General features: G+C 69.4%; 42 protein-coding genes and 3 pseudogenes (1 of these 45 running past the window's edge). 15 read left to right on the top strand and 30 right to left on the bottom strand.

The genetic code is table 11. The features are described from left to right. The first annotated feature begins 6 nt into the window (after window positions 1–6). Entirely contained in the window at window positions 7–858 is an 852-nt protein-coding gene (gene mltG, locus ACFRMN_RS06665) for an endolytic transglycosylase MltG (RefSeq protein WP_383014268.1), read from the top strand. A 34-nt stretch (window positions 859–892) separates the two neighbouring features. Here the strand turns inward: mltG and ACFRMN_RS06660 are convergent, their stop codons facing one another. From ACFRMN_RS06660 to ACFRMN_RS06635, 6 genes are all read right to left on the bottom strand, one after another. Beyond that, window positions 893–1,966: an NAD(P)-binding domain-containing protein gene (locus tag ACFRMN_RS06660; protein WP_383014557.1), complete on the bottom strand. Its 1,074-nt coding sequence runs from the start codon at window positions 1,964–1,966 to the stop codon at window positions 893–895. A gap of 107 nt (window positions 1,967–2,073) precedes the next feature. Next, on the bottom strand, window positions 2,074–3,282 hold the full coding sequence (locus ACFRMN_RS06655; RefSeq protein ID WP_383014265.1) for an LLM class flavin-dependent oxidoreductase: 1,209 nt from the start codon (window positions 3,280–3,282) through the stop codon (window positions 2,074–2,076). Beyond that, complete coding sequence (locus ACFRMN_RS06650) at window positions 3,279–4,319, bottom strand: ABC transporter substrate-binding protein (RefSeq protein WP_383014262.1); 1,041 nt, start codon at window positions 4,317–4,319, stop codon at window positions 3,279–3,281. Before ACFRMN_RS06650 ends, ACFRMN_RS06655 begins: the two co-directional genes overlap by 4 nt. A gap of 48 nt (window positions 4,320–4,367) precedes the next feature. Beyond that, entirely contained in the window at window positions 4,368–5,144 is a 777-nt protein-coding gene (locus tag ACFRMN_RS06645) for an ABC transporter ATP-binding protein (RefSeq protein ID WP_383014260.1), read from the bottom strand. Continuing rightward, window positions 5,117–5,977 carry an ABC transporter permease gene (locus tag ACFRMN_RS06640; RefSeq protein ID WP_383014257.1) on the bottom strand — a complete coding sequence of 287 codons (861 nt, stop codon included), beginning with the start codon at window positions 5,975–5,977 and terminating at the stop codon, window positions 5,117–5,119. The genes ACFRMN_RS06645 and ACFRMN_RS06640 overlap by 28 nt, the downstream gene beginning before the upstream one ends. A 164-nt stretch (window positions 5,978–6,141) precedes the next feature. After that, entirely contained in the window at window positions 6,142–6,225 is an 84-nt protein-coding gene (locus ACFRMN_RS06635) for a putative leader peptide (protein ID WP_349817350.1), read from the bottom strand. Window positions 6,226–6,317: 92 nt separating this feature from the next. Here ACFRMN_RS06635 and ACFRMN_RS06630 point away from each other — a divergent pair, with 92 nt between their 5' ends. Then, complete coding sequence (locus ACFRMN_RS06630) at window positions 6,318–6,740, top strand: secondary thiamine-phosphate synthase enzyme YjbQ (protein ID WP_383014254.1); 423 nt, start codon at window positions 6,318–6,320, stop codon at window positions 6,738–6,740. A gap of 65 nt (window positions 6,741–6,805) precedes the next feature. On the opposite strand, the gene ACFRMN_RS06625 is transcribed toward ACFRMN_RS06630, so the two are convergent. The 6 genes from ACFRMN_RS06625 to ACFRMN_RS06600 all read right to left on the bottom strand — a co-directional run bounded on the left by ACFRMN_RS06625 (window position 6,806) and on the right by ACFRMN_RS06600 (window position 14,636). Next, window positions 6,806–7,813: an alpha/beta hydrolase gene (locus ACFRMN_RS06625; protein ID WP_383014250.1), complete on the bottom strand. Its 1,008-nt coding sequence runs from the start codon at window positions 7,811–7,813 to the stop codon at window positions 6,806–6,808. Between the two features lie 43 nt (window positions 7,814–7,856). After that, complete coding sequence (locus ACFRMN_RS06620) at window positions 7,857–8,270, bottom strand: RidA family protein (RefSeq protein ID WP_383014554.1); 414 nt, start codon at window positions 8,268–8,270, stop codon at window positions 7,857–7,859. Window positions 8,271–8,355: 85 nt separating this feature from the next. Beyond that, the gene (locus tag ACFRMN_RS06615; RefSeq protein ID WP_383014247.1) at window positions 8,356–9,522 is read right to left on the bottom strand and encodes a cytochrome P450; all 1,167 of its coding nucleotides are present in this window, start codon (window positions 9,520–9,522) and stop codon (window positions 8,356–8,358) included. Window positions 9,523–9,536: 14 nt separating this feature from the next. Beyond that, window positions 9,537–12,641 carry an amino acid adenylation domain-containing protein gene (locus tag ACFRMN_RS06610; RefSeq protein WP_383014244.1) on the bottom strand — a complete coding sequence of 1,035 codons (3,105 nt, stop codon included), beginning with the start codon at window positions 12,639–12,641 and terminating at the stop codon, window positions 9,537–9,539. A gap of 202 nt (window positions 12,642–12,843) precedes the next feature. Then, window positions 12,844–13,752 (bottom strand): aminoglycoside phosphotransferase family protein, encoded by a 909-nt coding sequence (locus tag ACFRMN_RS06605; protein ID WP_383014241.1) that lies wholly within the window; start codon window positions 13,750–13,752, stop codon window positions 12,844–12,846. Between the two features lie 131 nt (window positions 13,753–13,883). Further along, window positions 13,884–14,636: a class I SAM-dependent methyltransferase gene (locus ACFRMN_RS06600; protein WP_383014238.1), complete on the bottom strand. Its 753-nt coding sequence runs from the start codon at window positions 14,634–14,636 to the stop codon at window positions 13,884–13,886. A 280-nt stretch (window positions 14,637–14,916) separates the two neighbouring features. Here ACFRMN_RS06600 and ACFRMN_RS06595 point away from each other — a divergent pair, with 280 nt between their 5' ends. Then, window positions 14,917–16,119: a glycosyltransferase family 4 protein gene (locus ACFRMN_RS06595; RefSeq protein ID WP_383014551.1), complete on the top strand. Its 1,203-nt coding sequence runs from the start codon at window positions 14,917–14,919 to the stop codon at window positions 16,117–16,119. A gap of 143 nt (window positions 16,120–16,262) precedes the next feature. On the opposite strand, the gene ACFRMN_RS06590 is transcribed toward ACFRMN_RS06595, so the two are convergent. Continuing rightward, window positions 16,263–17,525, bottom strand: a complete 1,263-nt coding sequence (locus ACFRMN_RS06590; protein ID WP_383014235.1) for an MFS transporter — start codon at window positions 17,523–17,525, stop codon at window positions 16,263–16,265. Next, complete coding sequence (locus ACFRMN_RS06585) at window positions 17,522–18,562, bottom strand: glycosyltransferase family 4 protein (protein ID WP_383014232.1); 1,041 nt, start codon at window positions 18,560–18,562, stop codon at window positions 17,522–17,524. The genes ACFRMN_RS06590 and ACFRMN_RS06585 overlap by 4 nt, the downstream gene beginning before the upstream one ends. Before the next feature lie 389 nt (window positions 18,563–18,951). Between ACFRMN_RS06585 and ACFRMN_RS06580 the strand changes: the two genes are divergently transcribed. Together ACFRMN_RS06580 and ACFRMN_RS06575 are read left to right on the top strand one after the other, a co-directional pair. After that, window positions 18,952–20,172, top strand: coding sequence for a helix-turn-helix domain-containing protein (locus tag ACFRMN_RS06580; RefSeq protein ID WP_383014229.1), 1,221 nt, complete (start codon window positions 18,952–18,954; stop codon window positions 20,170–20,172). A gap of 415 nt (window positions 20,173–20,587) precedes the next feature. Beyond that, window positions 20,588–21,340, top strand: coding sequence for a class I SAM-dependent DNA methyltransferase (locus tag ACFRMN_RS06575; protein WP_383014548.1), 753 nt, complete (start codon window positions 20,588–20,590; stop codon window positions 21,338–21,340). Window positions 21,341–21,430: 90 nt separating this feature from the next. Here ACFRMN_RS06575 and ACFRMN_RS06570 read toward each other — a convergent pair whose 3' ends face one another. Then, entirely contained in the window at window positions 21,431–22,306 is an 876-nt protein-coding gene (locus ACFRMN_RS06570; protein WP_383014226.1) for an aminoglycoside phosphotransferase family protein, read from the bottom strand. A 94-nt stretch (window positions 22,307–22,400) separates the two neighbouring features. Further along, window positions 22,401–27,029: an HAD-IC family P-type ATPase gene (locus ACFRMN_RS06565; protein ID WP_383014223.1), complete on the bottom strand. Its 4,629-nt coding sequence runs from the start codon at window positions 27,027–27,029 to the stop codon at window positions 22,401–22,403. 204 nt (window positions 27,030–27,233) lie between these two features. On the opposite strand from ACFRMN_RS06565, the gene ACFRMN_RS06560 reads away from it, so the two are divergent. Further along, window positions 27,234–27,689, top strand: coding sequence for a hypothetical protein (locus ACFRMN_RS06560; protein WP_383014220.1), 456 nt, complete (start codon window positions 27,234–27,236; stop codon window positions 27,687–27,689). Between the two features lie 82 nt (window positions 27,690–27,771). Here the strand turns inward: ACFRMN_RS06560 and ACFRMN_RS06555 are convergent, their stop codons facing one another. Genes ACFRMN_RS06555 through ACFRMN_RS06530 form a run of 6 tightly spaced genes read right to left on the bottom strand, consistent with a single transcriptional unit; the run spans window position 27,772 to window position 36,548 of the window. After that, the gene (locus ACFRMN_RS06555; protein WP_383014217.1) at window positions 27,772–30,894 is read right to left on the bottom strand and encodes a ThuA domain-containing protein; all 3,123 of its coding nucleotides are present in this window, start codon (window positions 30,892–30,894) and stop codon (window positions 27,772–27,774) included. Between the two features lie 45 nt (window positions 30,895–30,939). After that, the gene (locus ACFRMN_RS06550) at window positions 30,940–31,806 is read right to left on the bottom strand and encodes a sugar phosphate isomerase/epimerase family protein (protein ID WP_383014214.1); all 867 of its coding nucleotides are present in this window, start codon (window positions 31,804–31,806) and stop codon (window positions 30,940–30,942) included. After that, window positions 31,803–33,044, bottom strand: a complete 1,242-nt coding sequence (locus tag ACFRMN_RS06545) for an ABC transporter substrate-binding protein (RefSeq protein ID WP_383014211.1) — start codon at window positions 33,042–33,044, stop codon at window positions 31,803–31,805. The genes ACFRMN_RS06550 and ACFRMN_RS06545 overlap by 4 nt, the downstream gene beginning before the upstream one ends. Beyond that, window positions 33,041–34,048, bottom strand: coding sequence for an ABC transporter permease (locus ACFRMN_RS06540; RefSeq protein WP_383014208.1), 1,008 nt, complete (start codon window positions 34,046–34,048; stop codon window positions 33,041–33,043). Before ACFRMN_RS06540 ends, ACFRMN_RS06545 begins: the two co-directional genes overlap by 4 nt. Then, on the bottom strand, window positions 34,045–35,061 hold the full coding sequence (locus tag ACFRMN_RS06535) for an ABC transporter permease (protein WP_383014205.1): 1,017 nt from the start codon (window positions 35,059–35,061) through the stop codon (window positions 34,045–34,047). The genes ACFRMN_RS06540 and ACFRMN_RS06535 overlap by 4 nt, the downstream gene beginning before the upstream one ends. Continuing rightward, window positions 35,058–36,548 (bottom strand): sugar ABC transporter ATP-binding protein, encoded by a 1,491-nt coding sequence (locus ACFRMN_RS06530; protein ID WP_383014201.1) that lies wholly within the window; start codon window positions 36,546–36,548, stop codon window positions 35,058–35,060. The genes ACFRMN_RS06535 and ACFRMN_RS06530 overlap by 4 nt, the downstream gene beginning before the upstream one ends. 165 nt (window positions 36,549–36,713) lie before the next feature. Here ACFRMN_RS06530 and ACFRMN_RS06525 point away from each other — a divergent pair, with 165 nt between their 5' ends. Then, window positions 36,714–37,913 (top strand): ROK family protein, encoded by a 1,200-nt coding sequence (locus ACFRMN_RS06525; protein WP_383014198.1) that lies wholly within the window; start codon window positions 36,714–36,716, stop codon window positions 37,911–37,913. Window positions 37,914–38,069: 156 nt separating this feature from the next. Here the strand turns inward: ACFRMN_RS06525 and ACFRMN_RS06520 are convergent, their stop codons facing one another. Beyond that, window positions 38,070–41,090, bottom strand: a complete 3,021-nt coding sequence (locus ACFRMN_RS06520) for a family 16 glycoside hydrolase (protein WP_383014195.1) — start codon at window positions 41,088–41,090, stop codon at window positions 38,070–38,072. Between the two features lie 338 nt (window positions 41,091–41,428). Then, window positions 41,429–42,189: pseudogene (locus tag ACFRMN_RS06515) on the bottom strand (SDR family NAD(P)-dependent oxidoreductase). 103 nt (window positions 42,190–42,292) lie between these two features. Here ACFRMN_RS06515 and ACFRMN_RS06510 point away from each other — a divergent pair. From ACFRMN_RS06510 to ACFRMN_RS06480, 7 genes and pseudogenes are all read left to right on the top strand, one after another. Next, window positions 42,293–42,802: a MarR family winged helix-turn-helix transcriptional regulator gene (locus ACFRMN_RS06510; protein WP_383014192.1), complete on the top strand. Its 510-nt coding sequence runs from the start codon at window positions 42,293–42,295 to the stop codon at window positions 42,800–42,802. Between the two features lie 115 nt (window positions 42,803–42,917). Continuing rightward, a complete protein-coding gene (locus ACFRMN_RS06505) occupies window positions 42,918–43,679 on the top strand; it encodes a response regulator transcription factor (RefSeq protein ID WP_383014545.1) in 762 nt (253 codons plus the stop codon). 234 nt (window positions 43,680–43,913) lie between these two features. Next, entirely contained in the window at window positions 43,914–45,155 is a 1,242-nt protein-coding gene (locus ACFRMN_RS06500; protein WP_383014189.1) for a cytochrome P450, read from the top strand. A gap of 110 nt (window positions 45,156–45,265) precedes the next feature. After that, window positions 45,266–45,463 (top strand): ferredoxin, encoded by a 198-nt coding sequence (locus ACFRMN_RS06495; protein ID WP_383014186.1) that lies wholly within the window; start codon window positions 45,266–45,268, stop codon window positions 45,461–45,463. Next, window positions 45,460–45,621, top strand: a pseudogene (locus tag ACFRMN_RS06490) (FAD-dependent oxidoreductase); the annotation flags it as partial. The gene ACFRMN_RS06495 and the pseudogene ACFRMN_RS06490, both read left to right, overlap by 4 nt. A gap of 85 nt (window positions 45,622–45,706) precedes the next feature. After that, on the top strand, window positions 45,707–47,542 hold the full coding sequence (locus ACFRMN_RS06485; RefSeq protein ID WP_383014183.1) for a flavin-containing monooxygenase: 1,836 nt from the start codon (window positions 45,707–45,709) through the stop codon (window positions 47,540–47,542). Window positions 47,543–47,591: 49 nt separating this feature from the next. After that, window positions 47,592–49,313, top strand: coding sequence for a hypothetical protein (locus tag ACFRMN_RS06480; RefSeq protein WP_383014180.1), 1,722 nt, complete (start codon window positions 47,592–47,594; stop codon window positions 49,311–49,313). 248 nt (window positions 49,314–49,561) lie between these two features. Here ACFRMN_RS06480 and ACFRMN_RS06475 read toward each other — a convergent pair whose 3' ends face one another. Further along, window positions 49,562–49,852, bottom strand: coding sequence for a heavy-metal-associated domain-containing protein (locus tag ACFRMN_RS06475; RefSeq protein WP_383014178.1), 291 nt, complete (start codon window positions 49,850–49,852; stop codon window positions 49,562–49,564). Between the two features lie 191 nt (window positions 49,853–50,043). On the opposite strand from ACFRMN_RS06475, the gene ACFRMN_RS06470 reads away from it, so the two are divergent. Next, complete coding sequence (locus tag ACFRMN_RS06470; RefSeq protein WP_383014175.1) at window positions 50,044–50,949, top strand: hypothetical protein; 906 nt, start codon at window positions 50,044–50,046, stop codon at window positions 50,947–50,949. 242 nt (window positions 50,950–51,191) lie between these two features. On the opposite strand, the gene ACFRMN_RS06465 is transcribed toward ACFRMN_RS06470, so the two are convergent. The 5 genes and pseudogenes from ACFRMN_RS06465 to ACFRMN_RS06445 all read right to left on the bottom strand — a co-directional run. Then, the gene (locus tag ACFRMN_RS06465; protein ID WP_383014172.1) at window positions 51,192–53,411 is read right to left on the bottom strand and encodes an NADP-dependent isocitrate dehydrogenase; all 2,220 of its coding nucleotides are present in this window, start codon (window positions 53,409–53,411) and stop codon (window positions 51,192–51,194) included. 102 nt (window positions 53,412–53,513) lie between these two features. After that, window positions 53,514–53,900: a D-ribose pyranase gene (gene rbsD / locus ACFRMN_RS06460; protein ID WP_383014169.1), complete on the bottom strand. Its 387-nt coding sequence runs from the start codon at window positions 53,898–53,900 to the stop codon at window positions 53,514–53,516. Between the two features lie 137 nt (window positions 53,901–54,037). After that, a pseudogene (locus ACFRMN_RS06455) lies at window positions 54,038–54,934 on the bottom strand (ribokinase); the annotation flags it as partial. An 84-nt stretch (window positions 54,935–55,018) separates the two neighbouring features. Next, a complete protein-coding gene (locus tag ACFRMN_RS06450; protein ID WP_383014166.1) occupies window positions 55,019–56,995 on the bottom strand; it encodes a substrate-binding domain-containing protein in 1,977 nt (658 codons plus the stop codon). Continuing rightward, window positions 56,985–57,671: the 3' end of a sugar ABC transporter ATP-binding protein gene (locus tag ACFRMN_RS06445; protein ID WP_383014164.1), read on the bottom strand. The gene runs 870 nt beyond the window's last position; 687 of the gene's 1,557 nt are visible here — the last part of the coding sequence; its start codon lies off the right edge, out of view; its stop codon occupies window positions 56,985–56,987. Before ACFRMN_RS06445 ends, ACFRMN_RS06450 begins: the two co-directional genes overlap by 11 nt.

Here is a 57,671-nt window from a genome sequence, read left to right as displayed (position 1 = left end):
GCCCGCATGATGAACGAGCATCGGGTGGCGAGCCCCGGGAGCAGACCCCGTCTGACCCGCCGGGGGCGGCTGGTCCTGCTGCTGACCGTGGTCCTGGTCGTGGCCACCGCGGTGCTGGTTCCCGTACTCCTGCTGACCGGCGGCGATGACGGCGAGAAACGGACGACGCTGGTCATTCCGGAGGGCCGGCGCGCAGCCGATGTCTATGTCTCCGTCGATCAGGCGCTGGGACTGTCCCCGGGTACCACCCGCAAGGCGGCGTCCACCGCGCGACTGCGGCTGCCCGAGCCCGCCAAGGGCAACCCCGAGGGCTTCCTCTTCCCGGCCACCTATCCGGTCGGCTCCGCGACGACCCCGGCCAATCTGCTGAGCTATATGGTCAACACCGCCAACCAGCGGTTCGGGGCGGGCCGGGGCAGCGCCGGGGCGCAGAACGCCGGGATGACGACCTATCAGGCGGTCACCATCGCCAGCATCGTGCAGGCGGAGGCGGATTCGGTGGCCGACATGGCGAAGGTCGCCAGAGTCGTGCACAACCGGCTGTCACTGGGCATGCCGCTCCAGATGGATTCGACGCTGAACTACGCGCTGAACCGTTCGACTCTGGACACCAGCAACGCGGACACGAAGATCAACAGCCCGTACAACACCTATGAGCGCAAAGGGCTGCCGCCCACGCCGATCGGCAACCCGGGGGAGGAGGCGATGAACGCGGCGCTCAACCCCGCCGGCGGGGACTGGCTGTACTTCGTCACCGTGAAGCCCGGGGACACCCGCTTCACCAACAAATACGCCGAACAGCGGCGCAACGTCGAGGAGTTCAACCAGAACCGCAAGGCCGCGAACGGATCGGACTGATCGCGTCGCGGCCCGGTCCCGGAACGTGTGCGCGTCAGGCCACGGCCGGTTCGCGCGCCAGCAGCCGCCTGATCTCCCGTACGGCCGCACGCCCGGCCCGGTTGGCGCCGATCGTCGAGGCCGACGGGCCGTACCCCACGAGATGGACCCGTTCGTCCCGTACGGCACGTGTTCCCTCGACCCGGATACCACCGCCCGGCTCCCGCAGCCCGAGGGGTGCCAGATGGCTGACGGCGGGCCGGAATCCGGTCGCCCAGAGGATCACATCGGCCTCCACCGTCCGGCCGTCGTCCCAGGCCACGCCGTCGGGGGTGATCCGGTCGAACATCGGCAGCCGGTCGAGCACCCCCGTCTCGCGGGCCCGCGTGATCGCCTCGTTGACCGGCAGACCGGTCACCGACACCACACTCCGCGGCGGCAGTCCCCGCCGTACCCGCTCGTCGACGAGCGCGACGGCCGCCCGCCCCTGCTCCTCGCCGAACGGGCCCTCGCGGAAGACGGGCGGGCGGCGCGTCACCCACGTGGTGTCCGCCGCCACCTCCGCGATCTCCATCAGATGCTGGGTGCCGGAGGCTCCGCCGCCCACCACGACCACCCGCAGCCCGGCGAACTCGCCGGGCCCCGGATAGTCCGCGGTGTGCAACTGCCGCCCCCGGAAGCTCTCCTGACCGGGGTAGCGCGGCCAGAACGGCCGGTCCCAGGTCCCCGTGGCGCTGATCAGCGCCCGGGCCGACCAGCTTCCCCCTGACGTCTCCACCAGCAGCCGCCCGCCGTCGCCCTCGCGTACCGCCCGTACGTCCACGGGCCGGTGGACCCGGAGGCCGAAGCGCCGCTCGTACGCCGTGAAGTACGCCCCGATGACCTCGGAGGAGGGCCGGCCGTCATCGCCCTCCGCGGTGGTCAGCTCCATGCCGGGGAGCGCGTGCATGCCGTGCACCTTGCCGTACGTCAGCGAGGGCCAGCGGAACTGCCAGGCGCCGCCGGGTCGCGGGGCATGGTCCAGCACGACGAAGTCGCGGTCGGGTTCCAGACCCGACCGCCGCAGATGGTAGGCGCCGGACAGACCCGCCTGCCCGGCGCCGACGACCACCACATCGATGTCCCGCACCCCAAAGTCGTTCACGTTTCTACCAACAGCCGTCGGGGCGGGAATCTTCCCCTGAGCCGCCGGACCGGACTGGACCGGTCCGTTCCGGTCCGGACCGGGGTGCTCTGTTACCGGCCCCCGGAGAGCAGCAGCGGAGCACCGCCGGGCGCGGACGCCGGGCGGCCGTTCGCCGCCGGCACGCCCAGCAGCGGCGAGGCCGGGACCTGCGCGAGGAGCCCGCGCGCGGCCAGTTCGGGGGTCACGCCCTCCCCGAACCAGTACGCCTCCTCCAGATGCGGATAGCCGGACAGGACGAAGTGCTCGATCCCCAGCTCGTGGTACTCCTCGATCCGGTCGGCCACGTCCGTATGGCTGCCCACCAGCGCGGTGCCCGCGCCGCCCCGTACCAGACCCACCCCCGCCCACAGATTGGGCGCGATCTCCAGCCGGTCGCGCGACCCGCCGTGCAGGGCGATCATCCGCTGCTGGCCCACCGACTCGCTCTTGCCCAGCGCCTGCTGGGCCGCCGCGACCGTCTCGGGATCGAGATCGTCCAGCAGCCGGTTCGCGGTGGCCCAGGCGTCCTTGGCGGAGTCCCGCGAGATGGTGTGCATCCGGATGCCGAAGCGGACCGTACGGCCCCGCTCCTCCGCGAGACCGCGGATCCAGTCGATCTTCTCCTTCACCTGGGCCGGCGGCTCGCCCCAGGTCAGATAGACATCCGTGTGCTCGGCCGCGACCGGACCCGCCGCCGCGGACGAGCCACCGAAGAAGATCTCCGGCAGCGGGTCGGGCGGCAGCGCCGTCAGCCCGCCCTCCACCTGGTAGTGCTCACCGTCGAAGTCGTACGGCCGACCGCCCCACACACCCCGGATCACCGAAAGGAACTCCGCGGTCCTGGCGTAGCGGCGGTCGTGGTCGAGATGGTCGCCGAAGCGGCGCTGCTCGGTCGAGTCACCGCCGGTCACCACATTGAGCAGCAGCCGGCCCCGGGTGACGCGCTGGTACGTGGCCGCCATCTGCGCCGCGAGCACCGGTGAGATCAGCCCCGGGCGGAAGGCCACCAGGAACTTCAGCCGCTCGGTCTGCTGCGCGAGCGCCACCGTCGTCAGCCAGGCGTCCTCGCACCAGGTGCCCGTCGGCGTCAGCACCGCCTCGAAGCCCAGATGCTCGGCGGCCTTGGCGATCTGCGCCAGATAGTCGATGTCCGGGGCCCTGACCCCGCTCACCGGCGTGATACGGGAGCGCTTGATACCGCCGTCGGTGTACGCGTGCCGGTCCACGAGCGTCCGTCCGTCGCCCCCGGTCGGCAGGAACCAGTGCAGATGAATGCTCATCGGGAAGAGGCCTTTCCATAGCTGCGCGCCGGCGAGGTCGACGGCGGGAGGTCCTTGTTGAAGCGGTCGTCCACGTAGTCGGCGAAGTCGAACGCGTGCGGGATGAGCTTCAGTTCGGTGAAGGTGTCGGCGATCTCCTGCTCGGAGTCGATCGCGGCCTTGTCGAGGGCCACCGGCACGCGCGTGCCGTGGGTCAGTTTCACCGCGTCCAGGGCGACCTCGTACGGCAGCCCGGTGTCCTTCGCCCAGACCTTCGCCCACTCCTCGGGATGGTCGAAGACCCAGTCCTGCGCCCGGCGCAGCCGTTCGATGAAGTCACCGATGGCCGCCGCCTTCTCCTTGTCCTTGACCGCGGCCGGTGCGGCGACCTGGAAGTTCAGCCCGTTGACAACACCCCTGCCATCGGTCAGCACCCGCCCCTGCCCGCCGCGCAGCACCTGCGAGGTGTACGGATCCCAGACGGCCCACGCGTCCACCTTGCCGGTGGTGAACGCGGCCAGGGCGTCGGCCGGCTGCAACAGCGTGACCTTGATGTCGTCGAGGGTGAGGCCGGCCTTCCTGAGCGAGGCGATCAACTGGTAGTGGGCGGAGCTGCCCTGGGCGACCGCGACGGACTTGCCCTTCAGATCGGCGGTCTTCCTCAGCGGCGAGTCCTTCGGTACGAGAACGGCCTCGCCCCCGGAGTCACCATGACTCGCCGCGACGACCGTGATCTTCGACTTGGCTCCGGCGGCGAAGACCGGCGGGGTGTTGCCGACGGAACCGAGGTCCACGGCACCGGCGTTGACGGCTTCGAGCATCGGCGGTCCAGAGGTGAAGGTGGACCACTTCACCTGGTAGGGGAGATCGTCGAGTTCACCGGCGGCACGGAGAACCGCTTCGGAACCGCCTTTCTGGTCACCGATGTTGAGGGTCAGGGAGCCCTTGCCGTCGACGGAGCCGCCCGCGCCGCCGGAGTCGTCGGCGGACGAGCTGCCGGAGCAGGCGGTGAGGAGGAGGGCGAGGGGGAGCAGGGCGGCGGGGAGGAAGCGTTTCATGGTTCCTCTTTCTGATACGGGGAGAAGAGGCGACGCTCGGGACAGGACCTAGGCGGCGGTACTCGCGGCCACGGGCTCGTCGACGCCCAGCTCGGTCAGGAGCCGGGAGCGGAGGGCGGTGAAACCGGGATCGCCGACGGCGCGCGGCCGGTCCAACGCGACCGGTGTCTCGTACGCGATCACTCCGTCCCGCATCACCAGCGCCCGGTCCGCGAGCAGCAGCGCCTCCTCCACGTCATGGGTGACCAGCAGCACCGCGCAGCCGCGCCGCTGCCACAACTCGGCGACCAGCCGCTGCGCCCTGATCCGGGTCAGCGCGTCGAGCGCGCCGAACGGCTCGTCGAGCAGCAGCAGATCCGGTTCCCGTACGAGAGCCCTGGCCAGCGAGGCGCGCTGAGCCTCGCCGCCCGAGAGCGTCTTGGGCCAGGCGCCCGACCGGTGGGTGAGCCCGACCTCCGCCAACGCGCTCTCGGCGACGGCCCGTCGGGGCTTGCCGTCGAGACCGAGCAGCACATTGCGCCAGACGCGCTTCCAGGGCATCAGCCGCGGCGCCTGGAACGCGACCGCGCGCCGCTTCGGGACGAGTACGGTCCCCTCGATATCGCGGTCGAGACCCGCAAGCACCCGCAGCAGGGTCGACTTGCCACAGCCGCTGCGGCCGAGCAGCGCCGTGAACTCCCCGGGGCGCAGCGTCAGATCGAGCCGGTCGATCACCGGACGCCCGTCGAAGGCGCGGGTCAGCCCCTCGACCCGTACCGCCACCGGGCCGTCGGACACCGGAGCCGCGCTCGGAGGGCTCACTTGCCCTGGAATGTCGGTCGCCATTGCAGCAGCAGCCTTTCGAGAGTGCGGACGACGGCATCGGCGAGCAGGCCCAGGAAGGCGTAGACGACCAGGCAGACGACGATGACGTCCGTGCGGAAGAACTCCCTGGCCTGGTTCATCAGGAAGCCGATACCGGCGTCGGCGTTGATGGACTCGCCGAAGACGAGCGCGAGCCAGGCGGTGGCGAGTGAGTACCGCAGCCCGGTCATCGCACCGGGCAGCGCGCCCGGCAGCACGACATGCCGTACGAGACCCCAGCGGCCGAGCCCCAACGACTGCCCCGCCTCGATGAGTTGCTCGTCGACGCCGCGAATGCCCGCGTACACATTGAGATAGAGATGGAAGGCCACCCCGAGCGCGATGAGCGCGATCTTCGGGGCCTCACCGATGCCCAGCCAGATGATGAAGAGCGGGATCAGCCCGACCCAGGGCACGGTCCGCAGCATCTGTACCGTCGCGTCGACCAGATCCTCGCCGAGCCGGGAGAGCCCGGAGACCAGCGCGAGGGAGATCCCGATCACCCCGCCGAGCAGCAACCCCACGGCGACCCGCTGGAGCGAGATCCCCATGGCCGCGGGCAGGGTGCCGTCACCGATCAGCTCGGCGGCGGCTCGGGCGATGGTGCCGGGGGAGGCGAGGATGTCACGGTGCAGCACCCCGGTCGCGCTGAGCACCTGCCAGCCGGCCAGGAGCAGCAGCGGCCCGACGGTACGCCGCAGCCAGCGCGGCACGGCACGGCGCCCGGGGCCGGCCGCGGGCGTCACCGGCTCCAGCGTGAGGGGATCATTCTTCGATATCGCGGATATGTCCGGTGGTGCGTGATCGATGGTCATGGCGGCTCCTCGGGCGGGGGAGGGGGAAGGAGCGTGCGGAAAAGACGCCTCAGCGCCGGCGCGCGACGATACGACGACGGCGGACGGTCAGCGGGACACGCCGACCGTGGCGACGGGAGAAGCGGGGCGATGCCGAAGGGAAGAGCCCCGGGGGGAGAAAGAGGTCAGCAGCCGCGACGACACGCGGCGGACGCCACCCGCAGCAGGTCGATGTGACCGCGCGTGGTGAGCAGAGCTGAACGCAACATGCCGCAGAACGTAGCGAGCGTTTCCGGATCCGGTCAATGGTGTCTCGGTACGCGGACGCGCGATCCCGCGGGGCGGGCGGGAAGATGGGGGCATGTCCGACGCATTCACCACCAGGACCCTGAACGTCACCACCGGCACCCATGAGGCGGTGACCGATCTGACCCGCGCCTGCGAGGAATTCCTCCAGGAGAGCGCGGCGGGCCGGGACGGCCTGCTGAACATCTTCGTACCGCACGCGACGGCCGGCGTGGCGATCATCGAGACGGGCGCCGGCAGCGACGACGACCTGCTCGCCGCGCTCCACACCCTCCTCCCGGCCGACGACCGCTGGCAACACCGCCACGGCACCCCGGGCCACGGCAGGGACCATGTCCTCCCCGCCCTCGTACCACCGCACGCCACGCTGCCCGTGATCGGCGGCCGACTGGAGCTGGGCACCTGGCAGTCCGTCTGTCTGGTCGATACCAACAGGGACAATCCGAGCCGTCAGGTCCGGCTGAGCTTCCTGGGCTGATCAACTGAGCTTCCTGGGCCGGCCAAGACTGTCCTGGGCGTGGCCGCGAAATATTCCGTTGCCGGCTATCTCGACAGCACGCGGCGCAGCCAGGCCACGCGGGCGTGGTGTGCGGCGCGCGAGACGACGGCGTCCGGCACCCATTCGTCGAAACTGTGGAAGGCCCCTTCCCACACGTGCAGTTCGGCCTGCCCGCCCGCCTGCCAGATTCGAGAGGCGTAGGCGACCCCCTCGTCTCGCAGGGCTTCCACGGAGCCGACCTCGATGAAGGCAGGGGGGAGACCGGACAACTCCGCCGCCCGGGCCGGCGCCGCGTAGCGGCTGACGTTCTCGGTGCCTCGGCGGTCACCGAGGAGCGCCGTCCAGCCGGCGAGGTTGGAGAGGCCGTCCCACAGGCCGACACGCTTCATCTGGCGCGCGGAGAAGCTGTCACACCTGTCGTCCAGCATCGGGAACTGCAGCAACTGGCCACATACGTGAGGTCCGCCGCGGTCCCGTGACAGCAGGGCGAGGGCGGCGGCGAGCGCGCCTCCGGCGCTGTTACCGCTGAGGACGATCCTGCCGGGGTCGACCCCCAGTTCCGACGCGTTCCGCGCGAGCCAGGACAGACCGGCGTAGCAGTCCTCCACAGGCGCGGGGTGGGGATGCTCGGGGGCGAGCCGGTACTCCACGGCGACCACGGCGAGCTGGAGTTCCTCGGCCCGGTTGAGCTCACCGACCAGCTCGGTGCCGCGCGGACTTCCGGCCACCATGCCGCCGCCGTGCGTGTGATAGATAACCGGGTGCGGTCCGGCCGTCGCCGTCGGCCGGCATATCAGCAGGGTGAGGCTCGGTGCCCCGGACGGCCCGGGCACGGTCCGCTCCTCGACGGTGAAGGCCCCGGCCCGCTGGATGTCCTCGTCGGACAGGGCCCCGGCCGCCGTTCTGGCACGCCTGTCGCCGATGAGCCCGGGTGTCAGGGGCATGGGCAGTTTCTGGAGTATCCGGCCCAGCGGCCGGGCCAGTTCGGCGTCGAAGGGCGGCGGCTCCGCGCGCACGCTGCGGTGTCCCGGCCGGCCGGCGGTGTTGGTCACGTCGCTCCAGAGGTCATGGTTGTCAGTACGTCCGTGCTCCTGGTCAGCCGGTGGGCGCGATGAGTGCGAGCGCGTCCACCTCCAGCAGTAGTTCGGGCCGGTACAGCGCCACGACCTGGACGACGGTGCTGGCCGGCGGGTGTCCGGTGTCGATGAACTCGTCACGGGCGGAGAGGACGGCCGGCACATCGGCGATGTCGGTGACGTAGTACGTCAGTTTGACGACGTCGTCCATCGTCGCGCCCACGGCGGCGAGACAGCCCCGCATGTTCCTGAAGACCTGCCGGGCCTGTGCGGTGGGATCGCCTTCTCCGACGAACTCACCCTGCTCGTCGTACGCCATCTGCCCGGCGACGACGGCCAGTTGCCCCGGCCCGGTCACGACGTGGCTGTACCCCGAGCTGGGGGCGACACCTTCGGGGGTCGACACATGAATGAGCTGCCGTTGCTTCACAATTGAGTCCTCTGTTCCGGAGAGCGGGTAGCGGGCAGGTGCGCATGGCCGCGCACGCGGCCATGCCGTGACCTCGATGTCGTGCGGATCATCGGGCGGTCACGCGTACGGGAAGCGCCTCCGGACCGTTGACGGCGATCGAGCGCAGGCGTGTGACGGGGCCGTCCGGTTCGATCGTGCGCACCATGTCGAGCAGCTCCGAGAAGAGGATGGACATTTCGGAGCGGGCGAGCGTGCTTCCGATACAGAAGTGCTCTCCGGAGGCCAGAGCTATGTGGTGGTTCGGGTTGCGGGATATGTCGAACCGGTACGGTTCGCGGAAGACGGCCTCGTCACGGTTGGCCGAGGGCAGCCACAGGACGACCCGCTCACCCGCTTCGATACGCCGGCCCCGGATCGTGTGGGGACGAGTGGCGGTACGCATGCTGTGGGTGGCACTGGAGGTCCAGCGCAACACCTCTTCCACCGCGCCGGGCAGCAGACTCCGGTCTTCGCCCAGCCGCCGCCACTGGTCCGGATGTTCGAGGAAGGCCAGCATCCCTCCGATCAGTGCGAGCCGCCCGTTCTCCGTGGCGCCCATGATGTTCTCCCAGTTCAGCAGGAGTTCTTCCTCGGTCAGCGGCTCTCCGTCCACCGTGCCGTGGACCAGATCGCCCACCAGGTCGTCAGCGGGGCGATCCGCCGTGGCGGACAGGAATTGAGCGAAGTACTCCATGAGCCGCGGGTGGGTGATGAGCGAGGCGTGGGCATGGAACGCCTCGTTGGTCCACACATGAAGATTCTCGTGGTCCGCTTCGGGAATGCCCATGATCCGGCAGATCGCGTGGAGTGACAGCCGCCCGGCGATGTCGTGGGCGAAGTCGCAGGAGCCCCGCTCGATCGCCCGCTCGATCAGTGTCCGGGCCGTGGCCCGTAGATAATCCCGCAGCCCGCGCACCGCGCGAGTGCTGAACCGGTCGGCCACGAGGGAACGCATCTGCTTGTGACGGGGCGGATCGGTCAGCGCGAGTGTGAGGCCGCCGCCGGGGTCATCGCCGAGCCGTTCCGGGCGGAGCAGTACGCCTTGTGCGGAGCTGAAGGTCCGCGGGTCGCGGTAGACGGCGCGGATGTCCTCGTAGCGGGTCAACGACCAGAAAGGGGGCAGCTCAGTGGCGGGTTGCCAGTGGACGGGGTCGTGTTCGCGCATCAAGCGCCACACGAGGTGGGCGGTGTCGGACGCGTGCGCTTCGGGGTCGAGAAGTTGCTCGGGCGGCATCGAGGTTCCCCTCATCACAGGCGCTCGGATGTGGTGGCGCGCAGCCGGTCGCCGAGGCGCTTCGCCAGCTCCCGGGCGGTGTTCGGGGACACGGCGTCGGGCTGGAAGGAGACGTCCAGGCGCAGGCCGCCGTCGGCCTCCGGCCAGAACTCGGTGTGGAGTTCGAGGGGGAGCGCGAGATAGGGCTGCCGCACGAACGTGGTCCGCGGGCCGAGGAGCCCCAGATCCGGATGCGCGTTGTCCTGGAGCGCGAACAGTGTCTGATACAGCGGAGGCCGCCGAGCAGCCGGCGGATCGACCATGGTCAGGACATCGGTGAACGGCACGTCCTGGGCCGCGAACGCCCGTGCGACGATACGTCCCGTTTCCGCGACTGCACGTTCGTCGCCGCCCACAGCGGCGCCGCGCAACCGGACGCAGCTGACATCGATGTGACATCCCACGGCCCGTTCCAGCCCCGGCGCGTATCGGTGTGCGACCGGGACACCTACCGCGAAGTCGCGCTGTCCCGTGGTCTCCGCCAGGCCGGCCGCCCACTGGGACAGCAGGACGACGAAGCGGGTTACGCCGGCCCGGGCCGCGAGCGCGTCGACGTCGGCGAGAACGGAGGGAGGCAGAGCCACCAGCACACTGCCCGGTGGGCCGGGCACACGTTCCCCGGTGTCCGCCGGCCACCGCATGACCGGTACGTCCGCCAACTCGGCGAGCAGATAGTCCCTGTGGACCGTCAGCCCGCCGTTCTCCTGGCCGCGCAGGCGCTCCTGGTCAACGGCGGCCAGTGAGGGCGGCAGAGGTCTGCCGCGCACGACCGCGCCGCGAGCCGCGTTGTACGCCTCGGCGAGATCCCCGGCGAGAACCGCCTCCGACCATCCGTCGAAGGCGATGTGATGCACCACGCAGCCGAACACCGTGGTGGCTGACCGCTGTACGGGGACGAGGACTGTCCTCCACACGTCTCCTTCGACCGGGTCCAGCTCCTCACTCAGGTGGGCCCGCACAGCATCGACCGCGGCCTCGGCGGACGGTTCGGCGGGCAGCACATCCAGGGCCGGAGGCGGTGTGTCCGCGAGCAGTGCGCACGGTCTGGGGTCGGGCGTGTAGACGGCCCGCAGAGACTCGTGCCGCCCGTGGACTTCGCTGATGGCGGACCTGAGCGCCGCACGGTCCAGGTCTCCCTCGATCACCCAGGTGAGCAGGCAGTGGGAGGTGCGGTCGGAGGGGTCGATCAGAGTGCGGGTGAGATGGACGACCTGCATGGGCGTCAGCGACGCGGTGTGAGTGTGAGGCGGCGTGCGCACTTCCCGCGGCCGGTCCGGGACGGTGGTCTCGCGCAGCCAGTCGGCCAGGGCGGCGGCGGTCGGGTACTGGTGGAGCCGGGAGACGGGTACGGGGCGGCCGAGCCGGGCGGCGAGCCGGGCACAGACCCGGCCGGCCGCGAGCGACGTTCCGCCCAGGGCGGTGAAAGGGATGTCGGGGGATATGGCGTCCCGGCCCAGAACCTGGCGGAAAGCGCCCACCACCGCCTGCAGCGTCGCGTCGGTGATGTGTTGTGCCGCGGGCCCGTGCGCGGGCGCGGACGGGACGGCGGGCTCGGACGAGAAGGCGGTTCCTGGCGGGCCGTCCCCCGCCAGCTCCAGCAGCGCACGCTCGTCGAGCTTTCCGCGTTCGGTCACCGGGAAGCGGTTCACACTCACTACCGTGGCGGGTCGCTGGTAGCTGGTCAGTACGGACCGCAGCGCGTCCACCACGTCCTCAAGGGGGTCGTCCGGACGAGTGGGAACACAGAAGGCGATGAGCTCCTTCGCGGCTCCCCAGGCGTCTTTCCTGGCCAGTACCCGGCAGGACCGCACGGACGGCAGTGACCGTTCCACCTGACGTTCGATCTCAGCGGGCTCGACGCGGTGCCCGCGGATCTTCAATTGCCGGTCCGCCCGGCCCACGTAGTAGAGGAGCCCGTCGGTGCCCCAGACTCCGAGGTCCCCGGTCCGATAGACACGTACCTCGTCGTCGCCCAGCCACAACCGGGGAAACGCCTTCTCGGTGAGAGCGGGATCGCCCAGGTAGTGCAGGGCCAGCCCGTCACCCGCGAGGCAGATCTCGCCCGTCTCCCCCACGGCGCAGGTACGGCTGCCGTCCATCACATGGACATGGGTGCCGGGTACGGGGCGGCCCACGGGGATACCGCCGGGCCGCTCGCAGTCCGCCTGAACGATGCGGTGGGTCGTGGCGAAGACGGTGCTCTCCACCGGGCCGTATCCGTTGGTCAGCGCGATGCCGGGGTGTGTGCGCAGGAATTGTCCGACGTGGGTGGTGGAGAGACGCTCACCACCGATCATGACCTGGCGCAGCCCGAGGAAAGCGCCCTCGTCCTCGTCCACGATCATGTTGAACAGGCTGCTCGTGAGCCAGACCGTGTCTGTCCGGTGCCGGGACACCACGTCGCGCAGGGCCGCGGGAGAGAGATAGGGCTCCTCCACGATCACGGACGTTCCGCCGTTCAGCAGCACGGACCACAGCTCCAGCGAGAACGCGTCCCACGGCACAGGGGCGGCCAGGGCCATGACCGTCTCGGCGGTGAACCGGACGAAGCTGTTGGGCTGGAACAGACGCGCTGTCGCCCGGTGAGGTGTCACAACACCCTTTGGCCGGCCGGTCGTTCCCGAGGTGAAGAAGACACAGCACGGGTCCGAACCGCTGACCTCCGTCGGTCGCCAGCCCGGGGGCGGGGCAATCGGCCGGTTCGGCGGTGACCACCGTGGGACACCGCCGAATACCCCGTCCGCGGACTCCGCGACGATGAGCGGAGGCGACAGCTGCGCCATCACGTCGAGCAGGCGTCGTTCCGGCCAGTGCGGATCCAGCAGGGCGTACGCCGCTCCTGTCTTCAGGATCGCCAGGAGGGCGATGACCAACTCGGTACCTCTGGGCAGACAGACCGGAACAATGGCACCGCGGGTGACACCGGCCGCCATCAGGCTCGACGCCCAGGCATCGGCGGTTCGGTCCAACGCCTGGTACGTCGTCTCGTGTTGACCGCAGGTCAGAGCGACCGCGTCGGGACTCGTCGCAGCCGTCCGCGCCAGAATCTGGTGCAGGCCCTCGTCCGGGGCGGTACACACCTGTCCTTCTGTCCACTCGAAGTGCGGTCGCACAGAGCCCCCAGACTCGGAGTATCAACGCGGCATTCAGCGCGCCGCCGGACACAGTCGTAAAGGTTGCCAGACATGATCCAAGATTGGCAACTATGGGCAAGTGCTGCCCGCGGCCATCGGTCGCAGGCATGAGGGGCCGCGCGGTCGTCCCGGACCGGCTGCCCGACGCCTACGGCCGGGTTTCGTCCAGGACCTCGCCGATGATGTGCCGGGCACGGTCGGCGATCACGGGGCTGGTGTCCTTGTAGTACGGCAACGCGATGAGCGCGACCGACAGTGCCCAACCGCGGCCGCGCTCCCAGGTCGCGTCGTCGACCGACATCGACGCCCGGAATGTCTCACGTGTGCTTCCCGAGAAGAGCTCCCACGCGATCATCAGGTCACACGCGGGGTCACCGACACTGGATCCTCCGAAATCGATGACCGCGCTCAGGTCACCCTGCCGGACCAGGAGATTGCCGGCCGACAGGTCTCCGTGGATCCAGACGGGGGCGCCGGTCCGGGCCGGGACCGCGACGGCCGATTCCCAGGCGGCGGTGGCGGCATCGGTGTCGATGACGCCTTCCAGGGCCGCGATGGCCTCGCGCGTGCCGGTGTCACGGTCGGCGAGAGGCACGCCACGGAAGAAGTTGTGTTCTCCGGGAGTCGGGCCGCCTCGGTGATCGATGGCGTGGAGGTCGGTGATGAAGCGAGCCAGGTCCCTGGCCGCCCGGTGCATGTCGGTGATGTTCTCCGTCGTCGCGTTCTCACCTTCGAGCCATCCGTACACCGACCAGCTCCAGGGATATCCCTCACCCGGTACTCCACTCCCGAGCGGCAGGGGGATCCGCAGCGGCAAGTGGGGCGCGAGTCGCGGCAACCACTTCTGTTCCTTGCCCACTTGGTCCACGGCCCCCGGGATGCGCGGCAGGCGTACCGCCATGTCGTCCCCGAGCCGGTAGATGGCGTTGTCCGTACCTGCGGAGGGAACCTGTTTCAGCGGCAGATCAGCCCACTGCGGAAACTGACGTGTGATCAATCGGCTGACGAGTGACACGTCGATGTCGATCTCGTTGGCATGCATCTTTGCAGCGGACATCGGATGACCTTTGACCTTTCCGAACGCTGAGACCAGCACGTCGTGTCGTCCGACGGCGGTTCAGCACCGATTCAATACCCAACGCTCAAGAGCGACATGGGGGAGAGTTCCCCTTGTCGACTCGTCACTTCCTACGGACGAACGGCGTGGAACGTCCAGTCCCCGGTAGCCGGCCCCGGCGTACTTCCTTCGTGATAGTCGGCGGTGACTCGAATGTCGGTGTAGCCGACCTCGGCCAGGAGTTCTTCGAACTCGTCGAGCCCCCAGAGCTGATGGCAGAACTGATGCAGCTCGGTAGTGACCAGGTCGCCGTCACGCCACTTCTCGTATCGGAGGTACTGCGTCCTTCTGTTGGAAATCGGGTCGTAGACCGCGGCCACCTCCTGAACCGTGAGCACATGGGGATCCTTCTGGTGGATCTGGACCGAGTTGTTCTCCGTCGCCATACGCGGGGCCGCCACGTCCACTATCAGCAGACCACCCGGCAGCAGTGACTGACGGAAGGAGTCAAGGGTCTGGAGAGTGAGCTCGCGCCCGGCGATGTTCCTGATGGATCCCGCCGGCATGACCACCGCCCCGTACACCTCTGGCCGCACGAAGGATGCCATGTCGGCCGCGTGCAGCTCGGGCTCCGGGAGGCCGCGTTCCCGGCAGTGCTCCCGGCACCTCTCCAGCATTTCCGGAGAATGATCCAGGCCCTCCATCAGGAATCCCATCTCCAACAAGGGCACAAGTACGCGGCCTGTTCCGCAGGCAGGTTCGAGAATCTTGCCCGTGATACCGCTCAACGCGCGGGAGTAGTACTCGACGTCTCCGTTCGAATACCCAACGGGAAGGTGGCACTCGTACACATCGGTAACGAGTTCAGAGTAGGCCCAACTCATGGCGTGAACTCCTTCATTCGGGAGTGCCTCATGCGCGAAGAACCTTGCCGATGTTGGCAAGTGAGGTTGCCTGGGACCTCTCCATGCGGCACTCTCCGGTGGTCGGCGACTGTTGGCGGCGAGGAAGGGGCTTGCGGTGCTGTCTCGGGTCGGGCGGTCTCCACGGGCCCGCAGGGCAGGGGGTGTGCTCAGGGGGGTGAACCCCAGGAGCGCACAGCAGGTTTGCTAGGAAGGGAGGCTCCATGGCAACATCTTGCCAAAGTTTGGCATCAAGCCGGGCGTGGTGTCGAGACCCGAGCAGCCCAGGGCGCTACGCAGGAACGGCGGGACGGCTGATGGCCCCCCAACGGTCCGACCCGTTGGGCTCGTGACGAATGACGGGCGAAGTCGAGTAGGACGACCCGGTCAACGACCGGGTCAAGATCCTGAAAGGTGGCGACAGGTGCGCGTGCTGCAGGTATTGGGTCCACATGTCAACGTTCCTCCAGTTGTGTACGGAGGGACGGAACGCGTGGCGGAGAGCCTGGCGGTGGAACTGACGGGATTAGGAGTCGAAGTCACCACCTTCTCCGTCGGCACGAGCTCGCCGACCGGACGACTGGCGTTTCACTTCGAGGAGCCTCGGACATCCTCGGGAAAGAATGGCAAGGCGTCCTGGGACAGGGTCGATGACGTGATCCAGGCCGGAAAGGCATTCGCGATGTCGGGGGACTTCGATGTGGTGCACAATCACACCGAGTACGGCGTCCCTTTCGCCGGCATCTGTAACACGCCAACGGTGACGACGCTGCATGGTTATGCTGCCGAAGGGACCGGCCTTGAGCGAATCGTCAACAATTTTCCCGATGCCGGCTACGTGACGATCAGCGAACGCCAGCGCTCCCTCTGCCCGCATCTGCGTGTCCTGGCGACAGTCCCCAACTGTATTCCCGAGGACGTCGTCGGAGCGAAAGCCCGCGCGACACCCGGGGGCGCCTATCTGGTGCACCTCGCCAGGATATCCGCTGCCAAAGGATCAGATCTGGCCATCGAAGCCGCCAGGAGCGCGGGGATTCCTCTTGTCCTCGCCGGTCCCGTGTTCCGGTCCGACAAGGAGTTCTTCGAAAGCAAGATAAAACCCTATCTCGACGGCGTCTCGGTCGACTATGTGGGTGTGGTCTCCGGGGAGGCCAAAACGTCACTGCTGCGGGACGCGCTGGCCACGCTGGCACCCATCCAGTGGGACGAACTGTTCGGACTCTCCATTGTCGAGTCCATGGCGGTGGGAACGCCTGTGATCGCGTTCCGCAAGGGAGCGTTTCCCGAAGTGGTGGAGGAGTCCGTCACGGGCTTTGTCGTCGACGATGTGCGGGCCATGAGGGCAGCTATCGAGCAGGTGGGTGCCCTCGATCGCGGCCTGTGCGCGGCGGCGGCCCGCGGCCGGTTCGCGCCGTCCGCCATGGCGAAGTCGTATGTCCAGGTCTACGAACGGCTCCTGGGCTGAGACTGAGGACGGGGCTGCCGCCGGCCCGCCGAAACTGGCGGGCCGACGGCAGACCGAGCCGCGCGGGAGGGTGAACCCGCTGTGCCATGGGACGGAGCTGTGCCTTGGGACGGAGCCGGTTGGTTCGGGTCAACGGCGGTCCGTCACTTGGTCAGCGACGGTTCGGGGGCGCGCGGGTCCGAGTAGCGCGCCAGGCCAGGAACCAGCAGAGACAGGAGCGGGACGGCGACGAAGACGGCGACACCGACGAAGGCGAGCGACTGCACGCCGATCACCGCGGCCACCGGAATCGCCAGTGCCATGCCGACGGGTTCCAGCAATTTGGATGTCAGCGCGTCCAGTGAATTTATTCGGCCGCGCAGTTCGTCCGAGAATCGCCTATTAATAGCTCCGTACCACCAGATCCCGTGCCAAGAGATACCGAAACCACCGATAAAGATAGAAACGCAGAAAACCCATAACGGAACGTCCACGGCGAGACACAGCTCGACCCCGGCGTAGGAGACGAAACCTATGTTGGACCACAGCCCGGGCAGCCGCGGTCGCCATCGGCCGGCGACGATCGTGCCCAGCAGGCCGGCAAGACCGGACGTCGCGAGGATCAGCCCCAGGGCGGCGTTTCCGTATCGCTCGTCGCTGACCACTCGGATCAACACGAGACCGGGCGCGAACCCAAGGAAGATCTGCAACGCTGTCTGAGCCGCCCCGGCCGACACCCAAGGCACTTTTATGAAGGTGACCAAGGCGTCCTTCACGCTCGCCAAACGCCGAGGTGGTGGCGGCTCGGCGGACTCCGTCGCCTTGTCGAGACGGCCCACGGCGGGGATCACACAGAAAGCCAGCAGGTAGCACGCCGTCTGAGCGACCAGGACGGAACGCACCGAGATCATGGTGAGCATCACCCCGGTGAGCGCGGGCCCGACCAGCGCGAGAACGTGCTGACTGGCCATCAGCAGGCTCTGTGCCTCCTCCATCCGGTCGACCCCCACGAGGTCGACCACCACGGCGCGTGAAGCCGGCAGGTAGAACCCAACTCCGGCGCCGGAACAGGCCGCCGCGCCGAGCACCGGCAGCATTGCCCCCTGCGCACTGGTCAACAGCAGCACCGAACCCACCACGGACGCCAGGAAAGACAGTCCGATCAGCATGATCCGGGAACAGCGGTCCGCCAGAGCGCCGCCGAAGGGGAGCGCCACCAAAGTCGCCAGAGTGGTGGCACTGAGGTAGTAACCGAGTGCTGACGCGCTGCCCTGCTGGAGGATGTAGATCGGCTTGACCACGGAGCCCACCGTCGTTCCGACCGTGGCGAGGAGTTGGGCGATCCACAGCAGAAGGAAACGTCGGTCACCTTTGAGGATTCCCCAGATGCCGAGGGGTGTGGCCGCCTTCGTCTCCGGGGCGGTCATGAATCCAGCAGGCGCAAGTAGAGCCGCTCGTATTTCTCGACCATGACACTCATGTCGAAGTTTTCCACGGCGCGGGTGCGACAAGCCTTTGGAGAGAGCGAGTCGGCCGCATCGATCGATGCCACCAGATCGTCGAAGGAAGTGTTCACATATCCCGTGACGCCATGCTCCACGACCTCGGGAGCCGCCCCGCGCGCGTACGTGACCACGGGGGTTCCGCATGCCATTGCCTCGGCCATTACCAGCCCGAAAGGCTCCTCCCAGCTGATGGGGTTGACCAGACAGGCGGCTTTGGCCAGTAGTTCACCCTTCTCAGCGCCGCCGACCTCTCCGAGCCATTCGGTGTCGCTTCCCAGACGGGGGCGTACGTGTTCCTCGAAGTACCGTTTCTCGGGAGGCTCGTTGCATTTGGCGGCGAGTACGATCCGACGCCCGGCCGCACGAGCGGCGTCGATCGCCACATCCATGCCCTTGGCCCGTGTACTACGCCCGAGGAAGAGGACCCAGTCTTCCTTTTCCGCTCGATCCCGGAAGGGGAAGTCCGCGGTTCGGATCCCGTTATAGACGTAATCGGTCCATGTGACATCGGGAGAGGCGGCCTGATGTCCGCGTGAGAGCGCTACCAAGGCCACCCATTTGGACATTTCCCGAAAATACGCCAGGTAGTCACCCTTGAGATTCGAGTGAATCGTGGAAACGGTGGGAATATTCCGGCTTCTTCCCAACAGGGGACCGGCGAGGGTGTGATCATGAACTATGTCGAATTTTCCGCCGGAAATCACGGAATCGGCCAGCGCGGTGTGGTAGGCGTCCACGATCGTCTCGTTGATGCGCAGGCTCTGGGGAGACTCGAACGAAGAGTGCTGTTCAGTGGCTTTTGTTTCCGACTTCCCGGCCGCGATCAACGCTACTCGGTGACCGCGCGCGACGAGACCGTCCACCAGGTCGGCGCACACCGCTTCGATCCCACCGTATCCGGACGGAGGAACGGTAAACCAGGGTGGTGCCACGACAGCAATCGAGAGATTCCGATTCACGCTACTCCATTTCGATCTGCGAGTTATTCCCGTCGGGGTGTCGCGCTGCTGCGACCCTGGTGGTCTGGCCCGTTCCCACCGGAGAGCGAATCGCGGATCGTCTCGCGGAGCGGTGCCGGGGGATGATGGCGGGCTTCGGCGGGATCAACTATGGGACGCGCCCCGGTCGCTGCCCATGTTTCCAACAGCATGCTGGGTGCACTGATGATCTGTCAACGCGTTGGCAACTCTTGTGGCAAGGTTGACTACCGTCAGGCAGTTGCCACCGGGCAGGCCGGGTGCCTGCCGTTGGGCCGGCCGACCGGCAGGGGAGGCCTGCTCGCCGGAATGGAGCTCCCGCTCCAGCGCGGTTTGCTCAGGGTTGCCCATCTCTGGCAACGTTCGGATGTATGAAAACACTGCAGCAGCCAGCCTTCGGTCAGAGGCTCAAGGCGCTGAGAACGGCGCGAGGACAGTCACAACGCGCCCTTGCCGCGGACGGCATGTCAACCGGCTACCTGTCGCGCCTCGAATCCGGGACGCGACCTCCTACGCGACAGGCTGTCGCCTATCTCGCCGAGCGGTTGGGTGTCTCGCCGGCCGAGTTCGAGGAACCCGCCGTGCCGTCGCTGGCCCAGGCCGTCGCCCAGGCGGCATCCGGGGAGGTGCGGGACGCGGTGCCGGTCCTGGAGCGGCTTGTCGTGGCGGACGGTGACGAGGACCCGGCGCTGCGCTGGCAGGCTCGGTGGATACTCGCCGAAGCCAAGCAGCAACTGGGTGAGCACGAGGCGGAGAGCGTCTTCCTCCAGGAGATCACCGAGCTCGGCGATCGGCTCCGCAGCCCCGAACTGCAGGTCCGCGCCCGTACCCGGTTCGCTCGCTGCAAGCGGACACTCGGGGATATGGAGCAGGCGTGCGTGCTGGCCGCGGAGGCGTACGGCATTGCCAAGGCCGGCGGTCTGCCCGTCGCGGACACCGCTGCCGCCCTCCTCGTGCTGGTGTCCGCGGAGGCTGAGACGGGTCACCTCTCCGACGCCCGGGTGCACGCCGACGAACTGGGTGCACTCGTTGACAACGCGAGAGGTACGTTGCCGGTGCAGGCGTTGTGGACGGCGGCCACTGTCAGAGTGCGCCAGGGAGATTACAACGCGGCGCAGCAGCTTCTGGGGGAGGCACTTCGACGCCTCGACAGTCACGATGATCTTCAGTCGTGGATGCGTCTGCGTCTGGCCGCGGCGTCTTTGAACCTGCAGTTGGTGCCGCCGCAGACCGAGGCCGCGGTCGCCTGGCTGGAGGAAGCCGAGCAGGCGGTGGCGTTGGTCGGCACTGCGCAGCATCATTGCGAATTCCTGGTTCTCCGCGCTCACCTGGCTTTCCATCAGGGACGTGCGGAAGAGGCGCGTGCTCTGTGCGACGAAGCGGTCGACACCGGGGTGCGACTGTCCTTCCGCGACCAGACCAGGTTGGAGGTGCTACAGCATCGGCTGCTGATCCAAGAGGGTCGGTACGAGGAGGGCACATCCGGGCTGCGCACGCTGGCGCAGACGGCTCATGAGGGCGCCAACATGGATCTCGCCGCCGAAATCTGGCGCGTCCTCGCCGACTACCTGGCCCATCCTCCCGGCCGGTGACACCGGAAGGCGCGTTCGGCTCGGCGGCCGGATTCGCGGCCGGCCGCGGCGGGGCACTCCAGGACTGGACTAACGGGTTGCCGACATCGTGGTTACTGACGGTAACGCTGCTCAACAGAGGGCCCCCCATCCCCAGGCGTTAGATCGATCCAAAGCGTAAGTGACGAGGTCATGGGATGGCAACGCCTTGGGAACGCTGAAGGCGCGGACCGGATGACGGCGCGGCCCCCACCATTTGCCCGAGCGCTCCAGCACATCGCAAAGGCTGTCCTGCTCCTGGGCCGCCTCCGATCTCACCGCTCCCCGCTGTTGTGCCCGGACACCGGATCCCGCTCGTACGGCGTTCCGGCATCGCCCGATCCTTGGAGGAGTCCAATGATTTACAGTGCCGCCGCTGCTGCGGTACGGTCCGCCGGTGATCAATGAAGACGGTTACTTTGGAGAGCGTGTAGCAGCCAAGTACGACCAGTCCTCAAGTCCCAGATTCCAGACCGGTGCTGTCGAGTCGACCGTGGACGTCCTGGTGGAACTGGCCAACGGCGGCCGGGTACTTGAGTTCGGCATCGGGACCGGGCGCGTCGCGTTGCCGCTCGCGGCGCGCGGCGTCGCGGTCCACGGCATCGATCTGTCCCGGGCGATGGTGCAGCGTATGCGTGCCAAGCCCGGGGGCGATGCGATGGGTGTGACGATCGGTGACTTCGCCACCGCCACGGTGGATACGGAGACGGACGGCGCCTTCTCCCTCGCCTATTTGGTCTACAACACCATCACGAACCTGACCAGTCAGGAGGCGCAGGTCGCCTGCTTCCGCAACGCTGCGAATCACCTCGCACCCGGGGGGTGTTTCGTCATCGAGGTCACGGTTCCCGAACTGCGGAAGATCCCCGCCGGACAGAACATCGTTCCGTTCCAAGCCACCTCAACCCAGTGGGCCTACTCCGACTACGACGTCACCACCCAGACCATGACCTGCCACTACATCGATGTCGCCGACGGCCGTGGTGAGCACCGGGTGGTTCCCTTCCGGTATGTGTGGCCGGCCGAACTCGACCTGATGGCGCAACTCGCCGGACTTCGCCTGCGCGAGCGGTGGGAGGGCTGGACGAGGCAGCCCTTCACCGAGGACAGCGTTCAGCACGTCTCGGTCTGGGAGAAGCCGAGCGGCTGAGGACGCCCCGGACCACAACCGCCCGCATCGCCCGGTGCGACCTGGTGGGGGTGCCGCGGGCGGGGTGTACGCCCCGCCCGCGGCACGAGGTCAATCGATCACTGAGTCGTCGAGTACCTGGACGAGGGCACGGGTCTGGAAGCCCTCGGGATCGGGGCTGGAGAGACCGGCCATGGTGACCAGCGCCTTCCACAGCGCCCACCCTCGTGCTCGTCGCCACGTGTCATCGGGAAGGTCGACGGCCTCCCGGAAGGCCCTCCGTTCGTCACCGGCGAAATACGTCCAGGCCATGACGAGATCGCAGGCGGGGTCGCCGACGCCGCACGTGCCGAAGTCGATGACGGCGGACAGTTTCCCGTCGGTGGCGAGCAGGTTGCCAACGGCGATGTCACCGTGGAACCACGTCGGTGGGAACGGCCACGCCGAGGTCAGCGCGCTCGCCCAGACGGCCTGGCAGGCGGCGACATCGACGACGTCCTTGAGCTTGTCGAGAGCGAACTCGACCTCGTCGCCGTAGACGCTCGGGTGGCAGCCTCGGAAGGCGGAATGGCGACCGCTCGCCGCCCCTCGCTGCGTAGGAACCTTGACGAGCGCGGTCAGGAAGCTCCCCAGATCGCGCGCGAACAGCGTCCGATCGATGTTCTCGGCGTGCTCGACGGTGTCCCCGGGCAGCCAGTGGCGTACCGACCACGGGAAGGGGTAGCCCGCCCCCGGGCGACCGGTCGCGACCGGTATCGGGACGGGGAGTGGCAGATGCTTGCTCAGGACGGGCAGGAAGCGGTCTTCCTTCTCGACGCCGGCCACATAGCCTTCGGCGCTGGGCAGGCGAACGGTCAGGTGGTCGCCGAGCCTGAAGGTCCGGTTGTCCCAGCCCTGGCGGGCCACGGACTCGACCGGCAGGTCACTCCATTCCGGGAACTGTTCGGAGATCAGGGCACGTACGAGGTCGACGTTGATTTCAGTCACGGGTCCAGTGTGCGTGCTCTCCTGGGTCTGCGTGAGCGAAATGATCACCTGGTGGTCGGCTCGAACGCCGGCCCCCTCGGCCGGGGGCAAGGTGTCATCCGCTTGTGGCGGGCAGCGGGCTGTCGACGAGCCGAACGGAGCGGAGGAACTGCTCCAGCGGTGCCAGCACGGCTTCGAGTGGTCTGGGAGATGCCGGGGCGGCCGTGTCCTGTGGTTGTTCCCCGGTCGTCGCGGACAACCAGCCTCTCTTCGCGAGGAGTTGGGCCAGCGGGGGCAGGGTGGTGTGCAGGAGTGTGGCCGTGATGATCGACGCGAGGGTGATGCCCCACGCGATCGGACCGAGCGGCGTACAGCCGAAGAACTGGCTGACGCCCGGGGTCTGGATGATGCCCACCAGCACGGCCGCCGAGCCGAGTGCCGCGGCGAGCACGTTGCGGTCCACACCACCGCTGCTGAGGGTCTGGGCGAGCTGGGTGCCCACCACGGCGGCGAGGCCGACCGTGCTCGCGCGGGCCCTGGTGCCGGTGACACGGGCGGTGCCCCAGGCGAGGCCCGCGCCCAGGGAGGTGGTGATGCCGCGCAGCGCCATCTCCTGGCTGAGCGCGGCCCCCAGCGAATGCTGGGGGCCCTCCCTGAGCAACTGTTCCCCGGTGTCCTCGCTGGGCCGGCGTACGGCGATGGCGAGCGCGGGAGCGAGGTCGGTGAGCAGGTTGACGAGCATGATCTGGCGGGCACTCAGCGGCGCGGTGCCGGTGAAGGCCGAGGCCAGGACACTGAAGGCGATTTCGCCGAGGTTGCCTCCGATGAGGATGGCGAGCGCGGTTCTGACCGAGGTCCACATGGCGCGGCCCTCGGTCAGGGCGGTGACGATGGTCTCCAGCCGGTCGTCGCTGATGACCAGGTCGGCCGCGGCCGTGGCGGCCGGGGTGCCACGCTGTCCGAGCGCGATACCGACGTCGGCGAGCCGGATGGCCGGCGCGTCGTTGGCGCCGTCGCCGGTCATCGCCACGACCTTGCCGAGGCGTTGGTAGGCCTGGACGATACGGACCTTGTGGTGCGGGCCGCACCGTGCGATGACGTCCACCGTCGGTAGCAGAGCGTCGAGTTGGCCGTCGTCGAGCTCGTCCAGTTCGGGCCCCGTACAGACGGTCAGCGCTTCCGCGCCGATGACATGGGCCGCGATGGCCTCGGCGGTGGCGGGGTGGTCGCCGGTGAGCATCACCGTCTGTACTCCGGCCTGGCGCAACCGGGCGGTGGCCGGGGCCGCTCCGGAGCGCACTTGGTCGGCCAGAATGATGAAGCCGAGGAATACGAGGTCGTTCACGGCGTCGTCGGAAAGATCCTCGTCCGCCCGCAGCTTCCGTTCGGCCACGGCGAGCACACGACGGCCCTCACTCGCCAACTCCCTGACGCCGGCTTCGAGTTTCTTGCGCGCGGCCCCGTCGAGCGGGGTCGGCCGACCGTCCACACGCAGGAAGCGGCAACGCTTCAGAATGTTCTCCGGTGCGCCCTTCACGCTCAGCAGCGGGCCGCGCGGCGTACGTCCCGCCGTGGCGTGGTAGGCACGGGACGGATCGAACGGCAGGGTGTCGGTGCGCCGCCAACGGGTGGCGCCGCGGTTGACGGACACGCGCGCCCTGTGAGCGCCCGCCGCCACCGCCCGGTCGGTCTGGTGGGCCATGGGCTCGGCCTGCCGGGCGGGCGGGGTGGCGCGCAGCGCGGCGGCGAGAATCTCCTTGTGCGGGACGGACAGCCGGTCGACGGGCAGCGACCGCTCGCCGTCGCTGACGGCGGAGAGCTGAAGGTTTCCCTCCGTGAGCGTGCCGGTCTTGTCGAAGCACAGCACGTCGGCGCGGCCGAGAGCTTCGATGGTACGGGGGTTGCGCACCAGCGCCCCATGGTCGGCCAGGCGCCTGGCGGCGGCCAGTTGTGCCGCGTTGACCAGGAACGGCAGCCCCTCGGGTACGGAGGCGATGGCCAGGTTGACGGCCGACGCGAGGCCGTCGGCCAGGCGATGGCCGTGCAGCAGGCCGGCCCCGGCCACCGCGGCGGCGGAGCCGATCGCGACCGGCAGGCTGGCCTTCGTCAGCGACGTCAGGCGCACCTCGACCCCGGTCACCGGGGCCGCCTGCCGGGCGGTGGCGATGCTGCGCCCGACCTCTGTGGCCGCGCCGGTGGCCACGACGACCGCGGTGGCCCGGCCCGCGGAGACGGTGGTGCCCTCGTAGAGCATCGAGGTCCGCTCGGTGATCTGCGAGGCCACCGCGGGCATGGGGTCCTTGGCGACGGGCAGGGACTCTCCGGTCAGCGAGGACTCGTCCATTTCGAGACCTTCCACCGTCAGCAGCCGGCAGTCGGCGGGAACCACGTCCTCCGGCCGCAGCGCGATGACGTCGCCGGGCACCAGGTCTTCGGCCGTGACCAGCCGCTCGGCGCCCGCCCGTCGCACCCGCGTGCCGATCGCGGAGCGCGCGGTCAGCCCGGCCAGGGCTCGCTCGGTCCGCACTCGCTGGACGCCGCCCACCAAGGCGGAGGTCGCGGTGACCGCGGCCACGAGCGCCGCGTCCGTACGCGATCCCACCGCGGCGGCCAGCGCCGTCCCGGCCGCGAGCACGGGCGTCAGCGGGTTGGCCAGCTCTTCGATGAACGCCGACGGGAGGCTGACGCGCAACGGCTCACCCGCACCCGGCGAGCCCTTGCCCCGGGCGGCTGCCTCCGCCGACGTCAGGCCCTCGGCGGTCGTGCCGAGCCTGTCCAGCACCACCTCCGAGGGCATCAGGTGCCAGGGGACGGTCGACGCGGCCGGAGTGACCGGGCGGGACAGCAACTGCCGGGCGCGCCACACACCGAGGCCGAAGGCGATCGCGCCCGCGGAGTTGCTCGCGGCCTGGCCCCGGGCGCAGGCGTGCGCGGGAGGGGCGTGCAGGGCCGCGACCGCGCCGATCCCGCTGCCCCCCGCGGCCAGCACGCCGCTGTCCCGGTCGACCTGCCGGGCCGTTCCCACCGCGGTCAGGATCAGTGCCGCCGACTCCAGATCGGAACCGAGCAGCAAGTGGGCGCCCCAGGCCGGCGGATCCTCTTCGCGATACACCCCGAGCCCGCAGTCGGAGGCGCCCAGGGCCCGCCGGTTGCCCGACACCAGGAGCACCACCGCGCCGTCGGCCTGCAACCCCCGTACGGACGCCACCAGGCGACCGCCCCCGGGCACCCTGGCGTCGACGAAGCCCAGCGCGGAGTCCGCCCGGTCGCCGGCCAGTACCACGCGGATTCCGGCACGGCGGGCCGCCGCCGCCAGTGCCTGCGCGCCCGGCAGTGTCTGTGCGGCCACCCCCGCCACGGCACGCAACCGGTGCCCCTCGGCCAGGCCGAGTACGTACTCGCTGCCCTGCTTCTTCAGCCGCCGCGCGGCGCCCCGTCCGGTGCGCTCGGTGAGTTCCAGCTCCTCCAACGGGCCGAGCACCCAGCCGTCGTCGCTGTGTACGCGCCGGGGGGCCGCCGGGTCGAACAGCGCGAAGAGGCGGTCGGCGACCCGCTCGGGCTCCGCGTCGGCGAGCAGCGCCGCATCGGTCAGCTCGTGCCCGCCGCTGTGCAGCGCCTCCTCGTCCAGGATCACCGTATCGACCTGTCCGAGCCGGCGCAGTGCGCCGCGGTCCATGGCCACGACGCCGCGCAGCGCCAGGAACCTGCCGAGGCTGGTCGCGAACCCCTCCCGGCCGGCCCCCGGCGCCCTCGGCACGGCGGACAGCGCGACCGCCAGAGCACGTCGCGCACCGGCGTACGGCAGGGCCACGCCACCGGCCAGCACACCCAGCCCCATGGCCCGCTCCGCGTAACGGGAAGTGACGTCCTGGCGCGCGGGGCCCGGCCGTTCCACCACGATCGGCTCGGCCGTCGCGTGACCGGGACCGCGCACCAGGCGCTCCTCGGCCTCCGCCCATGCCTTGCGGTACGCGTTGGCCTCCCGCCACTGCGCCACCCGCTGGGCCACATCCAGTACAAGTCCCTCACCGCGGGTGGCCATGCCCTGGGCCAGTGCGCTGAGCACGGGCACCAGCGACTCCGCCTGCTCCTGACCGGTCAGTCCCTTCGTGGTCCACTTCCGCAGCCGCGGGTGCTGCTGTACGGCCGCGGCCAGCGCGCCGACCTCGGCCGGCAGCGGCGTCCACGGCGACAGGCTGGTCACGGCGGTGAGCAGCAGACCCGTGGCGTCGGCGGCCAGAGCCGGGAGGGACTGCCGTCGGCGCGCTCCCTCGGACGGGTGGTGGGGCTCGGGGGTCCACTCGTCGAGCTCGCCCGGCTCGTCGGTCGCCGCGGCCCCGTGCTCCTCGGCGTCCGCGATGAGCCGGATCAGCTCGTGCTGAGGCGGTGGTGGTGAGGCCAGCGCCACCACCACCCGCTCGGACGGCGCGTTCACCCGAGCCCACAGCACGCCCGGGTGTCCTTCCAGCGCCTGTTCGACAGCGCGGGCCACCCACATCCCCCGCGGCCCCTGCACTCCCCGTACCTCGATATGGCTGCGGTCCTCGCCCGCCCACACATCCCGCTGGTCGAGGCCGATCAGAACGGCGGCGGCGTTCGCCGTACCGCGTGCGCAGGCGGTCACTCCTCCCGCCACGGCACCGGCCACCGTTCCCAGCGAGGGAGGCTCCGGCAGGCGCACTCGCGGCAGGCTCACGCCGGGCAGGCGTACGTCCGGCAGCTGGACCTCTGACAGCGACGGCATCGGCACCAATCTCCCGGCGGCAAACCTTTTCGGCGAACCTTTTCGGCTCGAACCCGACCCATCGTGACCCCGCCGATGTCCGCTCGCGCGCTGGGCGAGCCATCCGGCTCCGGCTCGGCTCGCAGGCTCCCCGACCGTGCGGGTAGGCTCTCCCCCAGAAGGTGCGAATGCCGCTATTTCTACCCAAGTGCGGATGTGAGAATGGTGACCACGCCCACTGCGACGGGGAAGCGCACGGGGACCACGAAGGCGTCGCGCGCCACCGCCAAGGCGAAGCGGGCCGCTGGGTCGGCCGGCGGGCCGGCCCCCGCGTCACAGCGGAGCCGCGGGGGCGGAGCGAGCCCCAAGACCGTGAAGAAGGCGACGACCACGAAGGGCGCCAAGAGCTCGAAGAGCGACGGCCGGCACACCTTCACCGTCACTGTCCCCTCCTTCAACCGGGTCACCGACGACGCGGTCAAAGCGGCGATGGTCCCCGTAGCGGTGGCCCGCGAGGTGCTGCCGGCCAAGGGCGGGCTGCCGCTCTACCTGGGTCTGGGCGCCATGGGCGTGGTGGGCGTCCTCGAATGGCCCGTCGCGGTCGGCATCGGCGTCGGATACGCCGTCCTCCGCGGCAAGAAGGGCCCGCTCAGCCCGTCCGCCTCCGCGCACTCGAACTGACCGCCCCCACAAGCGCGGGAAGCGCGCCGCGCGCCCGGTGGACTCACCGGGCGCGCGGGGATCGCCGTACCACTGCCCGGGGTTACGGGCTGATGAACTCCACCGCGTCCACGTCGAACGCGTTGTTCTGCGGGGAGGTGAAGACCAGATACAGCCTGTGGGTGCCGGTAAGCGCCTCGACCGGGACGGCCGGGGTGGACCGGTAGGTGTCCCAGCCACCGGTGTTGGGGACGGGGGTGGTGGCGAGGAGCTTCCCGTCGGGAGCGTCCGCCCGGAGTTCGATCGCGCCGACGCCGTACGGGGACGACAGCGCGTAGCTGACGCCGCTGATCCCTTCGACGCTCATCGGGTCGAAGGCGATCCAGTCGCCGTCGCTGATGTCCCCGACGCGCTTGCCGTTCTCGGCGCCGGCCTGGGAGACCACGCGGGTGCCGGACTGCGCGTCGTGGTACTCGGCCTGCTTGTGCTTCGGCTGGAGGACGGCGCGGCCGTAGCCGGTGAGCGCGGAGGTTCCCGGGGCCCCCTTGTCGGTGTACTTGGCGTTGAGTACGTAGGTGAGGTCCGCGCCTTCGGGGTGGCCGCCCAGGTCACCGGTGTCCACGGTGCCCTCGCAGCCCGGGATGTCGGTGGTCGGGTGCTCGTGGTCGTCATGGCCGAGGGCCGGGTTGACGGTGACCTTGGAGCAGTCGACCGGCCCGTCCTCCGGATCGGTGACCGTGACCTTGTAGGGGATCTTGTCGCCGAACGTGATGAGTTTGCCGCTGACCGGGAAGTCGATGGTCACCTTCGGCGCGGTGTTGCCCGCGGTGATGGGGATGTTGGCATAGCCCGACTTACCGGTGGAGTCGGTGACCTTGAGCTGGGCGGTGAAGTCCCCCGCGGTGGTGTACGTGTGGGTGGGGGACGCCTCGGTGGAGTCGTATGTGCCGTTTCCGTCGAAGTCCCACGCGTAGGTCAGCGCGTCGCCGTCCGGGTCCGTACTGCCCTCGCTGGAGAAGGCGACGTCGAGCGGCAGGGGCCCGTTCGTGACAGAGGCCGACGCCTTGGCGACCGGGATGCGCTGTCCCTGGGCGTAGTCGATGCGGTACAGGCCAGAGTCGTTGTTGCCGCCGCCGAAGGAGCTGCCCCATTCGAGGACGTACAGCGAGCCGTCGGGGCCGAAGGTCATGTCCATCGGCTTGTTGAACTTCGCCGAGGACAGGAAGTCGTTGATCTTGAGGAGCTTCGCGTCCTTGTCGAACCGGATCTCCTTGACGTAGTTGCGCGCCCACTCGTAGAAGAAGCCGGCTCCGTCGAAGTAGGCGGGGAACTTCGTCGTGGAGGGGTTCTCGCTGTCGTAGCGGTAGACCGGGCCGCTCATCGGGGCGGAGCCGCCCTCACCCACCTCTGGGAACTCCTCGGAGGCGCCGTAGCCGTACCAGATCTCCGGCTGTGTCAGGTCCGGCAGTTCGGTCAGCCCGGTGTTGTTGGGCGAGGGGTTCGCCGGGTTCGCGCAGTCGAACTTGGCGCCGACTTCCTTGGTGTCCGGGTTGTACGGGGCGTACGCCTGGTTGTTGCCGTGGCAGAACGGCCAGCCGAAGTTGCCCGGCTTCTTGATGACGTTGTACTCGACCAGGCCCTCCGGCCCTCGCTCGGTGGTGGGGGCCCCGCGGTCCGGGCCGTAGTCGGACACATGGACATAGCCGGTCTTCTGGTCGACGGTGAAGCGGAACGGGTTGCGGAAGCCCATCGCGTAGATCTCGGGGCGGGTCTTCTTGGTGCCGGGCTTGAAGAGATTGCCCTTGGGGATGGTGTAGCCGCCGCTCTTGGTGGGCTTGATGCGCAGGATCTTGCCGCGCAGGTCGTTGGTGTTGCCCGCGGTACGCGCGGCGTCGAGCATCTCCTTGCCCGGACGCCAGTCGATCGGCGCGTACCCCTGCCAGTCGGGGTCGAGGTTGGGCGGTACGTCGTCGCCGACACCGAGATAGAGCGAGCCGTCCGGGCCGAACTCCACGGCGCCGCCGGTGTGTCCGGGCTCGGGGAAGGTGCGGTCCCGGTAGGCGGGAACATCGAGGAGCTTCTTCTCGCTGGCCGGGTCGAGTGTGTTGCCCTTGATGGTGAAGCGGGAGAGACGGTTGATGTCGTTCGTGGCTCCGGCGGGGGAGTGGTACAGGTAGATCCAGCCGTTCTTGCCGAAGTCCGGATCGAGTTCCATGCCGATCAGACCGTCCTCGCCGCCGGTGTAGACGTCGAGCTTGCCCGCCGTGACGGTGGAGTGGGCCGTGGGGTCGAAGATCTTCACCTCGCCGTTGCGCTGGACGTAGAAGACACGGCCGTCCTTGGCGACGTCGAGCTCCATCGGGTCGGCGGTGTTGTCGTCGAGGGTGACCTTCTCGTAGCCGCTCCAGACGGTGCCGCCGCAGTCGCCCGCCTCGGTGCCCGCCGCCCACTTCAGTCCGCCGATGACATGGTCACGGAAGGCCGCTTCGCTGTAGGCCGGGGTGTCGTGCCCCATCGCGGTGGCCCAGACCTTGCCGCCCTGAGTGCCGCGACACCAGGAGATGGGGTGGTCCGCGCCCATCGCGGAGCCGCCCGGGTCGTACGTCGTCTCGTCCGCGGTGACCAGGACGTGCACGTCGCCGCGGGGGTTGCGGTCGAAGTTGTACCACTCCTCCGGGCGCTCCCAGCGCTCGGGCAGGCCCTTGGTGGAGGGGTGGACGCGGTCGGCGACCTTGGCGGTTCCCTGGAGCACACCGGGTGAGTGGGCCGGCATATGGACGCCGCCGTTGATGGTCTCGTCCCACCACGGGAACTGTTCCTCGACGCCCATGTCGAGCGTGTTGTGAATGGCGACGACGCCCTTGCCGCTCTGTACGTACTTCTCCATCGCGGCGCGCTGCGCGTCGGTGTCCCACACCATGCCGGAGTTCTGCAGCATGACGACGGCGTCGAAGTCCTTCAGCCTCTCGTCGTCGAAGACGGCCGGGTCGGCACTCTGGACGATCTCGAAGTTGTTCTCGGCCGCCTCCTCCTCGAACATCTTGATGCCGGCGGGGATGGAGCCGTGGACGTACCCCACGGCGCGGGTGAAGAGCAGGGCACGGAAGGCGGGTTCCTCGTTGGTCGCGGCGGTGTCGGCGGTGGCGGGAATCGCGGCCAACCCGAGCAGTAACGTGCTCGCCGCGGCGACGACCGCCCTTCTTATACCGCGAGTATGACGGCTCATAACCGGTCCTCTCTGGGGGAGTTCGGTGTGCGGGTGCGGTACCGATCAAGGGGTGCTGAGCGCCTGGCGGAGGAAGGCGAGGCCGTCGGTGGCGATCCCGTCCTGAGTGGGGGCGAGGGGGCGCCACACGGACGCGGCGACGGCGATCGCGTCGTTGTGCGCGGTGAACGACTCGATGCACAGGGCGCCCCGGTAGCCGCTCCTGTCCAGCGCGGTGAGAAACCCGGCCCAGTCGAGATGGTCGGCACCGGGCGTACCGCGGTCGTTGGCACACACCTGGACGTGGACGATACGGGAGCCGGCCTCGTGGACGGCGCCGGGCAGTGTGCGCTCCTCGATGTTCTGGTGGTACGTGTCGAGGGCGATCCCGATGACCGAGGTGTCGAGACCGTCCAGGGCGGTGAGGGTCTGGCCGACGGTGTTGAGCAGACCGGTCTCGTACCGGTTGAGCGGTTCGACCCCGATCCGTACCCCCGCGGCGTGCGCGTGGTCGGTCACGGGCGCGATGTTCTCCCTGAACTCCGCGTAGGCGGCGCAACGTTCGGCGGGGGACATACGCCAGGTACGGCCGACGGCCGTATACACCGGGCCCGCCACGACGGGGGCCGCCACCGCGCGGGCCGCGTCGACGCAGCGCAGCAGATAGTCCTGGGTGGCCCGTACGGTGCCCGGTTCGGTCCGTACGAGATTCCGGTCGGGCGGCATGACGGCGATCACGGCCGCCGGGGCGAGCCCGGTGGTGTCCAGCAGCTTGGCGGTGGCCGCCGGCTCCCAGTCCCCCGCCCCTTCAAGCGGCAGCTCGACGCAGTCGAAACCCCAGCCGGCCAGCCTCGGAAGGACCTCCGCCAGGGCGCCGTCCCCGACGGGGGAGTGCCAGATCCACGGGTTGGCGCCGAGCGGGAACCGCGTCATCCCTTGCCTCCCCAGTCCTCGGGGAACCCGGGCAGATCGGCGCAGCCGCACATCGCGTAGTGCAGCGGGGGCATGCCCGGCTTGAGGTACGCGTCGAGGTTGTCCTCCGTGATGGAGGGCTGCGGGAGCTTCCACTCCTTGGGGACCCGCTGCCCCTGAAGGATCCTCAGCGCGGCGATGACCGGGGTACGCCACTGGAAGGTCGGGTACGTCGGGGCGATCGCGGTGAGCTTCTTCTCCTTCCACGCCTGGAGGAAGTCCTGCTGGTCCTCACCGGTGATGGGCGGTACGTCCTGACCGGCGTCCTCGAACGCCTCCACCGCGGCGACGGCCGTCGCGCCGGAGTCCATCCACACGCCGTCGATGGAGCCGTGCCGGGTCAGCGCGTCGGTGACGACGGCCTTGGTCTTGGCCGGGTCGCCATCGGTGAACTTCACGTCCACGACGTCGAGTTCGCTCTTGTCGAAGGCGACCTTCGCGGCCGACCAGCGGGTCTCAAGCACATCCACACCGGGCGAGATGCGCAGGGCGAGGATCTTGCCCTTGGGCTTGACCTTCCCGACGAGGAAGTCGGCGGCGACCGCCCCGTATCCGTATCCCCCGACCGGATTGATGAACGTGACCGCGCAGTCCGTCTCCACGCCGCGGTCGAAGACGATGACCGGCACCTTGGCGCAGGCCTGCTCGACGGCGGGCGTGAGCGTGGCGGTAGTGTTCGGGGAGACGATCAGGGCGTCGCAGCCCTTGCCGGTCAGCTCCTGGATGTCGGAGATCTGTTTGTCGTCCTTGCCCTGTGCGTCGAGGACGGTGAACTCGGTTATCTCCTTGTGCAGTCCGACCTCCGCCGTCATGTTCTTCAGGCCGACCTGGCGCCAGGGGTTGAAGACTCCGGCGTTGGAGAAGCAGAGGTGGATATCGCCCGCCGGCTGCTTCTTGTATCGCGCGGTGTCGATGAGTTCGGGGCTGAGCATCTGTTCCCACGGCTTGCCCGCCGGGCCCTGCGGCTGTTCCTTCGCGAGGGACAACTGACGCTCGTAATCGGCCTGTTCGAAGAACTCCGACTGCTTTCCGCTGCCGGAGTCGTCCGCCGAGGCGGAGGCGCCGCCGGGGGCGGCCGGTGAGTCCGGTGGCGTGTCGCTCGTACAGGAGGCGAGGAGACCTGTCACGAGCAGGGCGGCGGCCGAGGCGAGGGCGCGGTCGCGGAGCGCACTTCTGCGCAGGGGGCGGATCGCTGTCATAAGGCTTGTCCTCCCGAGGGGTTCGTACGCCGGCGTCGCAGCCGGGACCAGTCGGCGGCTCCCAGGCCGACGGCGGCGATGACGATGCATCCTTGAACGGTGGACTCCAGCGCGCCGGAGACGCCCTGGAGGTTGAGCAGGGTGAACAGCGCCTGGAGCGAGAAGGCGCCGGCCATGGCGGCGACGACGGAGCCACGCCCGCCGCCGAGCACCACACCGCCGAGGACCACGGCCGTGATGGCCTCGAACTCATAGCCCCTGCCCGCCTGGGCGGAGACCCCCGAGAAGCCGCCGACCAGGACGGCGGCGATGGCCGCGGCGGCCCCGGAGAGGACGAAGGCGATGATCCGGGCGCGGGCGATGCGTACCCCGGCGAGGGCCGCGGCGCGTTCGCTGTCGCCGGTGGCGACGAGCGTACGGCCGAAGTCCGCGCGCATCAGCAGCACGGCGGCGGCGCCGACGACGAGGCAGACGATCACCGCCCAGGGCAGCCAGCCGAACGCGGCGCCGCGCCCGAGCTGACGGAAGGCGGCGGGCAGGGCACCCTGGGGGGAGCCGCCGGTCCAGAAGAACACCGCGCCTTCGAGGATCAGCATCATGCCGAGGGTGGTGATGAACGACGGCACACGCAGGGCCGTGGTGATCAGCCCGCTGACGAGCCCGGCCACCCCGCCGGCGATGAGCAGCAAGGCGGTCACGAGCGGCCAGGAGGCGCCGGGGAACGAGCCGTACAGCTCGGCGGCGACCACGACACCCGCGGTGACGATCGCCCCCACGGAGAGGTCGAACTCGCCGCAGACGATGACCAGATACTGGCCGGCGGCGAGGATCACGAGAGGCGCGGCGCGTTTGACGAAGGAGAGGAAGCGGTCGGGTTCGTAGAAGCCCGGATCGGTGAGGGCCAGCGCGGCGAGCAGCACGGCGAGGAGCACATAGACGGGGGTACCGGTGCCCAGTGCCCGTAGGACGCGCTTGCCGTGGTGGGTGACGGTTGCCGTGGTCATGCGGTCGGCCTTCCCTTCGCGGCACGGCGGGGCCTGGCGTAGACGGCGACGGCCGCGATGATGACGACACCGCGGACCACGTTCTTGAAGAACGGGTCGACGGCCAGCTGGTTGAAGACACTGTCGAGAACGGCGAGCACGAGAACGCCGCCGAGGGTCCCCGCCACCCCGCCGCGCCCGCCGGCCAGCGCGGTGCCGCCGAGGACCACCGCGGCGATCGACTCCAGGTCGTAGCGGGCCTCCGTACCCGCCCAGGGCGCTCCCGCGCCGAGCCGCGCCGCGAGGAACAGCGCCGCCGCGCCGACGCACAGGGAGCAGATGACGTGCGCGACGACGACGGTACGGCGGGTGCGGACGCCCGAGAGCCTGGCGGCGTGCTCGTCGCCCCCGGTCGCGTACATGTGATGGCCCAGGCGGGTACGGCGGGTGAGGAACCACACCGCGGCGGCCACCGCCGCGAGCAGGAACACCGAGACGGGGACGGGACCGACGCGGTCGTAGCCGAGGTGCTGGAAGGAGGCCGGTACCTTGCCCGCGGGGCCGGTGTAGTTGTCCTCGATCCAGCCGCGCAGGATGAACGCCGTGCCCAGTGTCGCGATGAACGCGTTGACCTTCAGGCCCGTGACGATGAGTCCGTTGGCGAGCCCGACCGCGGCCGACAGCGCGAGGACGGCGATCACGGCCGTCACCACGCCGCCGCTCGCCATGGTCTCGGCGGCGACGAGTGTGCCGAGGCTGATGAGATAGGCCACCGACAGATCCAGTGAGCCGGTGAGGATGACAACGGACTGGCCGACGGCGACGAGGCCGAGCGCGACGCTGTTCTGGAGGATCGCGACCACGTTGGTGGTGGTGAGGAAATCCCCGCCGCGGGCGGCGACGACGATCCAGCCGAGGAGGGTGACGGCCAGTGCCGCGAGCCAGACACCGACGACGGGATCGCCGAGCCGGATCCCGCGCGGCCGGACACCGGCCCGGGGCGCGGCGAGCGGTCCGCGTTCGGTCGCGGTCACGCGGCCTCCTCCCGTCCGGCCCGACGCCCGCCGGTGGCGAGCCGCATGATGCTCTCCTCCTCCGCGCCGGCGGGCAGTTCGCCCACGAGACGGCCCTCGGACATCACGAGGAGCCGGTCGCTCATGCCGATCAGCTCGGGGAGTTCCGAGGAGATGATCAGTACGGCGAGTCCTTCGCGGGCGAGTTCACGTACGAGCGTGTGGATGGCGGCCTTGGCGCCGACATCGACGCCACGGGTCGGCTCGTCGAACAGGAGCACCTGGGGCCTGGCCGCGAGCCACTTGGCGATGACGACCTTCTGCTGGTTGCCGCCCGAGAGATACAGCGCCTGCTGGTCCTCACCACGCGCCTGGAGACGCACGCGTTCCAGGAGGGCCGTGATCTCCCTGCCCGTCGGTGGCCCGCCGCGCGGGGCGGCGGCCCGGGTGACGAGCAGCGCGTTGTCACGCACCGACTGGTGCAGCGCGAGACCTTCCGCCTTGCGGTCCTCGGTGACCAGCGCGATGCCGGCGCGGATGGCCTGGCGCGGGCGGCGGGGGCGCAGCGCTCTGCCGCCGACGGTCATGTCGCCCGTGGTGAAGGGGTCCGCGCCGAACAGGGCGCGGGCCAGTGACGTACGTCCCGATCCCTGGAGGCCGGCGATGCCGACGACCTCTCCCGCGTGCAATGTCAGGTTCATGTCATGAATACGCTCATTGCCACCGCCGGTGACCGTGAGCCGCTCCGCCCCGATCTCCTCCGGACGGGCCCGCGGCGGGTAATAGGCGGTCAGCTCCCGCCCGACCATGGCCCGTACCACCTCGTCGGCGTTGGTCTCGGCGGTGCGCAGTGTGGTGACACGGCGGCCGTCCTTCAGGACGGTGATGCGTCGCGAGAGGTCGAAGACCTCCGGCAGGCGGTGTGAGATATAGAGAATCCCGAGGCCGCGCGCGGCGAGCCTGCGCACGAGCGCCGCCAGGAGTTCGCTCTCATGGTCCGCGAGGGGCGCGGTGGGTTCGTCCATGACGAGAACACGGACGTCGGAGGCGAGCGCCTTGGCGATCTCGACGGTCTGCTGACGCGCCACGGACAGTTCCCGGACGAGAGTGCGCGGGGTGATGCCGGTTTCGTCGATCTCGGCGAGGAGTTCACCCGTACGGCGTTCCATGGCCGTGCGATCCACGAGTCCGCGGCGGACCGGTTCACGGCCGAGGAAGACGTTCTCGGCGACGGTGCGGTGGGGAAGGAGCGCGAACTCCTGGTGGATGATGCCGATTCCGGCGGCCTGCGCCCGCGCGGGGTGGGTGAAGGTGTGCGCGGTGCCGTCGATCGTGATGGTGCCGGCGTCGGGGATGTGCTCCCCGGCGAGGATTTTCATCAGGGTGGACTTGCCGGCGCCGTTCTCGCCCACCAGGGCATGGACTTCGCCCCGTTCGAGGTCGAGCTCCACGTCATGGAGCACACGCACCCCCAGGAAGCTCTTGGACACGCCTTGCATCGTCAGCATCAGCCGGCTCCTCGGTCAGCGGTCTGTTGTGCAGAGTCGTGACTCACCTTTGACCTGTCAAGAGCCCAAGAGGCTTTGTTTATTGGCGAGTTGACCCGAACTTGTGTCGATGTGCGAACAGAGAATGCCTTGTGAGCAGCGAAAGTCCTGCCTAGGGTGACTGTCATGCCTGCGCCGTCGGATCACAGCGGTTCCGCCACCCACACGCCCGGCGAGGTGCTGGCGCTGATCAGTTCCGGAGCGGTGGCGACGCGCGCGGACATCGCGCGGATCACCGGACTGGCCCGCTCCACGGTCTCCCAGCGGGTGGACGCGCTGATCGCGCACGGACTGGTCGACGAATCGGCCCCCGCCCCCGGCGACTCGACCGGGGGCCGTCCGCCGCGCCGGCTCCAACTGCGCACCGCCGGACACCTGGTGGCCGGTGTGGACCTCGGCGCCTCGCACTGCGCGGTGGCTCTGACGGACATCGGTGGAGCGATGCTGGCCACGCACAAGGAACCACTGTCGATCGCCGACGGTCCGGAGTCGGTACTGCGCAGGGTGGAGCGGGCGCTCCAGGCGCTGCTGAAGGAGACGGAACGGGATCCGCGGACGCTGCGTTCGATCGGGGTCGGGGTGCCGGGACCTGTCGAATTCTCGACCGGTCGCCCCATCGATCCGCCGATCATGCCGGGCTGGCACCAGTATCCGATCCCGGAGTTCTTCGCCTCGCGCTTCGGGGTGCGGGCGCTGGTCGACAATGATGTGAATGTGATGGCGCTGGCCGAGCAGCGCCGCGCGTTTCCGGACACCCGCTATCTCCTCTACATCAAGGTCGGTACGGGCATCGGCTGCGGCATCGTGGCCGACGGCCGGCTCCACCGCGGCGCTCAGGGCAGCGCCGGCGACATCGGACACATCCGGGTCGGGGACCAGGGGGAGTCGTGCCGGTGCGGCAACACCGGCTGTCTGGAGTCGGTGGCGGGCGGGGCGGCGCTCGCGGCGAAACTGGCCGGTCTCGGTCTGGACGCGGCGTCGGGCAGCGATGTGGTGCGGCTGGTGGCCTCCGGCAACCGGGACGCCGTACGCATGGTGCGCGAGGCGGGCCGGTCGGTCGGCGAGGTCCTGGCGGGACTGGTCAACTTCTTCAATCCGGACACGGTCGTGCTGGGCGGCGCCCTGGCCGCCGTACACGACCAACTCCTCGCCGGGGTGAGGGAAGCGGTGTACCGGCGCTCGCATCCGCTGGCGACGCGTGTGCTGCGGATCGAGCCGAGCCGTACGGGCGAGAACGCCGCGGTCATCGGGGCGGGGATCCTCGCGACCGAGCACGCCATGTCGCCCGCTCAGGTGGACCGGCGACTGGCGCGGGCGATGGCCTGACCGGCTGGGGTACGGCGATCCGGAACCGACGTTTTCCCCGGTCGTCTCCGGCCGGGGAAAACATCGGAGTCCCGCGGGAGCGGTACGTGGAGTACGGCCGCGTGGCGGTCGGTCAAGCGGTCGGTCCAACGGTCGGTCCCGCGGTCAGGCCGGCGGTCAGCCCAGCGGCTCGATCCACAGGTTTCTGAACCGGACCTTATTGCCGTGGTCCTGGAGCCGGATCGCGCCCGTTGCCGCCGATTCCGCGTCGCCGCTGCCGGTGGGGCCGTCCACGGCGACGTTGTCGTGGACCTTGGTGCCGTTCCACACCACAGTGATCCTGGCGTCCTCGGTCTTCTTCCCCGCGGTGTCGAAACGCGCCGCGCGGAAGACGATGTCGTACGTCTGCCATGTCTCGGGTGCGGTGGCGGCGTTCACGTTCGCGGCCACCTTGTTGTAGATCGCGCCGGCCTCGTTCGCGGCCAGTTTCTCCACACCGAACGAGTCCAGGATCTGGATCTCGTACCGCTCCTGGAGGTAGATACCACTGTTGCCGCGATCCTGCCCGGTGACGTCGGGCGGCAGGTTCGGCACCCGGAACTCGGCGTGCAGCCTGAAGTCGCCGAAGGACTGCTTGGTACGGATGTCGCCACAGCACACTTCGACGGAGTTCTCGGCGGTACGTGGCCATTCGACGCTACGGCCGTCGGTGTGCTGCCAGGCGGTGGAGATGCTGCCGCCGGAGAACAGATCGACGCGGGCGCCGGGTCTGCGCACCTCGATCATGTCCAGGTTGACATGGCCGGTGTCCTCGGGCCGGTAGGTGTAGGTGAGGGTGTTACGGCCCTTGTTCAGGGCGAACCGCTCGGTCCGGGAGGACCAGCGGTTCCAGGCGCCGGTGGCGGGCAGACTGATCTGCCGTGCCTGCCCGCCGTTGACGCTCGCGCCGATCGTCTTGGTGCCGGCGAAGGGATTGGGACCGTTGGCGTAGCGCAGGCTCACGTCGTACGTGCCCTTCGCGGGGACCTCGACCTCGACCGTGGCGGTGGCGCCCGGGGTGCCGAAGCCGTCGACGAAGCCGCCGCCCGTGTAGCCGGCGTGCTCGGTGTCGATGTCCGCGCCGCCGGAAAGGCGCCCGGACTCGGCGTCGTACGACGTGACGGGCGCCTCGGGGCCGGGCAGCGCGTTCAGGGTGTACCAGGCCTCCGTGGACCACAGTTGCTCGCCGTCGGCCGAGGCGAACGGGCGCGGTGAGCGTATGTGCACCACCCGGTCGGTCTTGAGCCCGGGGATGGTGAGCCGGACCGTGCGGCGGTCCTCGGAGATCCGGGCGGATGCGACGGACAGGCGCTCCTCGTCCACCTTGGGGCCGCCGTACGCCGGTGTGGGGACGTAGCGCCACTGCTCCACGGCGTAGCCGGTCGCCAGCTTGGCGGCGGTTTCCTCCGACAGCGGTTTGGTGTAGGTGAGTTCGAAGCCGTCGCGGGTGGCGCGCATGGTCTTGGTGTCGAAGGCGTTCGTGCCGTTCGGGGTGAGTTTCTGGAGGCCGAAGCGGAGTTTGCCTTCCTGGCCCCAGTTCCCGTCGGCGCCGAGACCGCCCGCGTAGATCGCGCCGTCCGGTCCCGTGCTGATCCGGGTGATGCCCGCCTCCAGGCCCTGCGTATGGCGGAACACCGCGCCCTGGTACTCGCCGTCCACCTTCTCCAGATCGGCGCGCTGGATTCCGCCGTAGGTGACATCACCGAAGAGCAGCTGACCGGCGAAGGTCCCCTCCTTGACCAGCATCGGGGTGCTGGGGGAGTTCGCTATCTCGTTCTGCGGCAGCCAGAGCACCGGCTTGGTGACCGCGCGGTCGTCGAACGGGCCGTCGGGGTTGGTGTAGTGGTTGAAGAACCGGTCCTGCTTCACCTGGACGAGCTTCGAAGCGGGCAGCCAGCCGCCCTGGTTGTCGGTGACGAAGAGGTCGCCCTCCGGGCCCCACCCGATCCCGTTCGGGGTGCGAAGACCGCCGGCCACGTAACTGACCTTTCCAGACTCCTTGTTGACCTTGATGGTGGTGCCGCGGTTCGCGGCCGGCTGCGGATCGGTCGTCGCACCGCCGTAGTTGATGGCGACCGAGAGATTCAGATAGAAGTCCCCGTCCTTGTAGAGCAGGCCGAAGGCGAATTCATGGAAGTTGCCTCCGTACGGCCAGGACGCGACCTTGCGGGTCGTATCGGTGACATCGTCACCATTGGTGTCGGACAACTCGGTCAGCTGGTGTTTCTCCGACACATACAGCTTTCCGTCGACGTACTTGATGCCCATCGGCTCTTTCAGCCCGTCGGCGATCTTCTTGTACGTGACCTTCTCCGGTCCGGTGTCACCCGTGACATGGTCGAGGATGTACGCCTCTCCCACGGTGTTGTCGCTGCCGCCCCAGGTGGTCACGGCGAGCCGGCCGTCCGGGAGCCAGTCCATGGCGGAAACCTGCGGCTCGAAGCCCTCGGGACGCAGGTCGGTGAGGGTGTAGCCGGGATGGACGGACGTCAGCGGGAGGCCGTCGCCTGGGGTGTCGTAGCTGCCCTCGCACTCCTTGCGGCCGGGGGCGGTGACACGGACCACGCCGGCGTCGGTGCTGAGCACGGAGTTCGGGACGAGGCTGAAGTCGGTGGCGCCCGGCGGCTTCCACTGGAGGGTCACCTGCTGCTCGCCGCCGCGGTCGAAGTGGTCGACGCGGAGCGCGTGATAGCCCGCGGTGAGGGTGATCTCACCGTCCTTGGGTTCGGCGCCGTGCAGTCCGTCGTGATCGATGACCCGCTGGTCGCCGATGAGAAGGCGGGAGCCGTCATCGCTGATCAGACGGAAGGCGTAGGTGCCGTCGGCGGGGATGTCGATATTCCCGATGATCTGCGACATGAAGTTGTCCGTGAAGCCGAAGCCCTCGGTGGAGGACCAGTCGACCGTGGGAATCAGCTTGTCGACGTTGGGGGTCTGGGCCGGTTTCAGGTCGCAGAGTTTACTGAGCGGGGACTGGATGTCGAAGACACGGAGGGTGACGCCGGGTTCCTGGGGCGGGAGTTCCGCGGGAGCTCTGGCCTCCGCGCCGACCGCGGGCGCCACAAGTCCTCCGGTGATGAGGGCGGCGAGGAGAAACCCGGTGAGGGTCCGTGGTCTGCGTCGACCGGTGCGGGGGCTCTGGTACTTGTGTGGCTGCACTCGTCCTCCTGCTGGGGGCTGCGAGCGGCCGGGGGCCGGGGCGGCCCCGCGTCCGCGGAGTGGAGTTCGTACACGTACCGGCGGTGCGGCGGCGGAGTGGTTACGCCGCGCTTCACGCGGACTTCCGCGCGAGAACGACGCCCAGGGTAGGGACGGCGCCCCACACCGTCCATACTTTGTCCTCAACAAGGAAAAACTGGCTGATAGTTGAGGCGGGGGCGCGATCGTTGTCGGCCCCGGCGGGGGGTCTGGATGGCGCCGAGGCCGACCGAGGCGAGGACCGCGGTGCACAGGGGCCGGCCTCCGGCTCTGTCCCACTCTCTCTGGCTCTTCCGGCTTCAGACAGCTGACCAGCCGTTGTCGACGGGCAGGACGGTCCCGTTGATGTTGCCGGCGGCGTCCGACGCGAGGAAGAGGATGGCGGCGGCCTGCTCCGCGGCCTCGGCCACCCTGCCGGAGAGAGCGACATAGGGACCGATCACGCTCGGGCCGTGGGCCGTCGCCTCGGCGTCGACCCGGATGTTGGTCGCCGTCGCGCCCGGGGCGATGGCGTTGGCGCGGATCCCGTTGTTCCGGTACATCACGGCGAGGGACTTCGTCAGGCCGGCGATACCGTGCTTGGCGGCGGTGTACGCGGCGCCGGCCGCGCTGCCGCGCAGGCCGGCCTCGGACCCCGTGAAGACGATCGCCCCGCGGCCCCGGTCCAGCATGTGCGGCAGCGCGGCGCGGGTCAGCATGAAGGGCGCCGTCAGATTGACCCTGATGACGCGCTCCCATTCGGCGTCCTCGGTGTCCGCGAGGGCCGACATCCGGTCCATGATGCCCGCGTTGTTCACCAGGACATCCAGGCCGCCGTACGCACCCGTGGCCGTGGCGACTATCTCGTCCACCACCCGCTGCTCGCTGAGATCGCCGACGACCGCGCGGGCGACGCCGCCCGCTGTCCCGCCTCGACGGTCCGGTGGGCGGTCTCCCGGTTGAGATCCGCGACCAGTACGTTCGCGCCCTCCGCGGCGAAACGCAGCGCCGCGGCCCTGCCGATCCCTGATCCCGCTCCGGTGACAACGACACTGCGTCCCTCAAATCCGGTGCTGTTCATGGGTACTTGGCACTCCTTACGCCGTATGCGGCTGTGTCGTGCGGTCCGGCGTTGACGGACAGCAGATTGCTTGAGTCAGGCAAGTAGATGGTAAAGTGTAGGGATGCCTCAGTCACCGCCAGCAGTTGCCCCGGCCTCGGCCGATGTGATCGAGATCGAGCGGGCGTTGAGCCGCGTCGCCTATCTGTCGAGCAGGGTCCGGCCGCACGACCGCCTCATGGCCCAGGCCGGAATATCGCTGGACCGCGCCGCCGTGGCGCTGCTGCGGCAGATCGCCGATACCGAACCCCTGCGGCCCAGCGAGCTGGCGAACCGGCTGGCCGTGGAGGCGTCCCATGTCACCCGGCAGGTGCAGCAGTTGGAGAAGTCGGGGTACGTGACCCGCGTCCCGGACCCGGAAGACGGTCGTGCGCAGCGTATCCAGCTCACCCCGGACGGACAGCGGGCGATCGACCGCATCCGCGAGGCGAGCCGCCACGGGATGCGGGCGGCCCTGGCGGACTGGTCGCCGCAGGACCTTCAGCAGCTCGCCGCCCTGTTCCATCGGATGGTCGACGACTTCCTCGGCTACGCCGAGACCGATGCCGGTATCCCCGCCGAGCGCCCCGCCTGAGGCCACGGCCCTGGACGCCCGGGGCCCCGGCGTTGCCGTTCGGACGTGAAGCGTGAGCCTTACGCGAGGTGGTCCTTCCATGTACGGGGTGTACGGGGTGTGCGGGGTGAACAAGATGCACGGGGTCAGCGAGACGCGCGGTGTGGACGACACGCGGCGCGTGAACGAGACGCGCGGGGGCGTCGGAGAGAAACCGTCGGCGGTTCGTGGCGACGGGCAGCACGTCCTGGTCATTGTCGGTGATCAAGAAACCTCCGACCTGCTCACCACCACTCTGGAACTGGCTGGTTATCGCGTCACCATGGCGCGCACCGGCGCCGAGGGACTGGCACGGATCGAAGGGCACCGATTCGATCTGGTGGTCCTGGACGTGACGCTGCCCGATCTGATCCGTCTCGCCCGTGCGCACCCCATGGCCGACCGACCGCCGGTGCTCTTTCTGACCGTGTGCGAATACCTGGACAGCCTCCTTCCCGAACTGGGGCCGGGCCGGGAGGACTACGTCACCATGCCCTTTCGGATCACGGAAGTCCTCGCCAGGGCACGGGTGTTACTGCGCGGCCACGGGCGCGGTCGCGATCCTGAACGGCGGGGGCCGTGCTACGGCGACCTCGTCCTGAACGACGCCACCTGCCAGGCGTGGCGCGGGCCGCGGGCGCTCGATCTCACGCCCGCGGAGTACCGGCTGCTGCGTCATCTGCTGGTCAACGCCGATCAGGTGCTCTCGAAAGAACAGATCTGCCGTCACGTCTGGGGCGACGGCCGTGCCGACAACGCCATCGAGAAGCTTGTCTCCCGCCTCCGGCACAAGGTTGACCAGGGGGAGCCACAACTGATCCATACCCGCAGGGGTTTCGGCTACCTGCTCGGCCGCTGACCGACGGGCCGCTGACCGACCGGCCGCCGACCGGGCCCGTCGCTGACCGGGCCCAGTCGCTGACTGACCGGCCCGGTCCCGCGAGGGACCTGAGTGTGTGATCGTCCTCACGTCAGCTCGCTGTCAGGTAATTGACCGGAAGGAGTCAGTGCACTCCGGTTGCATGTGGTCATCGAGACGTCCCGCCACCCTTCCCCGTTCTCCGCCCCGGCGGAGCCCCCACCGAGGAGTGACATGGCCGACACACTGACCGATACCGCGGACGACGCGACGCGGCCGATGCCGGAGTTCCCGATGCCCAGGGCGGCCGGCTGCCCGTTCGCTCCGCCCCCCGGTCTTGAGCGGCTTCGCGACGAGACGCCGATCACGAAGGTCAGGATCTGGGACGGCAGCACGCCCTGGCTCATCACCGGACATGCCCACCAGCGGGCCATCCTCACCGATCCCCGCCTCAGCAACGACGAGAAGTTCGGCGCCTTCCCGCATGTGAGCGCGTACCGCGCGGACATCGCGAAGGTCACCCCGAAGCTCATCACCAACACGGACGCCCCCGAGCACACCCGGCTGCGCCGGATGGTCAACGGGCCCCTCCTCCTCAAGCGGGCCGAGGCCCTGCGCCCCGCCATTCAGAAGATCGTCGACGATCTGATCGATGACATCCTGGCCGGACCGAAGCCCGCCGACCTGCTCACGGCACTGGCGCTGCCCGTGCCCTCGCTGGTGATCAGCGAACTGCTCGGAGTCCGGTACGAGGACCACGAGTTCTTCCAGCACAACAGCAACATCGCCCTCGACCGGGACGCGCCCCCGGAAGAGGCCCGCGCGGCGAGCGGCGCGCTTTCCGGCTATCTGGACGCGCTGCTCACCGAGAAGCTGGCCGCCCCCGGCGAGGACGCGATGTCCGAGATGGCCGCCCGGGTCACCGCCGGTGAGATGACGCGGAGCGAAGCGGTCCACATGGGCGTCGCGATGCTCATCGCGGGACACGAGACGACGGCGACCATGATCAGCCTCGGCACTCTCGCCCTGCTGGAGAACCCCGGGCAACTGGCCGTGTTGCGGGACACCGAGGACCCGAAGGTTGTCGCGGGCGCGGTCGAGGAACTGCTGCGCTATCTCTCCATCGTCCACTCCGGCCTGCGCAGGGTCGCCCGCGAGGACATCGAGATCGGTGGCCAGGTCATCCGCGCGGGGGAAGGGGTCGTGGTGGAGATCTCCGCCGCCAACTGGGACTCCGCGGCCTTCCCCGAGGCCGAGCGGCTGGACCTCACCCGCAATGCCCGCCTGCACAACGCGTTCGGCTTCGGCCCCCACCAGTGTCTGGGACAGTCGCTCGCGCGGGTGGAACTCCAGGTCGTCTACAGCACGCTCTACCGGCGTATTCCCACGCTGCGCCTGGCCACCGCGTTCGACCGGATCGAGTTCGAGGAGAGCGGGACCACCTACGGCGTGCGCTCACTGCCCGTCACCTGGTGAGCCACGCGGCACCCACCGATACGAGCGGACGCGCCGACGACGAGCCAATGCGCCGACGACGCGACGCGACGACGCGACGACGCGACGAAGTGACGAACGAGGAATCAACCATGCGTGTGGAAGTAGACGAACCGAAGTGTGTTTCGGCGGGCCTGTGTGTCATGAGCGCCCCCGAGGTGTTCGACCAGAGGGACGACGACGGTGTGGTGATCCTGCTGGAGAGCGCCCCCGACGCCGACACCCACGAGGGGGTGCGCGAGGCAGCGGGCCTCTGTCCGGCGGCGGCGATCCGGCTGCTGGAGACGTGAGGACCGTCCTGGTCGTCGGAGCCTCGACGGCCGGTCTCGCCGCCGCCGAGGCGCTGCGCCGGGAGGGTTACGACGGCACGATCACCCTCGTCGGCGACGAGCCGCCGGCCCCTTACGACCGGCCGCCGCTGTCCAAGCAGATCCCGTCCGCCCAATACAGCCGCACAGCAGCTACGGCCGCACAACGGAACAGCCGCCCACACCAAGCACGGCCGTTGTTCGAGAAGCCCTGAGAGGACACGAATGACCACCCCCCATACGTCATCCGCCGCCCCCCAACTGGACCCGGAGGCACTTGGATTCGACCCGGACGCCCTGCGCGACCGTTACCGTGCCGAGCGCGACCGCCGGATCCGCCCCGACGGCAGCAAGCAGTACCACAGCACCACAGGGGAGTTCGGCTACTACGTGGACGATCCGTACGCGGAGCCCGCGCCCCAGCGGGAGCCCCTTGACGACCGGGTCGAGGTCGCGATCATCGGTGGCGGGTTCGGCGGCCTGGTCGCCGGCGCCCGGCTGCGCCAGGCGGGCGTGCGGGACATCCGGGTCATCGAGAAGGCCGGGGACTTCGGCGGAACCTGGTACTGGAACCGGTATCCGGGGATCCACTGCGACATCGAGTCGTATATCTACATGCCGCTGCTCGAAGAGGTCGGCTACGTACCGAAGTGGAAGTACGCGCCGGGCGAGGAGATCAGACAGCACGCGCGGGCGATCGGGCGGCAGTTCGAGCTGTACCGCGATGTCTGCTTCCAGACCGAGGTGACCGAACTCCGCTGGGACGAGGCCGAGTTCGAGTGGACCATCCGTACCGACCGCGGCGACCGCATGAGGGCGCGCTACGTGGTGGTCTCCAGCGGTCCCTTCAGCCGGCCGAAGCTCCCCGGCATTCCAGGCATCGAGACCTTCCAGGGACACACGTTCCACACGAGCCGCTGGGACTACGCGTACACCGGCGGTGACGCGGACGGCGATCTGCACAAGCTCGCCGACAAACGGGTCGCCGTCATCGGCACCGGCGCGACCGCCATCCAGTGTGTGCCGCACCTGGGGCGCGACGCCAAGCACCTCTACGTGTTCCAGCGCACGCCGTCCTCGGTCGACGTACGTGACAACCGCCCCACGGACGCCGCGTGGGCCGGGACGCTGACCCCCGGCTGGCAGCGGCGCCGCCAGGACAACTTCCTCGCGCAGGTGGCCGGTGGCGGCGCGGACGAGGACCTGGTGTCCGACGGCTGGACCACCAGCGCCCGGCTGCTCCAGAGCCTCCTGCCGAGCGCGAGCGGCGACACCTCCCTGTCCGACACCCTGCCACCCGAACAGCGCGGCCTCATGGCCGAGTTGGCCGACTTCAAGAAGATGAACGAGATACGCGCCAGGGTGGCCGCCGAAATCGAGGACCGGGCGACGGCGGAGGCGCTCAAGCCCTGGTACCGCTACATGTGCAAGCGCCCCACGTTCAGCGACACTTACCTCCCCACGTTCAACCGGCCCAATGTCACGCTGGTCGACACGGCCGGCCGCGGCGTGGAACGCATCACCGAGAAGGCTCTTGTGGTCGGCGGTGTCGAGTACGAGGTCGACTGCGTCATCTTCGCGACCGGTTTCGACATCGGCGGTCCGCCGGCCGAGCGGGCCGGACTCAACGTACACGGCCGGGACGGTGTCACATTGGCCGAGTCGTGGAAGCACGGTCCGAAGACGCTCCACGGTTTCTACAGCCACGGCTTCCCCAACTTCTTCCACCTCGGCGCTCTCCAGAACGCGGTGTCCGTGAACTTCGTCCATGTCCTCGACGAGCAGGCGACCCACATCGCCGAGATCGTCGCCGAGGCGGCCAAACGCCAGGCGCGGTACATCGAGCCGACCGCCGAGGCGCAGGCGGCCTGGGTCGCCACGATCCGGGACAGGGCGCAGAGCACGCACGCGTTCTTCGCCGACTGCACCCCGGGCTACTACAACAACGAGGGAAAGCCCAGTAAGCGGAGCGAGTCGTTCGGCGGCGGGCCGATCGAGTTCTACGAACTGATCAAACGCTGGCGCACGGACGGTGACATGAGCGAGGCGATCATTCAGTGACCGGCCGGTCCCGTGACAACACCGTCAACGGAGAAGGAGAGGGGGAGCGATGAGGCGGCCCAGCCGATTCGACGACACCGGCCACTGGCACACCACGAGCGAACGGTGGAACACGACAAGGCTGAACCCGCCGAACCGGCTGTGGGGTTCGAACGGCGTCACCTTCGGGCCCGACGGGCGGTTGTACGTGGCGCAGTTCATCGCCGGACAGATCAGCGCCGTGGATCCCGTCTCGGGAGACGTCGATGTGGTGGTGCCACTCGACAGCCCGGTCCAGGCGCCGGACGATCTCGCCTTCGGCGCGGACGGTTCCATGTACATCACCGATCTGACACCCGGCAGGGTGTGGCGCCGGGATCCCGCGGGCGAGTTCACCCTTGTCTCCGACGCGGTGAAGGTGCCCAACGGCATTACCTGCGTGGGAAATCGCCTCTTCGTCAACGAGATGCGCAGCAACGGCCGTCTGATGGAGATGTTCCCCGACGGTGGCGATCCGGTGGTGCTCACGGACGGGCTGGCCTGGGGCAACGCGATGCAGCTCGGCCCGGACGGGCTGCTCTACTACCCGCACATGATCGCCAACGAGGTCTGGCGGATCCCCCCGGACGGCGGTGTACCCGAGCTGGTCGCGAAGGATGTGGACGACCCGGTCGCGGTGCGGTTCGACCGCGGTGGTGTGCTGGTGGTGCTGTCACGGGGTGTGGCGGGGATCGTGACCCGTATCGATCTCCGTACCGGCGCGCGGTCGGTCGTCGTCTCCGGTGTCACGGGTCTGGACAACGCGGCGTTCGACGACGAGAACCGGATGTTCGTCTCCAGCTACGCGAGCGGTGGTGTCACGGAGATGCACACCGACGGCCGGATCCGGGAGATCGTGCCGCGCGGCCTCGACGGTCCCTTCGGTGTGACGGTCGATCTCGGCGGCACGGTGTACGCGGCCGACCACTACCGCCTGACGAGTCTGGAAGGCCCCAGCGAGGACGCCAACGGGAACGCGAACGAAAGCGCGAAAGGAAGCGCGAACAGAAACGGGAACGCGAACGGAAACGGAAACGGGAACGCGAACGCGAACGAGTCCGGCGGCATCCTCACCCACGGTCTGCTGCACTTCGTCCACGGCCTCACGGCGGACGGCGGGGTCCTGCACCTCACCTCGCAGCTCGGTGACGTCCGTACCTACGACCCCGTACGGAAGACCACGAGGGTACGGGCGAGCGGGCTGAGCGAGCCCACCGGCGTCGCGGTCGCGCAGGACGGCTCACTCGTGGTCGCCGAAACGGGCGGTGGCCGGATCCTGCGGATCGACGAGACCGACACCGTCACCGTGCTCGCCTCGGGACTCGTACACCCCGTGGACGTGGCCTTCGACGGAGAGCAGCGCTGTTACGTCAGCGACGACCTGCTCGGGGCGGTGCTCCGGCTCGACGACGGCGAAGCGGTCACCGTCGCGGAAGGACTCGGCGCGCCGCAGGGCCTGGTCGTCCGCGACGACGAACTGTTCACGGTGGAGACCGCGCACCGGCGGCTGCGGGCGATATCGCTTGTCACGGGGGAGAGCCGGATCGACGCCGAGAACCTCGCGGTCGGCCTGCCCCCCGGCACTACGCGCCCCACCCGCCCCGCCCACCACCCGGTGTCCGGAGTGCCGGGCCCGCCCAACCAGTTCGCCGGGCTGGCCCTCGGCCCGGACGGTTCCCTCTTCCTCTCGGCCGACGGCGAAGGGAGCGTACTGCGGCTCTCCCGTATCCCCTTTGAAGCGGATACCCCCTAGGCGTACCTTGGGTCTGTCGGGACACCGGCAGACCCGAGCTGCCACTGGGGAGACGGGCCGTGGAGCAACACTCCGCGCACCAGGCGCACCAAATGCACACCATGCCGGTGAACAAGTGGCTGATCGGCCGTGGCAAGGGCCACGCCGTCGTCCGCGCCTACCACTGAACTCGCCCGTAGCGCCCAGCCCGGCGGGGTCTATACCCCGGTAGGGTATAGACCCTTGGTGTAGAACCCCTGCGTGGAAGGTCAGGTGGCCCGGCCGGTGACCTCGTAACCGGCTTCGTCGACCACCTTCGCGATCTCGGCGTCGTCGGGCTCGCCGCCGGTGGTGACGCTGACGCGGCCGGCGGGGACGTCCACGTCGACGCTCAGGACGCCGTCCAAGTCGCCGATGGCCTTCGTGAGCGTGGACTTGCAGTGGCCGCAGGTCATTCCGGCGACCTCATAGACAGCCGTGCGGCTGTCGGTGGCGATGGTCGTCCCGCCCTGAGTCGTGCTGGTCGAGCAACTGCCGTCAGGCGTACAGCAGTCGGACATGGTTCCTCCCGGAGGGCAGATCGTTTCAATACCCTAGGGGGGTATCGGATGACCCGCTTATGTATACCCCTGCCTCGTATTCATGGCAAGCGGCGATCGCGGAGCTTGCCAATACCCCCTGGGGGTATATGGTGCATGTAGTCAGCCCGCCGGATCCGCGGCGATCAGCCGGACGATCAGAGGAGAGCACCATGAACACCGCGATGAGGATCACCACGTACACCGCCGCGCTCGCCGCCTCCTTCGGTGCGGCGTACGGAGTCGGGAGCGTGGTCACGCCGGTTTCGGCGGACCCGGAGCCCGCGGCGCACGTGGAACACGGGGAAGGGGAGGCACCGCAGGAGGCGCCGCAGGGAGGTCATGACACGCCGGCGGGCGGGTTGCGGGTCTCGGAGGGCGGCTACACCCTCGACCTCAGGACGCCCCGTGTCCCGGCGGCCCGCACCACCGAACTGCGCTTCGTCATCCGCGACAGCTCGGGCCGTCAGGTCACCGCCTTCCAGCGCGAGCACGACAAGGAACTGCATCTGATCCTCGCCTCCCAGGACCTGGCCACCTACCGGCATCTGCACCCCACCCGGGCGGCGGACGGCACCTGGAGCACACCGGCGAACCTTCCCGCCGCCGGCGGCTACCGCCTCTTCGCGGACTTCACACCCGCCGCCAAGGGGGCGAAGAACCTCACGCTCGGCGCGGACCTCGCCGTCGCGCGCGACTACCGGCCCGCTCCGGTCCCCGCACCCTCCTCCACCGCCACGGTCGACGGGTACACCGTCATACTCACCGGCCCGCTGCGCCCGGGGACGGCCGGCGAACTGAATCTGAAGGTCACCAAGGCGGGCCGGCCGGTCACCGACCTCCAGCCGTACCTCGGTGCCTACGGCCACCTGGTCGCCCTGCGCTCCGGCGACCTGGCGTACCTGCATGTCCACCCCAACGGCGCGCCCGGCGACGGCGAGACCGAACCCGGCCCCGACGTGTCCTTCACCGCCACCGCACCCAGCGCCGGCACCTACCGTCTCTTCCTCGACTTCAAGCACAACGGAACCGTCCGCACCGCCGCCTTCACCGTCACGGCCGGAGCCGCACACCGGTGAGCGCGGGCGAGCCGCGGCGAAAACAGCACCGCCCCGTCCGACTGATACGTCGGACGGGGCGGAACTCGTGGGCGGGCAAGGGGTGTTCGGGTGCCGGGCCGCGGCGCCTACGGGACCTCAGTCACGCGGGGCGGAGCATCCCCGTACCCGTGGGAACATCCCGTACCCGTGGGAACATCCCGTACCCGTGGGAGCGTCCCCGTACCCGTGGGAGCGTCCCCGTGCCAGTGGGCGCCGTCGCGTCAGCTGAGGAGTGCGAGGGCCCGGGTGAACGTGGCCGACGGGCGCATGACGCCCGCGGCCTTGGCCGGGTCGGGCTGGTAGTAGCCGCCGATGTCCGCCGGCTCGCCCTGTACCGCGATCAGCTCGTCGACGATGGTGCCCTCCTGCTCGGCCAGCGTCTTGGCGAGAGGCGCGAACGCCTCCGCGAGCCGGCCGTCGTCGGTCTGCTTCGCCAGCTCCTGCGCCCAGTAGAGGGCCAGGTAGAAGTGGCTGCCGCGGTTGTCGATGCCACCGAGCCGACGGCTGGGCGACTTGTCCTCGTTCAGGAAGGTGGCCGTGGCGCGGTCGAGGGTGTCCGCGAGCACCTGGGCGCGCGCGTTGTCCGTCGTCTGTGCCAGGTGCTCGAAGCTGACCGCGAGCGCCAGGAACTCGCCCAGGCTGTCCCAGCGCAGGTAGTTCTCCTTGACGAGCTGCTGGACGTGCTTGGGCGCGGAGCCGCCGGCACCGGTCTCGAACAGCCCGCCGCCGTTCATCAGCGGGACGACGGAGAGCATCTTCGCGCTCGTGCCGAGTTCGAGGATGGGGAACAGGTCGGTGAGGTAGTCACGCAGCACGTTGCCGGTGACCGAGATCGTGTCCTCGCCCCGGCGGATGCGCTCCAGGGAGAACGCGGTCGCCTCGACCGGCGACATGATCTCGATGCGCAGGCCCTCGGTGTCGTGCTCGGCGAGGTAGGTCCTGACCTTCGCGATGAGGTTCGCGTCGTGCGCGCGGCCCTCGTCGAGCCAGAACACCGCCGGGTCGCCGGTCGCGCGGGCGCGGGTGACGGCGAGCTTGACCCAGTCCCGGATCGGCAGGTCCTTGGCCTGGCACATACGCCAGATGTCGCCCGCGCTCACCACGTGCTCCAGTACGACATCGCCGGAGCCGTCGAGGACACGCACCGTGCCGGTGGTGGGGATCTCGAAGGTCTTGTCGTGGCTGCCGTACTCCTCGGCCTTCTGCGCCATCAGACCGACGTTCGACACCGAGCCCATCGTGGACGGGTCGTACGCGCCGTGCGCGCGGCAGTCGTCGATGACGACCTGGTAGATCCCGGCGTAGCTGCTGTCGGGGATGACCGCGAGGGTGTCGGCCTCCTGGCCGTCGGGCCCCCACATGTGACCGGAGGTGCGGATCATGGCCGGCATGGAGGCGTCCACGATGACATCGCTCGGTACGTGCAGATTCGTGATGCCGCGGTCGGAGTCGACCATCGCCAGCGCGGGGCCGTCGGCGAGCTCGGCCTCGAAGGACGCCTTGATCGCCGCGCCGTCGGCCAGGGAGTCAAGGCCGCCCAGGATGCCGCCGAGGCCGTCGTTCGGGGTCAGACCGGCCGCGGCGAACGCCTCGCCGTACTCGGCGAACGTCTTCGGGAAGAACGCCCGTACGACATGGCCGAAGATAATCGGGTCGGAGACCTTCATCATCGTGGCCTTCAGATGCACGGAGAACAGCACGTCCTCGGCCTTGGCCCGGCCGATCTGGGCCTTGAGGAACTCACGCAGCGCCGCCACCCGCATCACCGACGCGTCCACGACCTCCCCCGCGAGCACGGGCACCGACTCACGCAGGACCGTGGTGCTGCCGTCGTCACCCGCCAGCTCGATACGGAGCGAGCCCGGCTCGGCGATGACCACGGACTTCTCGCTGGAGCGGAAGTCGTCGGCGTCCATGTGCGCGACGTTCGTCTTCGAGTCGGCCGTCCACGCGCCCATACGGTGCGGGTGCGCCTTGGCGTAGTTCTTGACCGACGCGGGGGCGCGGCGGTCGGAGTTGCCCTCGCGCAGGACCGGGTTGACGGCGCTGCCCTTGACCTTGTCGTAGCGCGCGCGGACGTCGCGGTCCTCGTCGGTCTTCGGGTCGTCCGGGTAGTCCGGCAGCGCGTAGCCCTGCTGCTGAAGCTCGGCGATCGCGGCCTTCAGCTGCGGGATCGAGGCCGAGATGTTCGGCAGCTTGATGATGTTCGCACCGGGCGTCTTGGCCAGCTCACCCAGCTCGGCGAGCGCGTCATCGATCCGCTGGCCCTCCTCAAGACGCTCGGGGAAACCAGCGATGATCCGTCCCGCCAGAGAGATGTCACGGCTCTCCACGGAGACCCCGGCCGTCGAGGCATACGCCTCGACCACAGGCAAGAAGGAATACGTCGCCAAGGCCGGGGCCTCGTCGGTGTGTGTGTAGATGATGGTCGAGTCAGTCACCGGGTGCTCCGCTCCACGTCTGCAACATTGCTCGACATCAAGATATCTCGTGACCGTCCCCTGTCGAGACGGGGCCCTGCCACCGAAGCCACACGGTGTGGCTCAGAAGAACACCCCGCAGCGCAACAGCACATTCGCGTACGGCCGCGCCTCCCCGGTACGTACGACCAGACGCGCGCCCGCCGACAGCTTCTTCAGCTCCGCGTGCGGGACGAAACCGAGACCGGGCAGCGACGCCAGCAGCCGCGCCGCCTCCGGATTCGCCTCCCGGACCTCGTGGGCCGCCGTCGCGCCCTCCACGACCAGCTCCGTCAGCAGACCGTCCAGCACCTCCGCGAACCGCGGCACCCCGGCCCGGAACGCCAGATCCACCACCCGTGGGCCCGCGGGCAGGGGCATGCCCACGTCGCAGACCAGGACACCGTCCCCGTGGCCCAGCTCGGCCAGGGCGCCCGCGAGATGACGATTCAGGATCCCGGACTTCTTCACTCGGACACTCCCTGCCCCGGAGTGGCTACCATGCGTTCCGGAATACTCACGGATTGTTCCCGCTGCTTCAACTGCTCCAAGTGCTGCGACTGCTCCGATCGCTCCGATAGCTCCGGCTGTTCCGGGGCCGCTCCGGCGAGCGACGCCACCTCCGCCGCCGTCGGGAACGACACCTGCGCTCCCTCCTTGGTCACCGCCGCCGCACCCACCCGCACCGCGTAGGAGGCGGCCCCGGTCAGGCTCTCACCGGCGCCGAGCCGCCAGGCCAGTGCGGCGGTGAACGCGTCGCCCGCCCCCGTCGTGTCCACGGCGCGCACGCGTACGGACGGCACGAGCGCCGTCGTACGGTCGTCCGCCACCAGCGCGCCCCGCGCGCCCAGCGTGATCACCACCGAGCGCGGCCCCAGCGCGAGCAGCGCCCTCGCCCACTCCTCCGGGTCGTCACCCACCGACGCGCCGAGCACCACCCGCGCCTCGTGCTCGTTCACGATCAGCGGGTCGCAGGCCGCCAGGATCCCGGCGGGCAGGGGCACCGGGGGAGAGGGGTTCAGTACGAACCGACTGCCCGGCGCCATACCCGCCACCACCTCCCCGACCGTCTCCAGCGGGATCTCCAGCTGCGCCGAGACCACGCGCGACGCCCGCAGCAGCCCCGACGCGTCCCGGATGTCCGCCGGGGACAGCCGGGCGTTGGCGCCCGGCGACACCACGATGCTGTTGTCCCCGGACGGATCGACCGTGATCAGAGCGACCCCGGTGGGCGCGCCGCCGGACAGCACCCCCGCCGTGTCGACGCCCGCCGAGCGCTGCGAGTCGAGCAGCAGCCGCCCGTGCGCGTCGTCGCCGACCCGGGCCAGCAGCGCCGTACGGGCTCCGAGGCGGGCGGCGGCGACCGCCTGGTTCGCGCCCTTGCCGCCCGGATGGACGGACAGATCCGAGCCGAGCACCGTCTCACCGGGGCCGGGGCGCCGCTCGACACCGATCACCAGATCGGCGTTGGCCGACCCGACGACCAGCAGGTCGTAGTCGTACATCACAGTCTTTCCGTCTCTTTCCCTGGAGGCCGCCGAGAGCTCGCCGAGAACCCGTCGATCGGTAGTCGAGTGGTCGTCGAGTGGTCAGGAGAAGTCCGCGACATTCTTCGCCGTGACCACCTTGACCGGCACCTTCACCGTCGAGGCGATCCCATCGCCCTGAGCGGCCTTGATGGCGTTGAGCACGGCGAGCCGGCCCAGTTCCGCCGGCTGCTGGGCCACCGAGGCGTAGAGCGTGCCCGCCTTGACCGCCTTCAGCCCGTCGGGGGTGCCGTCGAAGCCGACGACCGGGATCGACGTACCCGCCTTGGAGCCGAGTGCCTTGATCGCCCCGAGCGCCATCTCGTCGTTCTCGGCGAAGACCCCCTTCACCCCGCTGTGCGCCTGGAGCATATTGGTCATCACATCGAGCCCCTTGGTGCGGTCGAAGTCCGCGGGCTGCCGTGCGACGACCGTGATGCCGGGGTACGCCTTGATGCCCTCGGCGAAGCCCTGGCCGCGCTCGCGGCTGGCCGAGGTGCCCGCCGTGCCCTGGAGGATCACGATCTGTCCCGTGTCGCCCAGCTTCTCGGCCAGCGTCTTGGCCGCCTGTCGGCCGCCCGCGACATTGTCGGAGGCGACCAGCGTGGCGATGTCCGCCTTGTTGACCCCGCGGTCGGCGGCGATCACCGGGATGCCGGCCTTGTTGGCGGCGCGTACGGAGGGTCCCGCCGCGTCCGAGTCGACCGGGTTGACGATCACCGACGACATGGCCCCGCTGGTGAAGTTCTGTATCTGGTTGGCCTGTTGGGACGCGTCGTTCTGCGCGTCGGTGACGGTGAGATCGACGCCCTTGGCCTTCGCCTCGGCCTCCGCGCCCGCCTTCAGCTGGACGAAGAAGGGGTTGTTGAGGGTGGAGAGGGACAGCCCCAGCTTGGTCCCGCCGCCGGAGGAGCCGTTGTTCCAGAAGGAGACACCGCCGATGACGGCGGCCACCAGCACCGCCGCGACCGTGTACTTCACCGCTCTCGCGCCCTTACGGCCCGAACCGCCCCCGCCCCCCGTACCGGACGCATCGGACGGCGCGGCCGACGCCCCGGCGCGGGAGCGCACCGTGTCGAGCAGCACCGCGAGCGCGATGACGACACCGATGACGACCTGCTGCCAGAACGCCGACACCGACAGCAGATTGAGGCCGTTGCGCAGCACCGCCAGGATCAGCGCGCCGATGAGCGTGCCGGACGCCTTGCCGACACCGCCCGACAGGCTGGCGCCGCCGATGACGACCGCGGCGATGGCGTCGAGTTCGTACCCCTGCGCGGCCTGCGGCTGCGCCGAGGAGAGCCGGGAGGCCAGGACGATACCGGCGACCGCGGCGAACAGCCCCGACAGCGCGTAGACGGCGACCTTCTGCCGCTTGACGCGCAGCCCGGACAGCCGCGCCGCCTCCTCGTTGCCGCCGATCGCGTACATCGAGCGGCCCAGATACGTACGGCCCAGGATCAGGGCGGTGATCAGCCCCATCGCCACCATCACGAGGACCGGCACCGGCAGCCATCCGCCGAGCGTGTCCCCGATCCGCGATACGGAGCCGGGGAAGGCGATCGGGCTGCCCTGCGAGATCACCAGGGACAGTCCGCGGCCCACCGAGAGCATCGCCAGCGTGGCGATGAACGGCGGCAGTTTGCCGTACGAGACGAGCGCGCCGTTGACGAGCCCGCAGGCGATGCCGGTGCCCACGGCCAGCACGACGGCCAGCCACACCGGCACCCCCTCCGACGTCGCCGACCAGGCCAGGACGGTCGCCGAGAGCGCCGCCACCGAGCCGACCGAGAGGTCGATGCCCGCGGTGACGATGACGAACGTGACACCGAACGCGAGGATCGCGGTCACGGCCGCCTGCACACCGACGTTGAGCAGGTTCTGAGTGGTCAGGAAGTCGCCCGACAGCAGCGACATCGCCACCACCAGAACGACCAGGGCGCTCAGCGCGCCGTTGTCGAGCAGGAGCCGGCGGACCGCCTGGGCGCTTCCGCCACCGCCACCGCCGTCTGTCTTGTTCTTGAGCGTGTCAGTGGCCACGGGAGCCCTCCACCCCTTCTTCCTCGTCGTCCTCGCCGATCGCCGGTCCGGACGGTCGCGCGGTGCCGACGGCCAGCGCCATCACCGCGTCCTGTGTCGCTTCGTCCGCCGTGAGTTCACCGGCGATCCGGCCTCCGGCCATCACCAGCACCCGGTCGCTCATGCCCAGTACCTCGGGCAGATCGCTGGAGACCATCAGCACGGCGTGACCGGCGGCGGTGAGTTCATTGATGAGTTCGTAGATCTCGACCTTCGCGCCGACGTCGATACCGCGCGTCGGCTCGTCGAGGATCAACACCTTGACCTCGGCCAGCAGCCATTTGCCGATGACGACCTTCTGCTGATTGCCGCCGGACAGGGTGCGTACCCGCTGGTCGAGCCCCGCCATCCGGACGCCGAGCTGTCCGGCGATCCGGGCGGCGGCGGTGTGCTGTGACGCGCGGTCCACCAGCCCGGCGCGGGTCGCCGAACGCAGTGTGACCAGACCGAGGTTCTCCTCCACGGACGCGTCGAGCAGCAGGCCCTGGCCCTTGCGGTCCTCCGGCACCAGACCGATGCCGGCGGCCATCGCCGCGCTGACGTCATGGCGCGGCAGGGCGGCGCCCGCCACCCGTACCGAGCCCGTGTCGTAGTGGTCCGCGCCGAAGACCGCTCGTACGACTTCCGTACGGCCCGC

This window comes from Streptomyces sp. NPDC056835, assembly GCF_042789485.1.
In the GTDB taxonomy this organism is placed as follows: domain Bacteria; phylum Actinomycetota; class Actinomycetes; order Streptomycetales; family Streptomycetaceae; genus Streptomyces.
This window is presented reverse-complemented; position numbering and strand designations above follow the sequence as displayed.

What these genes read in the sequence shown, in the direction of transcription:
- ACFRMN_RS06470 (WP_383014175.1), top strand. Translation starts at nt 50,044, where the DNA reads ATGAACACCGCGATGAGGATCACCACGTACACCGCCGCGCTCGCCGCC.
- ACFRMN_RS06650 (WP_383014262.1), bottom strand. Translation starts at nt 4,319, where the DNA reads ATGAAACGCTTCCTCCCCGCCGCCCTGCTCCCCCTCGCCCTCCTCCTC.
- ACFRMN_RS06580 (WP_383014229.1), top strand. Translation starts at nt 18,952, where the DNA reads ATGAAAACACTGCAGCAGCCAGCCTTCGGTCAGAGGCTCAAGGCGCTG.
- ACFRMN_RS06525 (WP_383014198.1), top strand. Translation starts at nt 36,714, where the DNA reads ATGCCTGCGCCGTCGGATCACAGCGGTTCCGCCACCCACACGCCCGGC.
- ACFRMN_RS06480 (WP_383014180.1), top strand. Translation starts at nt 47,592, where the DNA reads ATGAGGCGGCCCAGCCGATTCGACGACACCGGCCACTGGCACACCACG.
- ACFRMN_RS06550 (WP_383014214.1), bottom strand. Translation starts at nt 31,806, where the DNA reads ATGACGCGGTTCCCGCTCGGCGCCAACCCGTGGATCTGGCACTCCCCC.
- ACFRMN_RS06545 (WP_383014211.1), bottom strand. Translation starts at nt 33,044, where the DNA reads ATGACAGCGATCCGCCCCCTGCGCAGAAGTGCGCTCCGCGACCGCGCC.
- ACFRMN_RS06630 (WP_383014254.1), top strand. Translation starts at nt 6,318, where the DNA reads ATGTCCGACGCATTCACCACCAGGACCCTGAACGTCACCACCGGCACC.
- ACFRMN_RS06540 (WP_383014208.1), bottom strand. Translation starts at nt 34,048, where the DNA reads ATGACCACGGCAACCGTCACCCACCACGGCAAGCGCGTCCTACGGGCA.
- ACFRMN_RS06510 (WP_383014192.1), top strand. Translation starts at nt 42,293, where the DNA reads ATGCCTCAGTCACCGCCAGCAGTTGCCCCGGCCTCGGCCGATGTGATC.
- ACFRMN_RS06615 (WP_383014247.1), bottom strand. Translation starts at nt 9,522, where the DNA reads ATGCCGCCCGAGCAACTTCTCGACCCCGAAGCGCACGCGTCCGACACC.
- ACFRMN_RS06605 (WP_383014241.1), bottom strand. Translation starts at nt 13,752, where the DNA reads ATGTCCGCTGCAAAGATGCATGCCAACGAGATCGACATCGACGTGTCA.
- ACFRMN_RS06655 (WP_383014265.1), bottom strand. Translation starts at nt 3,282, where the DNA reads ATGAGCATTCATCTGCACTGGTTCCTGCCGACCGGGGGCGACGGACGG.
- ACFRMN_RS06530 (WP_383014201.1), bottom strand. Translation starts at nt 36,548, where the DNA reads ATGCTGACGATGCAAGGCGTGTCCAAGAGCTTCCTGGGGGTGCGTGTG.
- ACFRMN_RS06640 (WP_383014257.1), bottom strand. Translation starts at nt 5,977, where the DNA reads ATGACCATCGATCACGCACCACCGGACATATCCGCGATATCGAAGAAT.
- mltG (WP_383014268.1), top strand. Translation starts at nt 7, where the DNA reads ATGATGAACGAGCATCGGGTGGCGAGCCCCGGGAGCAGACCCCGTCTG.
- ACFRMN_RS06635 (WP_349817350.1), bottom strand. Translation starts at nt 6,225, where the DNA reads ATGTTGCGTTCAGCTCTGCTCACCACGCGCGGTCACATCGACCTGCTG.
- ACFRMN_RS06500 (WP_383014189.1), top strand. Translation starts at nt 43,914, where the DNA reads ATGGCCGACACACTGACCGATACCGCGGACGACGCGACGCGGCCGATG.
- ACFRMN_RS06565 (WP_383014223.1), bottom strand. Translation starts at nt 27,029, where the DNA reads ATGCCGTCGCTGTCAGAGGTCCAGCTGCCGGACGTACGCCTGCCCGGC.
- ACFRMN_RS06495 (WP_383014186.1), top strand. Translation starts at nt 45,266, where the DNA reads ATGCGTGTGGAAGTAGACGAACCGAAGTGTGTTTCGGCGGGCCTGTGT.
- ACFRMN_RS06475 (WP_383014178.1), bottom strand. Translation starts at nt 49,852, where the DNA reads ATGTCCGACTGCTGTACGCCTGACGGCAGTTGCTCGACCAGCACGACT.
- ACFRMN_RS06505 (WP_383014545.1), top strand. Translation starts at nt 42,918, where the DNA reads ATGCACGGGGTCAGCGAGACGCGCGGTGTGGACGACACGCGGCGCGTG.
- ACFRMN_RS06600 (WP_383014238.1), bottom strand. Translation starts at nt 14,636, where the DNA reads ATGAGTTGGGCCTACTCTGAACTCGTTACCGATGTGTACGAGTGCCAC.
- ACFRMN_RS06555 (WP_383014217.1), bottom strand. Translation starts at nt 30,894, where the DNA reads ATGAGCCGTCATACTCGCGGTATAAGAAGGGCGGTCGTCGCCGCGGCG.
- ACFRMN_RS06590 (WP_383014235.1), bottom strand. Translation starts at nt 17,525, where the DNA reads ATGACCGCCCCGGAGACGAAGGCGGCCACACCCCTCGGCATCTGGGGA.
- ACFRMN_RS06485 (WP_383014183.1), top strand. Translation starts at nt 45,707, where the DNA reads ATGACCACCCCCCATACGTCATCCGCCGCCCCCCAACTGGACCCGGAG.
- ACFRMN_RS06645 (WP_383014260.1), bottom strand. Translation starts at nt 5,144, where the DNA reads ATGGCGACCGACATTCCAGGGCAAGTGAGCCCTCCGAGCGCGGCTCCG.